The 57,671-nt window shown below is 53.6% G+C and carries 41 protein-coding genes and 17 pseudogenes; 29 read left to right on the top strand and 29 right to left on the bottom strand.

The genetic code is table 11. The features are described from left to right. Positions 1-112: 112 nt before the first annotated feature. From ACMZI0_RS08385 to ubiG, 12 genes and pseudogenes are all read right to left on the bottom strand, one after another. A complete protein-coding gene (locus ACMZI0_RS08385; protein ID WP_415672613.1) occupies positions 113-253 on the bottom strand; it encodes a hypothetical protein in 141 nt (46 codons plus the stop codon). Positions 254-317: 64 nt separating this feature from the next. Next, entirely contained in the window at positions 318-845 is a 528-nt protein-coding gene (locus ACMZI0_RS08390) for a TraB/GumN family protein (RefSeq protein ID WP_415672614.1), read from the bottom strand. A 116-nt stretch (positions 846-961) separates the two neighbouring features. Further along, a pseudogene (locus ACMZI0_RS08395) lies at positions 962-1,414 on the bottom strand (NfeD family protein). Continuing rightward, positions 1,404-2,329, bottom strand: a pseudogene (locus ACMZI0_RS08400) (SPFH domain-containing protein). Before ACMZI0_RS08400 ends, ACMZI0_RS08395 begins: the two co-directional pseudogenes overlap by 11 nt. Before the next feature lie 217 nt (positions 2,330-2,546). Beyond that, positions 2,547-3,887: a methyl-accepting chemotaxis protein gene (locus ACMZI0_RS08405; protein WP_415672615.1), complete on the bottom strand. Its 1,341-nt coding sequence runs from the start codon at positions 3,885-3,887 to the stop codon at positions 2,547-2,549. 85 nt (positions 3,888-3,972) lie between these two features. Further along, entirely contained in the window at positions 3,973-4,212 is a 240-nt protein-coding gene (locus ACMZI0_RS08410) for a hypothetical protein (protein ID WP_415672616.1), read from the bottom strand. A gap of 653 nt (positions 4,213-4,865) precedes the next feature. Continuing rightward, positions 4,866-5,102, bottom strand: a complete 237-nt coding sequence (locus ACMZI0_RS08415; RefSeq protein ID WP_415672617.1) for a tetratricopeptide repeat protein — start codon at positions 5,100-5,102, stop codon at positions 4,866-4,868. A 137-nt stretch (positions 5,103-5,239) separates the two neighbouring features. Further along, a complete protein-coding gene (locus ACMZI0_RS08420) occupies positions 5,240-5,407 on the bottom strand; it encodes a DUF2931 family protein (RefSeq protein ID WP_415672648.1) in 168 nt (55 codons plus the stop codon). Positions 5,408-5,730: 323 nt separating this feature from the next. After that, on the bottom strand, positions 5,731-5,991 hold the full coding sequence (gene yfaE / locus ACMZI0_RS08425) for a class I ribonucleotide reductase maintenance protein YfaE (RefSeq protein ID WP_415672618.1): 261 nt from the start codon (positions 5,989-5,991) through the stop codon (positions 5,731-5,733). A 4-nt stretch (positions 5,992-5,995) separates the two neighbouring features. Next, a complete protein-coding gene (gene nrdB, locus ACMZI0_RS08430; protein WP_415672619.1) occupies positions 5,996-7,126 on the bottom strand; it encodes a class Ia ribonucleoside-diphosphate reductase subunit beta in 1,131 nt (376 codons plus the stop codon). Positions 7,127-7,220: 94 nt separating this feature from the next. Next, the gene (nrdA, locus tag ACMZI0_RS08435) at positions 7,221-9,506 is read right to left on the bottom strand and encodes a class 1a ribonucleoside-diphosphate reductase subunit alpha (protein WP_415672620.1); all 2,286 of its coding nucleotides are present in this window, start codon (positions 9,504-9,506) and stop codon (positions 7,221-7,223) included. 416 nt (positions 9,507-9,922) lie between these two features. Beyond that, the gene (ubiG, locus tag ACMZI0_RS08440; RefSeq protein WP_415672621.1) at positions 9,923-10,648 is read right to left on the bottom strand and encodes a bifunctional 2-polyprenyl-6-hydroxyphenol methylase/3-demethylubiquinol 3-O-methyltransferase UbiG; all 726 of its coding nucleotides are present in this window, start codon (positions 10,646-10,648) and stop codon (positions 9,923-9,925) included. Between the two features lie 223 nt (positions 10,649-10,871). Between ubiG and gyrA the strand changes: the two genes are divergently transcribed. After that, a complete protein-coding gene (gyrA, locus tag ACMZI0_RS08445) occupies positions 10,872-13,514 on the top strand; it encodes a DNA topoisomerase (ATP-hydrolyzing) subunit A (RefSeq protein WP_415672622.1) in 2,643 nt (880 codons plus the stop codon). 120 nt (positions 13,515-13,634) lie between these two features. Further along, positions 13,635-16,510 (top strand): annotated as a pseudogene (rcsC, locus tag ACMZI0_RS08450) (two-component system sensor histidine kinase RcsC). Positions 16,511-16,568: 58 nt separating this feature from the next. Here the strand turns inward: rcsC and rcsB are convergent. The 3 genes from rcsB to rcsD are packed head-to-tail and all read right to left on the bottom strand — an operon-like array spanning position 16,569 to position 19,895. After that, complete coding sequence (gene rcsB, locus ACMZI0_RS08455) at positions 16,569-17,222, bottom strand: response regulator transcription factor RcsB (protein ID WP_415672623.1); 654 nt, start codon at positions 17,220-17,222, stop codon at positions 16,569-16,571. 8 nt (positions 17,223-17,230) lie between these two features. After that, positions 17,231-18,220 carry an Hpt domain-containing protein gene (locus tag ACMZI0_RS08460; RefSeq protein ID WP_415672624.1) on the bottom strand — a complete coding sequence of 330 codons (990 nt, stop codon included), beginning with the start codon at positions 18,218-18,220 and terminating at the stop codon, positions 17,231-17,233. Beyond that, the gene (gene rcsD, locus ACMZI0_RS08465; RefSeq protein ID WP_415672625.1) at positions 18,192-19,895 is read right to left on the bottom strand and encodes a phosphotransferase RcsD; all 1,704 of its coding nucleotides are present in this window, start codon (positions 19,893-19,895) and stop codon (positions 18,192-18,194) included. Before rcsD ends, ACMZI0_RS08460 begins: the two co-directional genes overlap by 29 nt. A 425-nt stretch (positions 19,896-20,320) precedes the next feature. Between rcsD and ACMZI0_RS08470 the strand changes: the two are divergent. From ACMZI0_RS08470 to ACMZI0_RS08515, 10 genes and pseudogenes are all read left to right on the top strand, one after another. Then, positions 20,321-20,577 (top strand): annotated as a pseudogene (locus ACMZI0_RS08470) (type II toxin-antitoxin system RelE/ParE family toxin). A gap of 18 nt (positions 20,578-20,595) precedes the next feature. Continuing rightward, positions 20,596-20,862, top strand: a complete 267-nt coding sequence (nadS, locus tag ACMZI0_RS08475; RefSeq protein WP_415672649.1) for a NadS family protein — start codon at positions 20,596-20,598, stop codon at positions 20,860-20,862. 398 nt (positions 20,863-21,260) lie between these two features. Continuing rightward, a complete protein-coding gene (gene menF, locus ACMZI0_RS08480) occupies positions 21,261-22,559 on the top strand; it encodes an isochorismate synthase MenF (RefSeq protein ID WP_415672626.1) in 1,299 nt (432 codons plus the stop codon). A gap of 124 nt (positions 22,560-22,683) precedes the next feature. Further along, positions 22,684-24,422, top strand: a pseudogene (gene menD / locus ACMZI0_RS08485) (2-succinyl-5-enolpyruvyl-6-hydroxy-3-cyclohexene-1-carboxylic-acid synthase). 14 nt (positions 24,423-24,436) lie between these two features. After that, positions 24,437-24,910: an alpha/beta fold hydrolase gene (locus tag ACMZI0_RS08490; protein ID WP_415672627.1), complete on the top strand. Its 474-nt coding sequence runs from the start codon at positions 24,437-24,439 to the stop codon at positions 24,908-24,910. Between the two features lie 23 nt (positions 24,911-24,933). Further along, positions 24,934-25,218 carry a hypothetical protein gene (locus tag ACMZI0_RS08495; protein WP_415672628.1) on the top strand — a complete coding sequence of 95 codons (285 nt, stop codon included), beginning with the start codon at positions 24,934-24,936 and terminating at the stop codon, positions 25,216-25,218. A 51-nt stretch (positions 25,219-25,269) separates the two neighbouring features. Continuing rightward, a pseudogene (gene menB, locus ACMZI0_RS08500) lies at positions 25,270-26,147 on the top strand (1,4-dihydroxy-2-naphthoyl-CoA synthase). 51 nt (positions 26,148-26,198) lie between these two features. Next, positions 26,199-26,420 (top strand): annotated as a pseudogene (locus tag ACMZI0_RS08505) (o-succinylbenzoate synthase); the annotation flags it as partial. A gap of 24 nt (positions 26,421-26,444) precedes the next feature. Next, positions 26,445-26,855 (top strand): annotated as a pseudogene (locus tag ACMZI0_RS08510) (AMP-binding enzyme); the annotation flags it as partial. Positions 26,856-26,986: 131 nt separating this feature from the next. After that, a complete protein-coding gene (locus ACMZI0_RS08515) occupies positions 26,987-27,529 on the top strand; it encodes a YfaZ family outer membrane protein (RefSeq protein ID WP_415672629.1) in 543 nt (180 codons plus the stop codon). 69 nt (positions 27,530-27,598) lie between these two features. Here ACMZI0_RS08515 and tyrP read toward each other — a convergent pair. Then, a pseudogene (tyrP, locus tag ACMZI0_RS08520) lies at positions 27,599-28,746 on the bottom strand (tyrosine transporter TyrP). A gap of 266 nt (positions 28,747-29,012) precedes the next feature. Here tyrP and ACMZI0_RS08525 point away from each other — a divergent pair. Further along, a pseudogene (locus tag ACMZI0_RS08525) lies at positions 29,013-30,207 on the top strand (nicotinamide mononucleotide deamidase-related protein YfaY). Between the two features lie 325 nt (positions 30,208-30,532). Here ACMZI0_RS08525 and ACMZI0_RS08530 read toward each other — a convergent pair. The 3 genes and pseudogenes from ACMZI0_RS08530 to tesA form a co-directional block, all read right to left on the bottom strand. After that, on the bottom strand, positions 30,533-31,417 hold the full coding sequence (locus ACMZI0_RS08530) for a co-chaperone YbbN (protein ID WP_415672630.1): 885 nt from the start codon (positions 31,415-31,417) through the stop codon (positions 30,533-30,535). A 132-nt stretch (positions 31,418-31,549) separates the two neighbouring features. Then, positions 31,550-32,324, bottom strand: a pseudogene (locus ACMZI0_RS08535) (SDR family oxidoreductase). Positions 32,325-32,395: 71 nt separating this feature from the next. Next, entirely contained in the window at positions 32,396-33,061 is a 666-nt protein-coding gene (gene tesA, locus ACMZI0_RS08540) for a multifunctional acyl-CoA thioesterase I/protease I/lysophospholipase L1 (protein WP_415672650.1), read from the bottom strand. On the opposite strand from tesA, the gene ybbA reads away from it, so the two are divergent. Both ybbA and ACMZI0_RS08550 read left to right on the top strand, forming a co-directional pair. Then, complete coding sequence (gene ybbA, locus ACMZI0_RS08545; protein ID WP_415672631.1) at positions 32,999-33,721, top strand: putative ABC transporter ATP-binding protein YbbA; 723 nt, start codon at positions 32,999-33,001, stop codon at positions 33,719-33,721. The two genes, tesA and ybbA, sit on opposite strands and share 63 nt — an antisense overlap. Then, positions 33,718-34,842 (top strand): annotated as a pseudogene (locus ACMZI0_RS08550) (ABC transporter permease); the annotation flags it as partial. The gene ybbA and the pseudogene ACMZI0_RS08550, both read left to right, overlap by 4 nt. Before the next feature lie 78 nt (positions 34,843-34,920). On the opposite strand, the gene speG reads toward ACMZI0_RS08550, so the two are convergent. The 3 genes from speG to purM form a co-directional block, all read right to left on the bottom strand. Then, the gene (gene speG, locus ACMZI0_RS08555) at positions 34,921-35,496 is read right to left on the bottom strand and encodes a spermidine N1-acetyltransferase (RefSeq protein ID WP_415672632.1); all 576 of its coding nucleotides are present in this window, start codon (positions 35,494-35,496) and stop codon (positions 34,921-34,923) included. Positions 35,497-35,635: 139 nt separating this feature from the next. After that, positions 35,636-36,274: a phosphoribosylglycinamide formyltransferase gene (gene purN / locus ACMZI0_RS08560; protein ID WP_415672633.1), complete on the bottom strand. Its 639-nt coding sequence runs from the start codon at positions 36,272-36,274 to the stop codon at positions 35,636-35,638. Continuing rightward, on the bottom strand, positions 36,274-37,311 hold the full coding sequence (gene purM / locus ACMZI0_RS08565) for a phosphoribosylformylglycinamidine cyclo-ligase (RefSeq protein WP_415672634.1): 1,038 nt from the start codon (positions 37,309-37,311) through the stop codon (positions 36,274-36,276). The genes purN and purM overlap by 1 nt, the downstream gene beginning before the upstream one ends. Positions 37,312-37,629: 318 nt before the next feature. On the opposite strand from purM, the gene upp reads away from it, so the two are divergent. The 5 genes and pseudogenes from upp (at position 37,630) to hda (ending at position 42,056) form a co-directional block, all read left to right on the top strand. After that, entirely contained in the window at positions 37,630-38,250 is a 621-nt protein-coding gene (gene upp / locus ACMZI0_RS08570) for a uracil phosphoribosyltransferase (protein WP_415672635.1), read from the top strand. A gap of 210 nt (positions 38,251-38,460) precedes the next feature. Continuing rightward, positions 38,461-39,674: pseudogene (uraA, locus tag ACMZI0_RS08575) on the top strand (uracil permease). A gap of 76 nt (positions 39,675-39,750) precedes the next feature. Beyond that, positions 39,751-40,629, top strand: coding sequence for a tetratricopeptide repeat protein (locus ACMZI0_RS08580; protein ID WP_415672636.1), 879 nt, complete (start codon positions 39,751-39,753; stop codon positions 40,627-40,629). A gap of 198 nt (positions 40,630-40,827) precedes the next feature. After that, positions 40,828-41,220: a hypothetical protein gene (locus ACMZI0_RS08585; RefSeq protein WP_415672637.1), complete on the top strand. Its 393-nt coding sequence runs from the start codon at positions 40,828-40,830 to the stop codon at positions 41,218-41,220. Between the two features lie 128 nt (positions 41,221-41,348). Then, on the top strand, positions 41,349-42,056 hold the full coding sequence (gene hda, locus ACMZI0_RS08590) for a DnaA inactivator Hda (RefSeq protein ID WP_415672638.1): 708 nt from the start codon (positions 41,349-41,351) through the stop codon (positions 42,054-42,056). Here the strand turns inward: hda and arsC are convergent. From arsC to ACMZI0_RS08610, 4 genes are all read right to left on the bottom strand, one after another. Beyond that, on the bottom strand, positions 42,051-42,407 hold the full coding sequence (gene arsC, locus ACMZI0_RS08595) for an arsenate reductase (glutaredoxin) (protein ID WP_415672639.1): 357 nt from the start codon (positions 42,405-42,407) through the stop codon (positions 42,051-42,053). The two genes, hda and arsC, sit on opposite strands and share 6 nt — an antisense overlap. Before the next feature lie 20 nt (positions 42,408-42,427). Then, positions 42,428-44,080, bottom strand: a complete 1,653-nt coding sequence (locus tag ACMZI0_RS08600) for a M48 family metalloprotease (RefSeq protein WP_415672651.1) — start codon at positions 44,078-44,080, stop codon at positions 42,428-42,430. A gap of 84 nt (positions 44,081-44,164) precedes the next feature. Then, on the bottom strand, positions 44,165-44,632 hold the full coding sequence (gene bcp / locus ACMZI0_RS08605; protein ID WP_415672640.1) for a thioredoxin-dependent thiol peroxidase: 468 nt from the start codon (positions 44,630-44,632) through the stop codon (positions 44,165-44,167). 2 nt (positions 44,633-44,634) lie between these two features. Continuing rightward, positions 44,635-45,207 (bottom strand): glycine cleavage system transcriptional repressor, encoded by a 573-nt coding sequence (locus tag ACMZI0_RS08610; RefSeq protein WP_415672652.1) that lies wholly within the window; start codon positions 45,205-45,207, stop codon positions 44,635-44,637. A gap of 220 nt (positions 45,208-45,427) precedes the next feature. On the opposite strand from ACMZI0_RS08610, the gene dapA reads away from it, so the two are divergent. The 9 genes and pseudogenes from dapA (at position 45,428) to ACMZI0_RS08655 (ending at position 54,868) form a co-directional block, all read left to right on the top strand. After that, the gene (dapA, locus tag ACMZI0_RS08615) at positions 45,428-46,306 is read left to right on the top strand and encodes a 4-hydroxy-tetrahydrodipicolinate synthase (RefSeq protein ID WP_415672641.1); all 879 of its coding nucleotides are present in this window, start codon (positions 45,428-45,430) and stop codon (positions 46,304-46,306) included. Between the two features lie 16 nt (positions 46,307-46,322). Then, positions 46,323-47,360, top strand: a complete 1,038-nt coding sequence (gene bamC / locus ACMZI0_RS08620; protein WP_415672642.1) for an outer membrane protein assembly factor BamC — start codon at positions 46,323-46,325, stop codon at positions 47,358-47,360. Between the two features lie 128 nt (positions 47,361-47,488). Next, a complete protein-coding gene (purC, locus tag ACMZI0_RS08625; protein ID WP_415672643.1) occupies positions 47,489-48,202 on the top strand; it encodes a phosphoribosylaminoimidazolesuccinocarboxamide synthase in 714 nt (237 codons plus the stop codon). 192 nt (positions 48,203-48,394) lie between these two features. Next, the gene (locus ACMZI0_RS08630) at positions 48,395-48,847 is read left to right on the top strand and encodes a DUF441 domain-containing protein (RefSeq protein ID WP_415672644.1); all 453 of its coding nucleotides are present in this window, start codon (positions 48,395-48,397) and stop codon (positions 48,845-48,847) included. 13 nt (positions 48,848-48,860) lie between these two features. Beyond that, a pseudogene (locus tag ACMZI0_RS08635) lies at positions 48,861-50,950 on the top strand (tRNA(Met) cytidine acetyltransferase TmcA). A gap of 65 nt (positions 50,951-51,015) precedes the next feature. Continuing rightward, positions 51,016-51,600, top strand: a complete 585-nt coding sequence (locus ACMZI0_RS08640; RefSeq protein ID WP_415672653.1) for a TIGR00730 family Rossman fold protein — start codon at positions 51,016-51,018, stop codon at positions 51,598-51,600. Between the two features lie 7 nt (positions 51,601-51,607). Beyond that, positions 51,608-52,009, top strand: a pseudogene (locus ACMZI0_RS08645) (NUDIX hydrolase). Positions 52,010-52,191: 182 nt separating this feature from the next. After that, the gene (gene ypfH / locus ACMZI0_RS08650) at positions 52,192-52,809 is read left to right on the top strand and encodes an esterase (protein ID WP_415672654.1); all 618 of its coding nucleotides are present in this window, start codon (positions 52,192-52,194) and stop codon (positions 52,807-52,809) included. Positions 52,810-53,200: 391 nt separating this feature from the next. Further along, a pseudogene (locus ACMZI0_RS08655) lies at positions 53,201-54,868 on the top strand (methyl-accepting chemotaxis protein). A gap of 41 nt (positions 54,869-54,909) precedes the next feature. Here the strand turns inward: ACMZI0_RS08655 and ACMZI0_RS08660 are convergent. From ACMZI0_RS08660 to atoD, 3 genes and pseudogenes are all read right to left on the bottom strand, one after another. After that, positions 54,910-56,092: pseudogene (locus tag ACMZI0_RS08660) on the bottom strand (acetyl-CoA C-acetyltransferase). 10 nt (positions 56,093-56,102) lie between these two features. Beyond that, on the bottom strand, positions 56,103-56,750 hold the full coding sequence (locus ACMZI0_RS08665) for a 3-oxoacid CoA-transferase subunit B (RefSeq protein ID WP_415672645.1): 648 nt from the start codon (positions 56,748-56,750) through the stop codon (positions 56,103-56,105). Then, the gene (gene atoD, locus ACMZI0_RS08670; protein WP_415672655.1) at positions 56,750-57,352 is read right to left on the bottom strand and encodes an acetate CoA-transferase subunit alpha; all 603 of its coding nucleotides are present in this window, start codon (positions 57,350-57,352) and stop codon (positions 56,750-56,752) included. The genes ACMZI0_RS08665 and atoD overlap by 1 nt, the downstream gene beginning before the upstream one ends. Positions 57,353-57,671 lie beyond the last annotated feature (319 nt).

The following is a 57,671-nucleotide window of genomic DNA, read 5'->3' on the forward strand; positions in this document are numbered from 1 at the left end:
CCTGAAATCCCATCAAAGCCGCGCCATTAAAGGCGTCGCGCTATCCCAAGCTCTCTCCCTTAACTATGTAAAAATGATCACTCCCCCACAGTCAACATCGTTTCCCTGACTGTTACCGAGAAAGGTTACTGCATCGATCGCGCCAGCGGACATTGCGCTGGTGCATCAATACCTCTGACAGGGCGTGGCTGAACGTAGCCGGAATAGCGGTAGTGGATTTTTCCGGCGGCCCCTCCAGCCACCAGCCAATCATTACCTGAAGCAGACGCGCAGACGCGCATTAACGTGCCAGTGATCCAGCGTATCTTCCAGCAATGCTACACCTCCGAGCGGTAATTGTCGCAGCAGGCGAGCTGTTCCTGCTGACCTTCAAGCTCAATAACCGGAATGTTTGCGGCTTTGGCCGCCTGAATCAATTGGTAATCAATGCCATATTGAGGGCGTAAGCCGAGAGATTGCGCCTGCATTGCCTGAAGCGTCAGCGCCGCGTGCCAGGCCGGGAGATGATCAAAGCGGTTCACGCTGAGCGCCAGTGCATCACAGTGTTGCTGGAATTGCTGATAGCGTTCTGGATCCAAGCGTTCTGCCAGCGGGCGTGGCTCATACTCTTCCTGCAACGGTGAACCCATATCGGAAATATCGGCTTCGACAACCAGCGCAGCAGACTGCTGCAATTGTTGCAACAATATTTCCGGTAACGGAGACATGGCTTCGCTGCCCATATGGATACTGCCTACCAAATGCAGACGTCCACCCTGTGTCAGGGAAACATCCATTGCGGGGTAGGCATAGGCAACCGGGGAAATGAATCCCAACCAGGCGGCCAGTTGGCGCAGTAACGTCATGATTTATCTCCATCAACTACAAACGTTCATGCTAACCGCTTATGCTACGCGAGGATACTTCCATAAGGATAAAAAATCCCCAACCGGTGATGGTCGGGGATAGTAGGGAAGAGACGTTAAACCCTGAGGGCGCGGACGTGTAGCGTGATGCCATCAACAGCAATCACTTCTACCGTCGTGCCGACAGACAGCGCTTCATCAGCCTTGATTCGCCAGGTGCTGTCGCCGATTCTGGCTCGGCCTACACCCTATTCAACCGCTTCGGTGACAGTAGCGCGAACCCCAATCAGTTGCCGACTGCGCTGGTTCAACAGCGTGGCATCCGTGACCCGGCACGAGCGACTACGTAGCCAGTACCACCACAGTAGCGCAGTGATGATGGTCAGCACGGCAAACAGCGCGCCCTGCCACGGCAGCGGTAATACCCAGGTTAACAAACCGATGATGACGGCAGACACGCCGCTCCACAGCAAGTAACCGCTGGCCCCCAGCATCTCGGCCGCCAGCAGCAAGCCGCCAAGCGAGAGCAACACCCAGTGGGCATTTTCAGCCAGCAGTTCAACGTCCATTCTGGCCCCGGGCGCTTCCGCTATCTTTAATCAACTCGGCGATACCACCGATAGCCCCCATCAGATTGCTGGCATCCAGAGGCATCATGACAACTTTGCTGTTGTCGGCAGAACCAATCTTTTTCAATGCGTCGGTATATTTCTGTGCCACGCAGTAGTTGATGGCCTGAATATTACCCGAGGCAATGGCATCAGAGACCATTTGGGTCGCGCGTGCTTCAGCTTCTGCGGCCCTTTCACGCGCCTCGGCTTCCAGAAACGCAGATTTCTTTCCCCTTCAGCCTTCAGAATTTGTGACTGTTTTTCCCCTTCGGCTTTCAGTATGGCTGCCTGACGGACCCCTTCGGCTTCGAGAATGTCGGCTCGTTTGGTTCGTTCGGCTTTCATCTGAGCGTTCATCGAGGCAATCAGCTCAGCAGGCGGGCGTACATCACGGATTTCAAGACGGGTAATCTTCACGCCCCATAGGCCGGTCGCTTCGTCGACAATATGCAGCAAGCGGGTGTTAATGCTGTCACGCTGCGACAGCATTTCATCCAGTTCCATGGAACCCAGCACGGTACGGATGTTGGTCATGGTGAGGTTTTTGATCGCCAACTCGAGTGAGCTGACTTCATAGGCGGCGCGTGCGGCTTCTACCACCTGAATAAAACAGATGGTATCAATCGTGACGTTGGCGTTGTCTTTGGAAATCACTTCCTGGGAAGGAATTTCAAGTGCCCGTTCCATCATATTGATTTTACGACCGATACGATCCATGAACGGCACCACCAGGTTCAACCCTGGCATCAGCGTCTTGGTGTAGCGGCCAAAGCGTTCAACGGTCCACTGATAGCCCTGCGGCACAATCTTGATCCCTGACCATACAATAATAACCAGTGTGACAAATATCAATACGGGAATGACGCTAAGCATGGTTTTCACCTCCAAAGGTTGTTTTTAAAAATAATTCACTGAAATAAAAGTGTATTTTTCTTCATCCTGATGAGGTCATTTTAGCGCCGTCGCCGCATAAAGCCTATCTTTTCACGGGGGTAAACGCGCGTTGTCATTGGCGCATTGTCTGAAAATAGCAAAAACGAGACGTGAGTCAAGGGAAGGGGCGTGAAAACGCCCCTGTGGCACGTTGGCTTTAAAATGTTGTCCAGTTGTCGTTTGCGTCAGCGGTTGTGGAAATGCGGCCTGTAACGGCAAGCAGCGGTGTTTGCGCGGGTGCTGCGGGTGTGGATGCTGCCGTTGACGTGGCTGGCGTAATGACAAAGACGGCGACCGCGTCCGCCAAGCGCTGTGCCTGATTTTGCAAAGACTGTGCGGCGGCAGAAACCTCTTCGACCAGTGACGCATTTTGTTGTGTTGGTGCATCAAGTTGCCCAACACCAATATTCACCTGATCGATACCTACACTTTGTTCCCGGCTGGAGTGTGCTATTTCCGACATAATGCTGCTCATATGCGAGGCGTTGGCGCTCAGGTTCTTCATTGATGACTCGGCACCTTCCACCAGTTCCATCCCTTCTTGTGTGGTGTGCGCGGCATCGTCGATCAGTACTTTGATCTCTTTTGCCGCTGCGGCGCTGCGTTGCGCCAGATTGCGCACTTCGCTGGCGACCACGGCAAAGCCGCGACCTTGTTCACCCGCACGGGCCGCTTCAACGGCAGCATTGAGTGCCAGTATATTGGTTTGGAAAGCAATGCCGTCAATCAGCGCGATGATTTCTACCATGTGATTGGCTGAATCGCGGATTTCGTGCATTTTGCTGGCAGCATCGGACATTTTGCTGCCGCTGTTTTTCATTTTCACGGCGGCATCGTTCACCAGCGTATTGGCCTGCTGGGTATTCTCGGCGGTGTTTTTGACAGTAGCAGCCAGTTGGTTCATTGAAGCTGCGGTCTGTTCCAGAGAACTGGCCTGTTCTTCCGTGCGCCCGGACAGATCGAGATTCCCGGCTGCAATCTGTGCCGTGGCTGAAGCAATGCTGTGTGCGCCATCACGCAGCTGTCCGACAAGATGTTGGAGATTGGCGGTCATTTTGTTGAGGGCGTTGAGTAAGATGCCGGTTTCGTCTTTACGCTGGACCGAGATGGATTTCGTCAGGTCACCTTTGGCGACGGACTCAGCCAGTGAAACGGCTTGCTGCAACGGTAGCACAACGCTGCGTGCCGTTACGAATGACAGCGTCAGGCTGATAACAATGCCAGCGAGAACGATACACAGCAGTACAATACGAATGCTGTTATAACTTTGGTTGACCGTTTGATCCGCTTGCCACATGCGGTATTCCGCTTTACTGATAAACTGCGCGATATCTTTTTTGAGCGCTGTGCCCAGCGGCCAGGTCACCTCAAGCTCCTGATGGCGTATATCCTGACGATTTTTCGCCAGATTTAGCAAGGTATCGCTGGCCTTGGCAAACGTATCATAATCCTGTTTGATGGTATTTAACGCGGCGGTGAGTTCGGCATCATCCTGCACGTAGTTGCTGAGCGTTGTAATATGTTTAACGATGACGCCGCGGTCTTTTTTGATTTGTTCAACCGTGTTGTTGATGTTATTTTCATCATTCGCTGCGGTCAGTGCAAAAAAAAGCCGATTGGTTAATAAAGACGTTATTTAAACTGCTCATGACATTGTTGGAGAGCATCACGGTAGGGTAATTTTTCTTCACTACGGAGTCGATGTGCTCATGGAAGCTTTCCAGTCCGCCGAAGGCCAATAGACCAAAAATAATCAGGATAAGCAGGCTGATGATAGAGCTGATCGCCAGGCGCGTGGCGATTTTCAGATCTGAAAATTTCATTATCTTCCCTATTATAAGAATTATAACAATGTGGTCCTTCTTTCCGCTGCTGGGTAACGCGGGCAGGAAATACTGCCGCAACAGGGTGATGGAGGCTCACCCAGTATATAAGTAAAATTCTGCGGGGATTTAGATCGTTTTTATCCTAAAAAAACGTTTAAATAATAAGAGTGAGATAAACCCTTTCTATTTATTATATTCATCCTGATAAATATAATTATGAAATAGTATACACCCTAAATAATTTGAGCCGCAGGCAGGCGGCAACGTAGCGAATCTCCAAGAGCCTACACAAGTCAGTGACTGGGGGGGGCGAAGGAAGTCAACTCACCCGCAGCGTGAAGTATGTTGGTAGACAAACTGAGCCACTCAATGGTGTTGTGCCCATGAACGCAGGAAAGCAGAACAGCCGTTTCAACGGTAGTTTTTAGTGGCTGTAACATTCAACTTTAGTGTGACGCTGAATTTTCAACACTTCCTAGTCCGCTTTTCCCAATGCTTCTAGTTTCTCAGCTTTTTGAGACCATTGAGCGGCAACGTGGCTGTTTTTTTCCACGCCAAGCCCTTCAGAGTACATCCACCATAAATTGATGTGAGAGTGATAATCACCTTTTGGGGATTCTTATGTATATATTTCAATGGCTTTTGTGTAATTAACCTCTATTTCCCTTACCTTTTTCGTGCATAAAGCCAAGAGCCCTCATGGCATCCAGATTTCCTTGCGCTGAAGATTTTTGATACCAGTATCTGGCTTTTTCATAATCAATGTTTCTTGTACCACCATCATCATAAGAGCTTCCCAGCTCATATTGCGAAACGGCATCAGATACATTGTCATCGCAAGCCGGCAGCAAAAAGCAGGCTATTACTAGCACAACAAACCTATTCATCCTTAACTCCATTTACTGGACTTTTATCACTTTCGGCAGTTGAAACCACGGGCACTCGTACCCGAATGAATATCATCTGCACACTCCATCTTAAGAATATTGTACACACAGTGATTCGTGATGAATATTGAGCTGCATTATCTTCCGCTCAACTCCCTCATTAATAGGACCGCATAATAACCTCTGGATGACAACCCAAAATAGAGCCAATTTCTCTGATCGCTTCGCCCGTTAATCTGATTACGCTGTTGTATCTGTTGCGCTAAGTCAGCAGGCGAACCTACCTTGATGCGATACCATTTCAGCGCGACGGTGAATTTGAACCGTTTTGGTTACTGCGTCACTCTTCGGTAACTGCTATGTCAATATTTATTTTGTTTTTTTAAAAGGAAATTTATTTAAGGCGGCTATATCCACGCCAACGCTGAGCAAGAAGTTGCGCAGAATGCGCATTTGTTCGGGGGAGCGGGTAACCGCATGGAGAGGGCTGTATATGCAGAGGTTACAGAAGGCCTGTTTATCACCGTAATGCGCTACGTTGCAGACTATTTACCCGCGCGATCGCCTTATTTTGTCATGAACATGACTGTATCCCGCATCTTGACATTGCACCGGGTATTTTGAACGCTCACAGCTCCAGTTCAATATCATTCACCGGCATGCAGCAGCACGGCAAAATTTCATCTTGCTGTACACAGGCAAGCGGCGTTTGGCGATAGGCGACACGGCCTTTCACCAAACGTAAACGGCAAGCACCGCAATAACCCGAGCGGCACTGATATTCAACCGGCACGCGGTGTTGCTCCAGCACATCCAGTAACGAAGTGGCGCTGTCGTTGTTGGCAAGCTGCGTGCCCGAGACGCGCAGTGTTATGGTCGACATGCTCATCGGCTTAGAGCTGGAAGTCACTCAGATCGTCGGCGTTGATTTCAGAATCAATTTGGCCGACCAGATAAGAGCTCACTTCCACTTCTTGCGGAGCAACCTGCACGTTGTCAGAGACCAGCCAGGCGTTAATCCACGGGATTGGGTTGGTGCGCGTTTGGAACGGCAGCGGCAGCCCTACCGCCTGCATGCGAATATTGGTGATATATTCAACATACTGGCACAGGATGTCTTTATTCAGGCCAATCATCGAGCCGTCGCGGAACAGGTACTCCGCCCACTCTTTTTCCTGCTGCGCCGCCAGTACAAACAGGTCATAACATTCTTGTTGGCACTCTTCGGCGATTTGCGCCATTTCCGGATCGTCCTGACCGGAACGCATCAGGTTCAGCATATGCTGTGTGCCGGTCAGGTGCAGGGCCTCATCGCGGGCGATCAACTTGATGATTTTGGCATTGCCTTCCATCAGTTCGCGTTCAGCAAAGGCGAAGGAGCAGGCGAAACTGACATAGAAGCGAATGGCTTCCAACGCGTTGACGCTCATCAGGCACAGATAGAGGTGTTTCTTTAACGCACGCAGGTTGACGGTGACCGTTTTGCCATTCACCTGATGAGTGCCTTCCCCCAGCAGATGGTAATAACTGGTCAGCTCTATCAGGTCATCATAGAAAGCGGAGATATCTTTCGCGCGTTTCAGAATCTCTTCATTGGTGACGATATCATCGAACACCAATGCCGGATCGTTGACGATATTGCGAATGATATGGGTATAGGAACGGGAATGAATGGTTTCTGAAAACGCCCAGGTTTCTATCCAAGTTTCCAACTCAGGAATGGAGATCAGGGGTAACAGCGCGACGTTCGGGCTGCGTCCCTGAATGGAATCCAGCAGCGTTTGGTATTTCAGATTGCTGATGAAGATGTGCTTTTCATGTTCTGGGAGTGCCTGGTAGTCGATGCGATCGCGTGAAACATCCACCTCTTCCGGGCGCCAGAAAAAGGAGAGTTGTTTTTCGATCAGTTTCTCGAATATTTCATATTTTTGCTGATCGTAACGCGCCACGTTAACGGACTGACCAAAGAACATCGGTTCCAGAAGCTGATCGTTTTTATTCTGTGAGAAGGTGGTATAAGCCATAGGGCTGTATCTCCAAAAAGGGACAGGAGGCGTGGATGACGGCCTCCTGAAAAGTAAAATACCCTACGTGGGAAGCGGTGCGCTTCCCTGCGGTTTAAATTTTGCAGGCGCCGCCTTCGCAGCCATCATCCTGCGCCTCGGCCAGGATATCTTCCTGGGCGTCTTCCGCGCCGTCTCGGGTATTTTGATAATACAGTGTTTTCAACCCGAACTTATAGGCGGTAAGCAAATCGGTCAGCAACTGTTTCATCGGCACTTTTCCTGACGGGAAACGCGCCGGGTCGTAGTTGGTGTTGGCAGAAATAGCCTGATCGACAAACTTCTGCATCAATCCTACCAGTTGTAGATAGCCGTCATTGTTCGGCATTTCCCACAGTAACTCGTAGGCGTCTTTCAGCGTTTCATAATCCGGCACCACCTGGCGCAGAATGCCGTCTTTTGACGCCTTGATACTGATGTGCCCGCGCGGGGGCTCAATACCGTTGGTGGCGTTGGAAATTTGTGATGAAGTTTCCGACGGCATCAACGCGGAGAGCGTGGAGTTACGCAGACCGTGAGTTTTGATACTGTCGCGCAGTGCTTCCCAATCGTAATGCAACGGTTCGTTGCAAATGCCGTCCAGATCGCGCTTGTAAGTGTCGACAGGCAGCACGCCACGTGCATAGGTGGTTTGGTCAAACCACGGGCAAGCACCCTGTTCGCGCGCCAGTTCGTTTGAGGCTTTCAGCAGGTAGTACTGAATGGCTTCAAAGGTACGGTGCGTCAGATTGTTGGCGCTGCCGTCGGAGTAGCGCACGCCGTTCTTCGCCAGATAGTAGGCGAAGTTGATGACGCCGATGCCGAGCGTGCGGCGGCCCATGGCACCGCGTTTGGCGGCCAGAATCGGGTAATCCTGATAGTCCAGCAGGGCGTCTAGCGCACGCACTGCCAGGCGCGCCAAATCTTCCAAATCGTCCAGACTGTTCAATGCGCCAAGGTTGAAGGCGGAGAGGGTGCAGAGCGCGATCTCGCCTTTTTCGTCGTTAACGTCTTCCAGCGGATGCGTCGGCAGCGCAATTTCCAGGCACAGGTTGGACTGACGCACCGGCGCGATGGTCGGCTCAAACGGGCTATGGGTGTTGCAGTGATCGACGTGCTGAATGTAAATACGGCCAGTCGAGGCACGCTCCTGCATCATCAGCGAGAACAGATCGACCGCTTTCAGGGATTTCTTGCGGATGCTGTCATCTTTTTCATACTGCTGATACAGGCGTTCGAACTCGTCCTGGTCGGCGAAGAAGGCGTCATACAAGCCCGGCACGTCAGACGGGCTGAACAGGGTAATTTTTTGCCCTTTGACCAGACGCTGGTACATCAACTTGTTCAACTGTACGCCGTAATCGAGATGGCGCACGCGGTTGCCTTCCACGCCACGGTTGTTCTTCAGCACCAGCAGGCTTTCCACTTCCAGATACCACAGCGGGTAGAACAGCGTAGCCGCACCACCGCGTACGCCGCCTTGCGAGCAGGATTTCACCGCGGTCTGGAAATGTTTGTAGAACGGAATACAGCCGGTATGGAACGCTTCACCACCGCGAATCGGGCTGCCCAGTGCACGGATACACCCGGCGTTAATGCCGATACCGGCACGCTGCGAGACGTATTTCACAATGGCGCTGGAAGTGGCGTTAATGGAATCCAGGCTGTCGCCACATTCGATCAACACGCAGGAGCTGAACTGACGCGTCGGGGTACGCACGCCAGACATAATCGGCGTTGGCAGCGAAATCTTGAAGGTAGAAATCGCGTCATAGAAGCGTTTAACGTAATCCAGACGCGTTTCGCGCGGATAGCCTGAGAACAGGCAGGCGGCCACCAGCACATACAGGAACTGGGCGCTTTCGTAGATGTCACCGGTAACGCGGTTTTGCACCAGATATTTCCCTTCCAACTGCTTGACCGCAGCATAAGAGAAAGTCATGTCGCGCCAGTGATCGATGAAAGCGTCCATCTGGGCGAACTCTTCCGGCGTATAGTCCTGCAACAAATGGGTGTCGTATTTGCCGAGCTCCACCATTTTGGTGACGTGATCGTACAACGCTGGCGGTTCAAACTGACCGAATGCTTTCTTGCGCAGATGGAAAATCGCCAGACGCGCGGCCAGGTATTGATAATCCGGGCTGTCACGGGAAATCAGGTCGGCAGCCGCTTTGATAATGGTTTCATGAATATCGGCGGTCTTGATGCCGTCATAAAACTGAATGTGGGAGCGCAGTTCTACTTGAGAAACTGACACATTATGCAGGCCTTCCGCTGCCCAGGTAATCACCCGGTGAATCTTGTCCAGATTGATGCGTTCTTTGCTGCCATCGCGTTTGGTTACTAGCGGGCTCTGGTTCATGTGGTGTGGTACCTATCCGTTTTTCCCACTGCAATAGCGTTTTCCCAATCGAAAACGCACACGACAGACTAGTGCTGCTGTGTGTGAAGTAAACACTATATATAGTGGTTTGGTTTAGAATGATAACAAGATAGTGAGAATTTTCGGCTATTGCAAGTGAACAAAACACACGGAAATTGTGGATAACATGGGGAGGAATTGTTACACAGTGGCTAAAGGCCTGTAGCGTTGCGGCCTTAAGTTTTGTCAATGGATGGGGATAAAAAAATAAAAAATTGATCGGTTGCCGCTTTTTTCCGCGTACAGAAAATTCTTAATTTGATCAGCGTATAAGGTCATGTCTGAATTGATAATTGCAGATTGGCGATCTCGTCGCCAATCTGCGTTGAAAAAGCACCGGCTAATCCTGCCAGTCATTACTTATCGGCGTCACGCTGCGTGTGCAGCATATAATTCACATCAACGTTAGGGCCGAGCGTAAAACGATCGCGCAGCGGGTTATAGTGCAGACCGGTAATGTGTTGTTCTGCCAGAGGGGTATTATCCACCCAGTCCAGCAGTTCCGCCGGACGAATAAATTTCTTCGCGTCATGCGTGCCTTTCGGCACCATTTTCAGCACATATTCTGCGCCGAAAATCATCAAAAACCAGGCTTTGGCATTGCGGTTGATGGTGGAGAAGAACACATGTCCGCCGGGTTTGACCAGTGCAGCACAGGCGCGCACCGCCGATTGCGGATCGGGCACATGCTCCAGCATCTCCATGCAGGTCACCACGTCATAGCGCCCGGCGTGGACGGCTGCATGAGATTCCACGGTTTCCTGTACATACTGCACGCTGGCGCCGCTCTCCAGTGCGTGTAGCCGGGCAACCTGTAACGGCTCGGCACCCATGTCCAGTCCCGTGACCAGTGCCCCTTCGCGCGCCATGCTTTCCGCCAGAATGCCGCCGCCACAGCCGACATCCAGCACCTGCTTGCCAAATAATCCATCGGCCCGACGAGCGATGTATCCAAGGCGCAGCGGGTTGATACGGTGCAACGGTTTAAACTCGCCTTCCAGATCCCACCAGCGCGAAGCGACGGCTTCAAACTTGGCGATTTCATCATGATCGACATTCTGCGTCTGTGTTTCTGCGTTCATGCGTTATACAACCTTTTGTTATTCTCATCTGTGGCGAGTATATCGGGTGTTGGCAGGATGTAGTAGCGATTCTCCTTTTCAGCATAGATTGGCGGAAAGGGGGCAAGTGAAAGAAAAGCGTCATTCATCGTGCGCGTATTTTCCCTGTGAGGTGGGTTTTGTGCTATCATTTTTCACCTTTTGAACTCGGGTTGATGCATTAAATAGGAGGGATAGCGGCTCCATGAGCGACCTTGCTAGAGAAATAACACCGGTCAATATCGAAGAAGAGTTGAAAAACTCGTATCTGGACTATGCCATGTCCGTTATTGTCGGGCGTGCCTTGCCTGATGTTCGTGACGGCTTGAAACCTGTACACCGGCGCGTGCTGTACGCGATGAGCGTGCTGGGGAATGACTGGAACAAACCCTATAAAAAATCGGCCCGTGTGGTCGGTGACGTTATCGGTAAATATCACCCGCACGGTGATTCAGCCGTGTATGAAACCATCGTGCGTATGGCGCAACCCTTCTCCTTGCGTTACATGTTGGTCGACGGTCAGGGCAACTTCGGGTCAATAGACGGTGACTCTGCGGCGGCCATGCGTTATACCGAAATTCGCATGTCGAAAATCGCCCATGAGCTGCTGTCGGATCTGGAAAAAGAGACGGTCGATTTTGTGCCCAACTACGATGGCACAGAACAGATCCCCGATGTGATGCCAACGCGTATCCCTAATTTGCTGGTGAACGGTTCTTCCGGTATTGCGGTAGGGATGGCGACCAACATTCCGCCCCATAACCTGACGGAAGTGATCGACGGCTGCCAGGCGTATATCGAAGATGAAAATATCAGCCTTGAAGGGTTGATGACGCACATTAAAGGGCCGGATTTCCCGACTGCGGCCATCATTAATGGCCGACGCGGCATTGAAGAAGCGTACCGCACCGGGCGCGGCAAGATTTACATTCGCGCGCGTGCCGAAGTGGAAGTAGACGACAAAAATGGTCGTGAAACCATTATCGTGCACGAAATTCCCTATCAGGTGAACAAAGCGCGTTTGATTGAAAAAATCGCCGAGCTGGTGAAAGAAAAGCGTGTTGAAGGCATTAGCGCATTGCGCGATGAGTCTGATAAAGACGGCATGCGCATTGTGATTGAAATCAAACGCGATGCCGTGGGGGAAGTGGTACTGAACAACCTCTACTCCCTGACCCAGCTTCAGGTCTCGTTCGGCATCAACATGGTGGCACTGCATCAGGGCCAGCCCAAGATCATGCCGCTCAAAGATATTCTGGTCGCCTTTGTGCGTCATCGTCGTGAAGTCGTGACGCGCAGAACCATCTTTGAATTGCGTAAAGCGCGTGAGCGTGCCCACATTTTGGAAGGGCTGGCGGTTGCGCTGGCAAACATCGATCCGATCATTGAAGCGATTCGTAATGCCCCGACGCCGGCGGAAGCCAAGGCGGCGCTGATTGCCCGTGCGTGGGATCTGGGCAACGTCGCGGCGATGTTGGAACGCGCCGGTAACGATGCTGCGCGTCCTGACTGGCTGGAGCCGGAGTTTGGCATTCGTGAAGGTAAATACTACCTGACCGAGCAGCAGGCTCAGGCGATTCTGGATCTGCGGTTGCAAAAGCTGACCGGTCTGGAACATGAAAAACTGCTGGATGAATACAAAGAGCTGTTGTTACAGATTGCCGAGCTGCTGCGTATTCTGACCAGCCCTGAGCGCTTGATGGAAGTCATCCGTGAAGAGCTGGAAGCCATCAAAGCGCAGTACAGCGATGAACGCCGCACCGAAATCACGGCCAACAGTGCTGACATCAATATTGAAGACCTGATCAATCAGGAAGATGTGGTGGTTACGCTCTCGCATCAGGGCTATGTCAAATACCAACCGCTGAGCGACTATGAAGCTCAGCGCCGTGGGGGCAAAGGCAAGTCGGCGGCACGTATTAAAGAAGAAGACTTTATTGATCGCCTGTTGGTGGCCAACACCCATGACACCATTCTTTGCTTCTCCAGCCGTGGTCGTCTCTACTGGCTGAAAGTGTACCAACTGCCGGAAGCGAGCTGTGGCGCGCGTGGTCGTCCTATCGTCAACCTGTTGCCGCTTGAGCCGGAAGAACGCATTACCGCTATTCTGCCAGTGCGTGAATACGAAGAAGGCAAGAATGTCTTTATGGCGACTGCCAGCGGTACGGTGAAGAAAACTGCTCTGACCGAGTTTAGCAATCCGCGTTCGAAAGGGATCATCGCCGTTAACCTCAATGAGGGCGATGAACTGATTGGTGTTGATTTGACCGACGGTGAGAACGAAGTGATGCTGTTCTCTGCTGAAGGCAAGGTGGTGCGCTTCTCCGAAGCGGCAGTGCGTGCCATGGGCCGTACCGCCACCGGTGTGCGCGGCATCAATCTTCAGGATGACGATCGTGTGGTTTCTCTGATCGTACCGCGCGGCGAGGGAGGAGATATCCTCACCGTTACGCAAAACGGTTTCGGTAAGCGTACTGCGGTGAGCGAATACCCGACCAAATCCCGTGCAACCAAAGGCGTTATCTCCATCAAGGTGAGCGAGCGTAACGGCAAGGTTGTCGGTGCGGTGCAGGTGGATGAGCTGGATCAGATCATGATGATCACGGACGCTGGCACGCTGGTGCGTACCCGTGTCTCAGAGGTCAGCATCGTCGGTCGAAACACCCAGGGCGTTACGCTTATCCGTACGGCGGAAGAAGAAAACGTGGTGGGGCTGCAACGTGTTGCCGAGCCGGTTGAAGATGAAGAACTCGACAGCGTGGCAACTGCGCCGGGTGAAGTCGCGGAAGAAGAAGACAGCATTGATGATGCTGAAACCGATGACGATGTGGCTGCTGACGACGAGTAATCGTTCTGCACGCTGATGAAACAAAAGCCAGCACGTCAGATGCTGGCTTTTTTATGCGCTCTCGTTACTGTATCGGCAAGCCATGCCCCCGCAACTGTTTATCAACTTGATGGATTAAATTTGAAATACCTCTCCTCATTCCACACGACGCTGAAGATTTCCCGCTACCTGTTCAGGGTGCTGGCGATGATGTTATGGATGCTGGGGGCGCTGATTTCCATCTTCTACTTCAGCAAGGTGCTCAACGAGAAAGAGGCTGAATTGCGTCTGGAATATAACCAGAGCTACGATCAGTCGCAGGAGTATATTCGTCGCACGACGGATATTGTGCGTGAATTACGCTATGTGGCCGTCAGCCATTTAAACATCCCCAGCACACGCCACGCCGCCTGCCGCCAATACGATGCGTACACCGCTGCTTTCGCTCTATCCGTTGACGTCAGGCGCGGACTGTCAGGCCATATACCAACCCAAAAAGGGCAGTTGGATGCCGTCAGCGCATTTTTTACCGATTGGCAGGATAATTTCTCCACCGTATACGATCTGAACCGGGTATTTTTTGTCGACGGTGCCTGGCAATGCATGATGGATTTCGGCATTCGCAATCAGGCGCTGGATCGCGATAACCTGTTGCAGAATCTGCAAGAGCGCTTTGCCGATAAAAAGCATGCGACGCAGGGAGAATGGCGAGATGAAACCGTGTATTGGATCGCTCCCGCCTCCGATCCCGACATCGGTTATCTCTATGCCATTACGCCGATTTATAAAGGGGATCATCTGGAAACCCTGATGGGTATTGAGCAAACAATCCGTCTGGATGATTTTGTTGCCGCAGGCAAATTTACTGTCGGTGCAAAATTGCTCGATCAATTTAATCAGCCGTTGCTGCAATTTACTGATAAAGAGCGCAACGGTTCGATGAGTTCCAGCTACCCGAACGATCGCACCTATTTTGGTTATGTGGACGGCTACGACGAAATTATCCTCAAGAAAGCGTTACCGCCGACTACCTTCAATATTGTCTATTTTATGCCGTTCAGCGTGCTGTTATCGCAGCTGAACTCGCTGATTATCAACATCGGGCTGTTAAACCTGCTCTCGGCGCTGGTGCTGTTTATTCTGGCCTGGACGTTCGAACGCAAGATGTTCTTGCCGGCACAAATCAATGCGTTCCAGTTGGAGGAGAACGAGCAGTTTAACCGTAAAATCGTGGCATCAGCCCCGGTGGGCATCTCTATTTTGCGCATCAGCGATGGTACCAATCTGCTCAGCAACGAGATGGCGCATAACTATATGAATTTGTTGACCTATGAAGATCGGCTCAAGATCACGCGCATTATCTGTGAACAGCAATCAAAATTTGTCGATGTGGTCACCAGCAGAAATCATCACCTGCAAATCAGCTTCGTCCATTCGCGCTACTGCAATGAAAATGTGGCGATTTGCGTGCTCTCCGATGTGAGTGCGCGCGTGAAGATGGAAGAGTCCCTGCAAGAGATGGCCAATGCCGCTGAACAGGCGAGCCAGTCGAAATCGATGTTTTTGGCCACGGTGAGTCATGAACTGCGTACCCGCTGTACGGGATTATCGGTAATCTGGATTTGCTCCAGACCAAGACTTTGTCGAAAGATGCCAACCGATTGGTGGCGCCGATGCAGAATTCATCGGCGCTGCTGCTCAAAATCATCAGCGATATTCTCGACTTCTCCAAGATAGAGTCGGAACAGCTTAAAATTGAACCGTCTATTTTTACGCCGCAGGAAGTAGTCAGCCACATTACCAGCAATTATCTGCCGCTGGTAGTGAGAAAAAACCTCACGCTCTACTGCTTTATCGATCCTTCGGTACCGGCCACGCTGTCTGGCGATCCGGTACGCTTGCAGCAGGTGCTCTCCAACCTGGTGAGCAATGCGATTAAATTTACTGATACCGGCTGCATTATCTTTCAGGTGTGCTGTAGCGAGGAGTACCTCGAATTTTGGGTACGTGATACCGGCGTGGGTATTCATCCCCGCGAGGCTATCAAGTTGTTCGATCCCTTTTTCCAGGCGGGTAGCGGCGTTCAGCGCCATTTCCAGGGAACCGGGCTGGGGCTGGCTATCTGTGAAAAGTTGGTGAACCTGATGGATGGCGATATGTCGCTGACGTCCGAGCCGGGATTGGGCAGCCAGTTTGGTATTCGTATCCCGCTCTATCAGGCGCATTACGAAGTGCCGACGGTCAGTGATGTACTCAGGCAGAAGACTTGCTGGCTTCGGGTTCGTAACGCCAGCCTTGAGCACAACGCACTGAATTTGTTGCGCCAATATGGCATCTCTGCGGCGTGTCATTCTGGGCAACCGATTCAGGAAGACGACATTATTATCAGCGATCACCCGCAGAACACGCCGTTGCTGTCACGCTGGAGTGTCCTGTTTAGCCGTACGCATATCGGCAGTGCGCAAGAGAGTGAGGAAGGGCAGTGGGTGATGAGCACTGCCGGGTTGCCGGATTTGCCCATGCTGCTGGAACGCTTGTGTCGCACTAAAGACAGTGAGGGAGAATCCTTGGCGATGCCAAGTACGCTTTCCCAAACGCAGTACAATCTGGTGGAAAATAGCGACATATTGATTCTGGTGGTAGACGATCATCCCATCAATCGCCGCTTACTGGCCGATCAACTGGGTTCGCTGGGCTATCAGGTTATTACCGCCAATGACGGCGTAGACGCGTTGAATGCGCTGACAAAGAAAACTGCTGATATTGTCCTGACCGATGTCAACATGCCAAATATGGATGGCTATACGCTGACGCGTACCTTGCGCGCGCAGTCCTGGGAAGCTCCCGTGATTGGCGTTACGGCCAACGCGTTAGCCGAAGAACGGCAGCGTTGTTTGGCAGCAGGGATGGATAATTGTCTGTCTAAACCGGTTACGCTGGATGTGTTACAACAGAGTTTGGCGCAGTACAGCCAGCAAGTGCGCGAACAGCGCGGAAAATCAACGGAAGATTGCTAGGTAGTGTCCGTCGCTCCTGAGCCAGCAGGAACGACGGGGTAATGCGTGAATGGGAGGCTTATGCACTCTCTCCCGGTTCGGCACCGTTGATGGAAGAGAGGTATTTCAACAGAGCAATATCGTTGTCCACGCCCAATTTGGTCATGGCCGATTTTTTCTGGCTGCTGATGGTCTTGATACTACGGTTAAGTTTTTTGGCAATTTCCGTCACCAGAAAACCTTCGGTAAACAGCCGCAGCACTTCACTCTCTTTCGGTGATAGGCGTTTATCGCCGTAACCGCTGGCGCTGATTTTTTCCAGCACCTTGGCAACGCTCTCTGGCGTAAATTTCTTGCCCTTTTGCGAGGCGGTCAGCGCTTTGGGCAAATCAGTCGGAGCCCCTTGCTTCAATACAATGCCTTCGATATCAAGATTTAACACCGCACTCAAAATGGCGGGGTTATTATTCATGGTCAGCACAATGATCGCCAGATGGGGAAAATGGCGTTTGATGTATTTGATCAGTGTGATGCCGTCACCGTATTTATCGCCTGGCATGGATAAATCGGTAATTAAAACGTTGGCATCCAGTTTAGGCAGATGATTGATAAGTGATGTCGAGTCTTCAAACTCGCCCACCACATTAACCCACTCAATTTGTTCAAGCGATTTTTTAATGCCAAAAAGGACAATCGGATGGTCGTCAGCGATAATTACGTTTAAATTACTCATCGTTTTATTTACTCGTCTTGTTGGCCATTAGGCTGCAATAATACACGGACAAGTTCGTTGATCTCATCAAGATCGTTTTTAATTTCTATACTCGCCTGTTCGGTAATATGCCGCTCAAGTTGTTCACACAATTGTTTGCCAGGATGCAAGTTTAGCATGGCAAACACACCCTTAAGTCGATGCGCCGTTTGTGCCAGCGTTGAAAAGTCGCCTGCTTCTGCATCAGTATACAGTTTGACAATGTCGTCGGGTACCGTTTCAACGAACAGCGAAAAATAGTCGCTGGCTTTTAACTGCTGGGCGTAGTCCTGAATATCCGCCGGAACAGTCTCGTGCGTCGCCGCTTCCAATTGTTGCTCAATCAAGGTTAACAATGCGTCTTGCAACAGCTGACTGATATTAAAATTTGTGCGTAAACGGCGTGGCGCCAGCATAGTCACCTGTGTGTCCTCTCCGTTGACCAGCAGCGTATTGTCCGCCATTTTCACTGTGTCATCGGTAATGCGCAGATCGAACTCTTGCGGCATCTGGCGCTCATCGGCGTTGACACACTCTGCCCCCCAACTGGAGAGCAGGTGATGCACGATGTGCTGCACTTCATTTGCGGTGATATCTAACAATATCGTCATGCCTTCCAACAGCTTTTCTTCTTCATCGCTGTCATTGGCGCCAGCGTGCAGCGTGAACGTCAACTGGTAGTGTGTGCCAAGCTCTTGCTTGCTGGAAATACTCAGATCCCCGCCAAGCTTGCGCGCCAGTTGATGGCACAGGAACAGCGCAAACCCCGAATTTTGCCGGGAACGATCCGCAGACGGCACCGTTAACCACGGATGACGCAGATTATCCAGCTCGGCTGCCGACATGCGGGTTCCGGTATCGCTTAGCCGAATATGGGGTGTGTCTGCCAGCTCTGCGTCTGCTTCCAGCGTCAGCGTAATCTTGCCGTAATCCGTATTGGTGATGGCGTAGTCAAGTAACAGCAGCACCTTTTGTAACATGGCGCTGTCGCCTATATAGAGGCGTTGCGGCTCCAGACGGTAGTGATGAAAAAAGTTGCAGCCCTTTCTGGGCAAGTCGCGGCAGGTTGGCAAGCAGCAACGCATCCATCATGGCAAGGGGGGAGAACGGCATCTTTTCCGGCTGCCATGCGTCACTGTCCAGCCGGTCATGCAATGCAATATTTTCCAGCAGCGCAAGGGTTTGCGCCGTTTCATCCGAGGCTTTGCGCAACAGACTCTGGCGCATATCGTCATCCGCTGCTTGTGCTAACGACAGCAAATGTTGCTGTAACGCCTGCATTGGAGCGTGCAGTTCCTGACGCAGATTGGTTAACAGCCGTTGGCGCGCCAGTACGTTTTTGTCATATTCCCGTTGCGCCAATTGCATTTTTTTATTAACCAGAATTTCTTTATCCTGCTCGCGAATCAGGAACAGGTTGTACTCCTGCATCTGCGGATGGCTGAACTGTAAAATCTCGTACATCTCATTGTTGATGGTTGCCTGAACCACACCCTGATGCTCACGCGCCATCGCTGCGATCTTTTCCAGACTGAGGTGAGGCAACAGATGCTCGGCAATGGCGTTTTGCACGACCACCCGATTGGCTGAAAAATCATAAACCAGAATGCCAATGGGAATGCGTTTAACGATCTCCTGATAGAGCGCCTGCTGTTTACGCAAACGCGGGGACGGATCGTCACGGGCATCGCGGTTAGGCTGACGCCACAGATAGAACCCGGTGAGGGTCAGCGCCAGCAATGCCAGATTCAGTAACAGCAACCAAATATTATTACGCGCCATATCGGCAGCAAATTGCCGGATAGGTAGCTGATAAACGATATTGACTGGCGCGTTAACCAGCGGTGCGGCAATCTCTAACAGTGAACCGTTTAACTGGACGTGGGTGGTCTCTTCGTTGTTGGTAAAGGTCTCACTGCTTGTTCCCACCGTGTCCGCGCGCAGAATAAAATTGTCACGCGACAGTGTATGCGGGATGAGATCGTTGATGGGCAAATCAAAGGCGATAATGGTCGCCAGGTGGCCTGGCTGGTTGAACGTAGTGCGCAGCGTAAAATAGTAGTCATTGTAGAAGCGCAGTTTACGGATAGGAGAGAAGCTCTCCCGCTCATCAAGCGCGTTTGACTGTTGCAGCATCTCGGTGCGTCGGGCTTCGGCAATAGCGGTGATGGTGATGTAGCTGCCGCGAAATTGTGCGGAAATGTCTTTCAATATCTGGGTGGAAATCATGCTCAGGCTGTTATCCACCCCATTGAGGTAATACATGGAGTAGATATCGCTCTCTGCGCCCCACAGGATATCGAGGTAGCGTGAAATCTTGCGCACGGCGCTCAGCGTTGATTTGTCGTGCTGACCAAAAATCAGCGCATCGGTTTTCTGGCCGTTTTTCTCCATATAGAACACATCCGGCAGCAGGCTGATGGCACTAACGTTATCATCCACGCCAGGTGCGGCATCGCTGTTCAGATTGCTATAGATTTGGTAAGTAAAAAAACGGTAGGTGTCGATGCGTTTTTGCATCCCGAGGGCGATGGTGTTGAGCGTAGACTTCTTTTCTGCCAGCCAACTGTTCACAATATTGTAGCTCAGTGTGCCGGTAGTCAGCAGCAGTAGAAGGGTGAACAGGCTAATATAGCGGAGCAGACTAGCAGGCATGGCAACAGTTCCTACTTGGCAGAGCGTAAAATAAGAGATTGAAGTGCATTAATATTAGCTACCAACAGAAAAAAACAGCCCGCCCGCAGCGCGGTTTCTTTGGTATCCGTGTTCTCGATTTGGCTTCGCGCTTCATGCATCACTGTGGCCATGTCCCACACACTGCCTCCTCTTTTGTCCGGCTCCCTTTTTATCATAACTTCCTCAGTGAATCGAAGCTTCCTTAACGCAATGGTGTAACTTCAGGTATTAATCGGAACAGTTAACCCTTTTTGCTGCGTTATTCGCCGGCGTATAGGCATGCTGGGTATGAAAACTCTGCTTCTTTTGTGTTGTTCATATCAGGTTATAGATCTCTCTGTGCATAATCTCCGCACACTTTTTGGTGTACACAGTACCTGTGATGGTGTGCTGGAAGCCTTTCCATGAGTCATGGGATAGCGTTTATCGAATCGCTAGAGAAAGGCGACCTGATACCGCAAACGGGCGGATTGCGAAAAAATCAGAATGGCTGTGGGTACTAAAGGGAAAAGTGGTGGTGCCAGAGTGATTGATTTTTTGGCAACGGTCGAGGTTATTAATCTTGTGCTGGCCTACCCCAAAAGCACGAAAGACAGTCTGACTGACGCGGAAAAAGCTGAGCTGAAAAAAATTAACGGCATTACTAAAAGATGAGGTGTGATATGCATTTTTCGACGAACTGAAAACGTCTCTGGAAGAGGCGGTAGATATCAAACAGAGTGTTAAGCCTCCCGCTCGTGTCACTCATTATGATATTGCAGATGTTCGGGCGATAAGAGAACAATTAAATATCTCTCAGCGCGAAATGGCCAAGGCACTGGGAACCATCATCGATACCATCAAAAGTTGGGAAGCCAAACGGCGCAATCCAACAGGACTTGCGGCAAAGGTGCTGGCGACCATTCAGGCTGACCCCGCTTTCTTTTACGCGCTGGCTGCGCATTAGACCGTTCCACTGTCTCTGTTCGTTAGCTTGCCTGGCGACCATTCCCGTTGTATGCCGCGGTAGCGCATGACTGTGCCGAAATGACACGAGGCCGAAAAAAAGCCGGTAAAAACCGGCAAAAGGATCGGAAATTGGGAAATAAATGATGATAGCCCCGCTATTTTACCGCGTTGAGCACGCCGATTTTGTCGATTGGTGCGATTAATTATTGTGCGATTATGCCGATGATGTGCGGTGCCAGTTTGTTGTTGTGCTTGTTTACAATGATTTGACAGCGGATAGCACCAAAGCCTGTCTTACATCATCTGGTTTTTGCCGTATAATCCCGTGCTTTAAGTTTGGACTTCGGGGTAATGGTGAAACAACTTTCTCACTTGTTGTGCCGTATGTAACAGGTATTGCGTGAACCACAGCCAGCAATGCCGGGAAGTCGACAGTTGGTCGTCTCTTCGGCATTGGATGTCGCGGCGGCAGAAGAGAGTGAGCCGTCATTGTTGTCCTGGTTGGCCACGCAGCCCGTTTATCCCCAGTTTTACTGGCAACATCGGCAGGAGCCAGAAGAAGCTGCCGTATGCGGCGTTGTGCGCGGTTTTCGCCATATTAATGATGCCGAACGTTTTTTTCAGCATTATCACAGTGCGCCAGATGTGCGTATCTGGGGGCTCAACGGATTTGAACAAACCTTGGAGGAAGGGGGGCACTCCGCTGGCTATCTCTTTTTACCCCGCGTTGAAGTCATGCGTCACAGCAATCAGCTCAGCCTCAAGGTGAATCTGTTCAGTGAAACTTCATTGCAGGCGGATGCGGATGAAGCCGCCGCGTTTATCAAATTCCTGCTGCCAGCCCATCCTATTCCTCCCTTGTCCAGTCGCATTGTCGCCGAGCATCACCAACCTTCGCGGAAAGGGTGGGTGGCAATGCTCGAACAGGCGCTAGCGAGTATCGCCGCTGGTGATATGGAAAAAGTGGTGTTAGCGCGCTGTACCACGCTGACGTTGTCGCAGCCATTGCGCGCTGCGAGCATGATGGCTGCCAGCCGTACGGCCAACCACCGCTGTTTTCACTTTATGCTGGCTCATAACCCCGAGCAGGCATTTATGGTATCGAGCCCTGAACGCCTTTATTTGCGTCAGGGAAAAACGCTTAATACGGAAGCTCTGGCTGGAACGGTCGCCAGTGATGACAATGACCGCACCGCGGAGACTCTGGCGCAGTGGTTGATGAACGACAATAAAAACCAGTGTGAAAACCAACTGGTGGTAGAAGATATCAGCCAGCGTCTCCAGCACGCCGCTTCCACGTTGGATGTTATGCCCCCGGAAGTGATAAGGTTGCGGAAAGTGCAACATTTGCGTAGGGCAATACGTGCCAAGCGGCATCAGGCTTCTGATGCCGCTTGCCTGAATGATTTGCAGCCGACAGCCGCAGTGGCGGGGCTGCCACGGCAGGCGGCGCGTGCGTTTATTCATGAGGTTGAGCCCTTCACGCGTGGTTGGTATGCCGGTTCTGCCGGTTATCTTTCACTGGCGCAGGCGGAATTTTGCGTTGCGTTGCGTTCGGCAGAGATTAACGGTGAAAAAATTAACCTTTATGCAGGTACGGGTATTTTGCCGGGATCTGATCCAGAGCAAGAATGGGTGGAGCTGGATAACAAAGCGGCCGGGTTAAAGACGCTGTTCGCCAGAGAAGTGTCATAGTTTTGTTTTATCTTTGTTGTGCAGAGTGCGGGTTTATATCAAAGTCAGCCTCATGAAAAAAATATAAATATAAATATAAATATAATAAGCGGCATATCCTGAAATCAGAGCAGTCGAGTCCACCATGTCAACAAGTGTATTTAATCGTCGCTGGGCCACTTTAGTACTTGAGGCGTTGACTCGTCATGGCGTTCGTCATATTTGCATCGCGCCGGGCTCGCGCTCCACACCGTTAACGCTGGCTGCGGCTGCGCATTCAGCGGTGATTTGTCACACCCATTTTGACGAACGTGGGTTGGGCCACCTTGCGCTTGGTTTGGCCAAAGCGTTGCGTGAGCCTGTGGCAATCATTCATTGTGACGTCTGGCACGGCAACCGCCAATCTTTATCCGGCAATCATTGAGGCTGGGTTAACCGGGGAGCGGCTAGTGGTACTGATGGCCGATCGTCCGCCGGAATTGATTGACTGTGGCGCTAATCAGGCGATTCGCCAACAGGGGATGTATGCTTCTCATCCAACCCAGGTGCTCAACCTGCCGCGCCCAACGCCCGATTTGCCCGCACGCTGGCTGGTATCGGCCATCGATGGCGCACTGGGAGAACTGACCCACGGTGCGTTGCACATTAACTGTCCTTTTGCAGAATCCCTGTATGGGCCAGATGACGACGATCTGTACCAGGATTGGCTGTCCACACTGGGAGGATGGTGGCAAATGCGCACGCCCTGGCTGCGGGTAGTACATCCGACGGCGGTCACGGTAGAACCCGATTGGCCGCTGTGGCGCAAAAAACGCGGTGTGGTGCTGGTGGGCCAAGTGACGGCGCAAGAAGGGGCACAGCTGACCGCCTGGGCCGAATGGCCGCTAATCGGCGATGCGTTATCGCAAACCGGACAACCGCTGCCTTATGCGGATTTGTGGCTGGCGCACCCGACAGCCGTGCAGCAATTGCAGACCGCCGACGTGGTGTTGTAGTTTGGTGGCAGTCTGACTGGAAAATGCGTGTTGCAATGGCAGGAGAACTGCCGCCCTCAGGAGTTCTGGTTGATCGACCCTATGCCGGGTCGGCTCGATCCTGCCCATCATCGCGGGCGTCGTCTGGTGGCTTCGGTTAGCGACTGGCTCAACGCTCATCCGGCGCAAGCGCAGGCACCGTGGGCGCGCGGTCTCTCTGCCTGTGTGGATGCGGTTCGTGGATGCGGTTCGTGATTATGTGGCGGCGCGTCTGGCAGGGCAGTTTGGTGAAGCACCGTTGGCACACCGTGTCGCGGCGTTGTTGCCGCCCAATGGACAGCTGTTTGCAGGCAATAGTCTGGTCATTCGCTTGATCGATGCGCTGGCACAGTTGCCGGGCGCGTATAACGTCTATGGCAATCGCGGCGCCAGCGGTATTGATGGCCTGATTGCGACCATGGCCGGGGTTCAACGGGCGAACGGGCTGCCGACGTTGGGGATCGTGGGCGATCTCTCTGCGCTGTATGACATGAACTCGCTGGCATTGTTACGTCAGGCACCGGCTCCGCTGGTGCTGATGGTGGTGAACAATAACGGCGGACAGATTTTCTCTTTGTTGCCAACGCCCGCACGAGCGTGTGAGGCTTTTTACTGTATGCCGCAAGACGTGGAGTTCAGCCACGTCGCCGCCATGTTTGGGCTGAACTACGTGCGTGCTGAAAGCTGGCAACAGGTCAGTGATGCCACATCCGCATGCTGGGCGCAGGGCGGTGTGACGCTGCTGGAAGAGGTAGTGGAAGCCAAGGCCGGTGCCGATACGCTCAATCAACTGGCGACCCAGGTTGCCAGCGGCGAGATTGAGACACAACTGGAAAACGACATTGCCCGCTTAGCGCCAATTTCACTGTGAGTGTTGCGTCACCCATGAGCTTACACTGCCAACGTATTGAACCCCCTCACTTTACGCCAGATATGCCCTGGCTGGTGTTGTTGCACGGGTTGTTTGGTAGCGGTGATGACTGGCAAGCGTTGTGCCCGCTGTTGTCTGAGTGGCCTATTCTGCGGGTAGATTTACCCGGCCATGGCGCATCGGCGTCAATGCGCGTGCGTGATTTTAGCGAGATGCGTCAGCAATTAGCGCTCACTCTGCGCGTTCAGGGGGTGAAGCGTTGCTGGCTGATAGGGTATTCGCTGGGCGGGCGTATCGCGATGGACTTCGCTGCTTCATGTGCGGGTGAAGAGGCCGCGGGGTTACTTGGCTTGCTGGTGGAAGGAGGCAACCCTGGGCTGATGGATGGCGCACAGCGTCAGATGCGCGTGGTGCGCAACGTTTTCGTCATGAGCCTTTATCCGCTGTGCTGTCGGACTGGTGCCGTCAGGGGGTCTTTGCCGATTTAACCGATGAGGCGCGTCAGAAATTGATGACCTTGCGCAGTAGCAACGATGCCGCTGCGGTGGCTGACATGCTGGAGGCGACTTCGTTGGGGCGTCAGCCTTGGTTATTGGATGCGGTGCGGCATACCGGTTTACCCTTTGGCTATTTGTGTGGCGCGCAGGATCAAAAATTTCAGGCTATCGCGCAAACATACCGGCTGCCGCTGTTGTCGGTCATGCATGCGGGCCACAATGCGCACCGCGCTAATCCTGTGGGCTATGCACAACAGATACGTACGTTTATAACTTCGCCCGACGCCGCACAGGCGTAGGGCTGACTCTCTCTGCCACGGTAGCGCCCTGGCACCCTATGAAGGAATACTATGCTTTATCCGAGTGAAGAACTGCTGTATGCCCCGGTGGAATGGCACGATTGCAGCGGTGATTTTGTCGATATCCTCTACCACAAATCGACGGACGGCATTGCCAAAATCACCATTAACCGCCCGCAGGTGCGCAACGCGTTCCGCCCGCTGACAGTCAAAGAGATGCTTCAGGCGCTGGAAAATGCTCGCTACGATGACGGTATTGGCGTGATTATTCTTACCGGCGCGGGTGATAAAGCGCCGGCGCGGGTGATAAAGCGTTCTGTTCCGGCGGCGATCAGAAAGTGCGCGGCGATTACGGCGGCTATCAGGATGACAGCGGCGTTCATCACCTCAACGTGCTGGATTTTCAGCGCCAGATCCGTACCTGTCCGAAACCGGTTGTGGCGATGGTAGCGGGTTACTCTATCGGTGGCGGTCATGTGCTGCACATGATGTGCGATCTGACCATTGCCGCAGAAAACGCCATTTTTGGGCAAACCGGTCCGCGCGTAGGCTCCTTTGACGGCGGTTGGGGCGCTTCTTACATGGCGCGTATCGTCGGTCAGAAAAAAGCGCGTGAAATCTGGTTCCTGTGTCGTCAGTACGATGCTGCGCAGGCGCTGGATATGGGGCTGGTGAACACCGTTGTGCCGTTGGCTTCACTGGAAAAAGAGACGGTACGCTGGTGCCGCAAAATGCTGCAAAACAGCCCGATGGCGCTGCGCTGCCTGAAAGCAGCACTGAATGCTGATTGCGACGGACAGGCAGGGCTTCAAGAGCTGGCCGGTAACGCGACCATGCTGTTCTACATGACAGAAGAAGGGCAGGAAGGCTGCAACGCCTTCAACGAAAAACGTCAGCCCGACTTCAGCAAGTTCAAGCGTAATCCATAATGCGCAGCGCGTCGGTTTATCGCTATAGCGTTCCGATGGACGCGGGGGGTGGTGTTGCACAATCAGCGCCTGAAGACCCGTGAGGGGCTGATCCTACACCTGCGTGATGGTGCGCAGGAGGGCTGGGGCGAAGTCGCCCCTTTGCCGGCGTTCAGTCAGGAAACGTTGGCGCAGGCGCAGGCTGCCCTGTGTGCGGCGCTGGCGCGTTGGCAAACGGGAGAAATGCTGGATGACGCGGCATTGCCGCCGTCGGTGGCTTTCGGGTTGAGCTGCGCGCTGGCAGAATGCGACGCACGTTTGCCGCTGACTGACAGCGACGGCTGGTTTCATACGCGCGACAGCGGTGTGTTTCAGCAGGGTGAGTGGCATGTGCTGGGGCGATTGGATAATCAGTTCTTCAGCGGCGGCGAAGGTACCCAGCCGGAAAATATTGAAGCGCTGTTGCTGACGCATCCCAGGGTAAGACAGGCTTGCGTGGTGCCCGTGCCGGATGCCGAATTTGGGCAGCGCCCGGTAGCCGTGTTAGACATATCTTCTGACGTTGCGCTTACCGCTATCCGTGACTGGCTTACGCCGCAGTTGGCAGGCTTTCAACGTCCGGTCGCCTACTATGCCATGCCCGCCGAATTACACGGCGGTGGCATCAAGATTGCGCGCATACAAGTGAAAGCCTGGGCGGAAAAAATCTATCGCAATGGCGTGAATTAAGCGGCGGTTTTACGCGTTCGTTGATGATATTAATGCAATTTGTTGCTGGTCACCGGGGCTGATTCAGGTAGAATCCCTCGGATACGATGTGTTGCTTATAGCGTTTAATGATCGATTTAAGGATAAACACAATGAAAAAGATTGCGATTGCCCTGGCAGGCAGCCTGCTGTTGGCAACAGCGACGGCTCAGGCCATCAGCTTCTCCGGGGAAGCGGGGGATGACTATGCGGGCGTAGGTGCTGGCTTTGGTCTGGGTGTTCCTGGCCTCGGCGCTAACGTCAGTTACGGCCATGGTAAAGATAACAACGATGTGTATGGTTTCGGCCTCGGCTATACGCTGCCGCTGGGCGCGCTGTCACTGACGGTTGGCGGCAAAGCGCTCTATTTGAATCAGCAACACGCTACTGATGGCTATGGTGTGGCGTTGGGTGGTGGATTGCAGTTCCCGATCAACCACTATTTCTCCCTGTATGGTGAAGGGTATTATGCGCCAGATGTGTTCTCTAGCCATATCGATCACTATGTGGAAGCGAAAGGTGGCGTGCGCTGGCAGGTATTCCGTCCGCTGAACCTGGATCTTGGCTATCGCTATATCAATATCGGCGGCGAAAGTGGTCGCTCTGATAACAAAGTGGCAGATACTTTCTATCTGGGTGCTGGCTTTAACTTCTAAGCCGTTAACGCTTATCGCCATAAAAAACGGGTGTTCGCAGTTGCGGCACCCGTTTTTGTTGGTCGTCGTTTAGCCCACCGTCGGCAGCCAACTGATCGCCATAGCGCATTGGATGGCAATAATGCCGCTGCCAGATAAAAACACCAGCAGCAGCGCCGGTGTGCCGCCCGGCGTTGATGCGCCAACCTGATGCTGTTGCCGTACACGCCAACTGAGCAGGGCCGGAATTAACAGTGCCAGCACGGCGAGTGCGATGGCGGCATAACCTAGCGCCATGACAAATCCTTGCGGATAGAACAGCGCAAAAATCAGCGGTGGCAGAAATGTCAGGGCACCGGTTTGCAATCGCCCACGGGCAGTGTTCTGGCGTTTGAACAAATCGGCGAGATAATCGAACAGGCCAAGCGCCACGCCAAGGAATGGGGTTGCCAGCGCCAGATCGGCGAAAAGGTGCACCGCAACTTCTACGTGGGGAGACGCAACCAGCGTTCGAATAGCTTGCATCAGCCCGTTTAAACCGGCTTGCTGCGCCAGAATCGCCGTGAAGGTGTTGCCGCTCAGTGCGCCAAGCGTTGCCAACTGCCAGAACAGATAAACAAATAGCGGGATTGCGCTGCCGATGATAAAGATGCGACGCAGTTTGCGGCTGTCCCCCCCATGTAATGCACAATGCTGGGAATGCTGCCGTGAAACCCAAACGACGTCAGCACGACAGGAAGGGCAGAGAGCGTCAGCCCTTGTTGCAGCGGGAGTGTCAGCAGGTTCTGCCTTTCGACGTGGGGAATCATCATCCCCAGCATGACCAGCAGCATCAGTAATTTTCCGCTGAACAGCAGACGGTTAAAGAAATCCACCGACGTGGTGCCGATACACACCACGCCTCCGGCCAACAGGGTGAACAGCAAAATACCTGCAGACGATGGGAAAGCGTAGCCGCTCCACTGATGCAAACTGCTTGCCAGCAGCTCGCCTGCGCCGCTGATATAGGAGGCGGTCAGGGCATACATCAAAAACAGCATGCTGAAACCAGTGAGCCATTGGCCCCACTGACCCAGATAAATTTTCGCCAGTGTGCCCAGCCCGGTATGGGAGGGCTGATATTGATAGACTTCTACCAGTAGTAACGCGCTGTAGCACATCAATAGCCACAGGCTCAACAAAATAGCAAAAGTGACGCTGAAACCCACGCCGGACGTCGCCAACGGCATGGCGAGCATGCCTGCGCCGATGGTGGTGCCCGCGACGATAAATATGCTGCCAAATGTACGATTTTTCACCCTTTCTCCTGAGTGTGATGGTATCTGTTTTTCTTATGGCTGCGCAGACTAGAGGATTCCGTAAAGTATGTCAAAACACCGTTACGATGGCTGTAAAGTTGGCGTTACGATTTAGGCGGTTTCACAAAAAATGGGCAGTGCAGAGCGTGGTCATTGTCTTTCTGCGGGGGAGTTTTTACAGTGAAAGAAAAACACAGGAGTAGCACATGCTGAGGGTGGAGATGTTGTGTACCGGAGACGAAGTACTCCACGGACAGATTCTGGATACCAATGCAGCCTGGCTGGCAGATTATCTGTTCGAGCAGGGTATTCCGATGACCAGCCGAATGACGGTGGGTGACAAGCTGGAAGAACTGGTGGCAGCGCTGACGTAACGCAGCCAGATTGCCGATGTGTTGATTGTCAACGGTGGGCTGGCCAACCAATGATGATCTGAGCGCGCTGGCGGCGGCAACGGCAGCAGGGGAAGGGCTAGTGGAGCATCCGGAGTGGATTGCACGCATGGAGGCTTTTTTCACTGAGCGCGGCCGTGTAATGGCCCCCAGCAACCGTAAACAGGCACAGATTCCGGCCAGTGCCGAGGTGGTGGATAACCCGATAGGGACGGCATGCGGCTTTATGCTAACGCTGAACCGCTGCCTGATGTTTTTTACGCCCGGCGTACCCTCGGAATTTAAACGGATGGTCGATGAGCAGATTGTGCCGCGCCTGCGTGAGCGTTTTTCTGTGGCATCTGCACCGTTGTGTCTGCGCTTGACCACTTTTGGTCGTTCTGAAAGCGATTTGGCAAACTAGCTCGACAGCCTGCTGCTGCCGGAAGGTGTGGTGCTGGGGTATCGTTCCTCGATGCCAATCGTTGAGCTGAAACTGACCGGCCCGGCATCGCAACGTGCGGCGATGGAGGCTGCGTGGGAAACGGTGCGATCGGTGGCGGGTGAAAACGCATTGTTTGAAGGGACGCAAGGTTTACCCGCCCAACTGGCGCAGCGCTTGACCGAAAAAGGCTTGACGTTGGCGGTCGGGGAGTCGTTTACCGCAGGCCTGCTCCATTGGCAACTGAATGCCGCACAAGTCCCTCTCAACGGCAGTGCGTTGTGGTCACAGACGCCGTTTGCCACGCTGACCGTGCTGGCAGAAGTGGCAAACCGCCTGGCTGACGAGCATCAATCTTCACTGGCGCTGGTGGTGAGCGATCGTCAGGACGATCGTTTATCACTTGCATTGCATACACCGCAAGGCACCTTTGCTCAGGCTATTTCGTTCAATGTGACGCGCTACAGTTTGCAGACGCATCAGGAAGTGGTCGCCACGCTGGCGATGAACATGCTGCGCCGCTGGCTGAATGGCTGGTCACCGTATGGCGGGCATGGCTGGATCACGGTGGTGGAGACACTGGGGTAAGCACCCCAGTGTGCAAAAGCGATTTATGTGAGCAACAGGCATGTTTTCGTGCGCGAATATCGCAGTGTTTCTCTGCTGCTTGCCTAGCACGCGCCCGACGAGGGGTGTGCAGTCGCCCACACCCCCCGACCCCGCGCTTCTTGCTCAATGATGCCGCTGCGCGGTACCTTCGCAAGCGGGGCCGCCGGACGGACCGCGCCTGACGTGTTCCCGGCACGGCAGGCGCTTTTGCCGCGTCCATGCGGCTCATCCTGGCGTCCCCTTATTGCTCAGCATCATTGGACGCGGGAGGTTAAGACCTTAAAACCTCATAGAACAAAGCGGATTAGTACAGTAACGCATAAAGTTGACGTCTGTAGCGCGAGGCGAGAGCATCGCCGGTGCCGAGTGCGATCACGATCAGAATATCCATCATGGTTTTACGGGCGTTGCCGTCGGCGGCGGCCAGATCTTTTTTCAGCATTACAATCAGGCTTTCCAGCGCTTCTTCGTTGCGCCCCACCTGATGCAACTGCAACGCCAGTTTCACTGCCAGTTCCGCATTGTTCGGATCGGCGGCGAGTTGCTGCTGTAACTGCTGAATTTCTGGTGTGTCAGCGGCTTGCTTGAGCAAATCGATCTGCGCCACCAGACTGTGATAACGCGTGTCCTGATCCTGTAGTGGGATGGTGTCCAGTACCGCTTGCGCATCGTCGCTGCGGTTTAACTGGATCTGCACTTCTGCCAGCATCAGACCGATATCACTACGCTGCTGGCTTAGCTGCCAGGCGTCTTTTAATAGCGTCAACGCAGTCGGGAGATCCCCCTCCTGAATACGCTGCTGGGCTTCTGCCACTTTGAGTTCTTCTTCACGTGGCAGAACCCGTTGCAGTAGATCGCGGATCGCTTCTTCAGGTTGTGGCCCTTGAAAACCGTCCAGCGGTTGGCCATCTTTGAACAGATAAACCGTTGGAATAGCGCGCAGACCAAACTGCGCCGCAACTCGCTGTTCGGCATCACAATCGACCTGTGCCAGAATAAACTGACCGGCATATTCCTGTGCCAGCTTGTGCAGCACCGGTGTGAGCTGCTGGCAGTGTTGACTGCGTTCTGACCAGAAATAAAACAGCACCAGCATCTGCATGGATTGTTCCAGCACCTGATGCAGGTTGGTCTCGTTAACATCCATCACGCTCGCGTAATGGGCGGTGTTGGCATTAGGGTCTAGCATGGCAGTCTCTCTCATCCGTTTAAGGGATAAATGGGGGCGAATAACGCCACTTCAAGCGGTTGCATCGTATATCGTTCCGCCGTGCGCAGCGCGGAATCGTGATGGCTATGGGTCAATAGTATATGTCGTTAATCAAGAACGGGTGCGCAATACCCCATCCAGCCAACGGGCGGGTAACAGGCGACGTAGCACGGTAAGGGCGTGCGCCACCAGCGTTACCGGATAGCGCAGTTTCGGTCGCGGGCTTTCCAGCGCATGGCGCAATTTGGGCAGTATTGTTTCGGGTGGCAGCGTAAAGCGTCGGGCGATACCCGGGTTGATCACCGGCGCTTCTGTTTGCATTTGTGCCACATTTTCCGTAAAGCGCGTGGCGATGGGGCCCGGTTCAATCAGGCTGACGTGCAGCCCGCTGCCGTGCGGTTCCATGCGCAGTGTCTGACCAGGCTTCCAGTGCGTATTTGCTGGCAGCATAGGCACCACGCCCCGGCGTAGCGACAAACCCCATCACGGAACTGGTTTGAATAATGCGCCCTTCGCCGTGCGGCAGCATAGCGGGCAGCAAACGTAGCGTCAGCTGGCGCGTGCCAAACAGGTTGCTGGCGAACTGTTGTTCGAGTTGCGGACGCGAGATGGTATTCAGTGGGCCATAAACGCCATAACCGGCGTTATTAAACAGCCCGTACAGCCGATTACCGGTCAGCGCGATAACCTGCTCTGCTGCTGCATCCACGCTGTCAGGATCGTCTAAATCCAACGCGATCCCTTCAAGCCCTAGCGTGTTCATCCGCTGCGCGTCTTCGGTGCGGCAGCAGGCGGCCAGTACGCGATAGCCGCGCTGATGTAAGTCCAATGCTGCGATCAAGCCAATACCGCTGGAGCAACCGGTAATCAAAACCGTTTTTTGCATAACTTTACCTAAGTAAAAAGCCCTATTTTTCAAGAGTCATGGTTAACTAGCAATAAGACGCAAATAAGCGGTCACAAGCTCACTAACGGTTTAAGCTGTTTTGCCATCCAGTCGGCAATGAACGGTTGTGCCTCGCGCGTGGGGTGGATGCAAGACGATGGCATCCACCCCGGCTTAAGATAAACCTGTTCCATAAAGAACGGCACTAGCGGAATTGAAAATTGCTGCTCCAGTCGCGGGTAAATGGCGCTGAACGTGTTGGTATAGCGCTGACCGTAATTGGCAGGCAGGCGGATTTGCATCAGCAAGGGCTGAGCGTTAGCTGTTTTCACCTGATTGATAATGGTGGTCAGGTCTTGTTCGATGGTCGGCGGCGGAAAGCCGCGCAGCCCATCATTGCCGCCCATTTCGATCAGCACCCAACGCGGCTGATGTTGTTGCAGCAGTGCCGGTAAACGCGCCAGCCCTTGTGAAGCGGTATCGCCGCTGATGCTGGCGTTGACGATTTTTATGCTGTCAGGGTTCGCTTTTTGCCATTGTTCATTGAGCAGGGCGGGCCAGGCGGAAGCGGCGGGCATGCGATAGCCCGCGCTCAGGCTGTCTCCCAATACCAGGAGCGTTTCCGCTGCAAACGCGCGGGCGCTGAGTAATCCCAGCAGCAAAAGGATGTAGATATGTCTTTGAATGGCGTCTTTTCGGCAGCCACCGCGTCGGCGGAAAATATTCTGGAAGTTCATCATTTAAGTAAGCACGTCGGTCAGGGTGAACATCGGCTTTCCATCCTCACCGGAGTTGAGCTGGTTGTCAAACCCGCGCAGTCTATTGCACTGATCGGGGAGTCCGGTTCGGGAAAATCGACGCTGCTGGGGATCCTTGCCGGTCTGGATGACGGCAGTGAAGGTGATGTCAAATTGCTTGGCGAATCGCTGGGCGCTCTGGATGATGAGGATGGCCGCGCTGCGTTGCGTGCCCGCGACGTCGGGTTTGTGTTTCAGGCATTTATGCTGGTGCCGACGTTGAATGCCCTGGAGAACGTGCAGTTGCCCGCACTGCTGCGCGGAGAAAGTGATGCTCACAGCCGTACGCAGGCGGAACAGTTACTGCGCCAACTGGGATTAGGCGAGCGGTTGCACCATCTGCCCGCACAGTTATCCGGCGGTGAACAACAGCGTGTCGCCATCGCCCGCGCCTTTAGCGGGCGGCCGAGGGTGCTGTTCGCTGATGAACCGACCGGCAATCTGGATCGCAAAACCGGTGAACGCATTGTGGATTTGCTGTTTTCCCTGAATCGCGATTATGCCACCACGCTCATTCTGGTTACCCACGATGAGCAACTGGCGGCGCGCTGTGAGCGGCGTTTGCGTTTGTTGGACGGCAAGTTGCAGGAGGTGGCATGATCTGGCGCTGGTTTTGGCGTGAGTGGCGATCCCCATCGCTGCTGATCGTGTGGCTGGCATTGACGCTGGCGGTAGCCTGTGTGCTGGCATTGGGCAATATCAGCGATCGCACGGAAAAGGGGCTAAGCCAGCAGAGCCGCGATTTTCTGGCCGGCGATCGCGTGCTGCGTGCTGCGCGTCCAGTGGATGAGGATTGGCTGCAAAAGGCACAGCAGCAAGGGCTGACGGTCAGTCGCCAGGTGTCGTTCATGACCATGACCTATGCGGGTGAACAGGAGCAGTTGGCGCGCGTCAAGGCCGCGGACGATCGCTATCCGCTCTATGGTCAGCTCCAGACGCGGCCGGAAGGCCCGCACCCGGTTCCTGGCAGCGTATTGGTTGCCCCTCGGCTGCTGGCGCTGTTGGGCTTGAATGTCGGGGATAATCTCGATGTGGGCGATACCACATTACGCATCGCGGGAGAATTGATTCAGGAGCCGGACGAAGGGTTTAATCCGTTTGATACCGCTCCGCGCGTATTGATTAACAGTGCCGATGTGGAAAAAACCGGGGCGATACAGCCGGGCGGCCGTATCACCTGGCGCTATATGTTTGCCGGTGATGCACAGCGTATTGCGCTGTTCAGCGATTTTATCAAACCGTTGCTAAAACCGGATCAGCGCTGGTATGGCATGTAGGACAGTGAAGGGGCGTTGAGTAAATCCTTGCAACGTTCGCAGCAGTTTTTACTGCTGTCAGCGCTGTTGACCTTGCTGTTGTCCGTCGCGGCGGTGGCCGTCGCCATGGGGCACTATTGTCGCAGTCGCTACGATTTGGTGGCCGTATTAAAAACGCTGGGTGCGGATAAGCGTGCTCTGCGGCGTTTGATTGTCGGACAATGGGTGTCGGTGCTGGCTTTGGCCGGTGCATGTGGCAGTCTGGTCGGGCTGGCGCTGCTCTCTGGAGGAGGCATGCTGTTGTGGGCGTTGCTCGGCGGCACGGCGGTGCTGGCGCTGTGGCTGCTGCAATGCAAAGTGTTCGATTTCCCCTGGGAGCCCAATGTGGTGATGTGGGGCGCACTGCCGCTGAGTGCAGCGTTGTTGTTATCATTGTGCGGTGGCTGGCTGGGATTGCGGTTGTTAAGTGGTAAGGCGTTGTTTCGGCAATTTGCCGGGTAACGGGGGAGGGGGGGACAGGCGGGGGGAAACCCCGCCTGCCGGTTAGCGTGTGATATCCGCTTCCGGTGACGGTTTTTCTGCCGTCGCATTCGATTTGTAGCGTTCCATATACTGGTGCTGGAAAATGCACATGCGAATGGTATTGCGGTATTCGCCGTTAATAAAAAACTCGTGGCGTAATTCGGCCTCGACTTCAAAGCCTAGCTTGGCATAAATGTGGATCGCTTTGGTGTTCTCTTTATCCACAATCAGGTACAGCTTGTACAGGTTCAGCACGGAAAACCCGTAATCCATCGCCAGTTTCGCTGCGGCGCTGGCGTAGCCACGTCCTTGATGGGTGGGGTCGATGATAATCTGGAATTCAGCGCGGCGGTGGATATGGTTTATTTCCACCAACTCGACCAGACCAACCCGATTTTTTTCGAATTCGATGATAAAGCGCCGCTCGCTTTGGTCGTGAATGTGCTTGTCGTAGAGATCGCACAGTTCCACAAACGCTTCATAGGGCTCTTCGAACCAATAACGCATCACGCTGGCATTGTTATCCAATTGATGGACAAAATTGAGGTCCTCTCGCTCCAGAGGCCGTAAACGCACGATATTGCTCGCGCCAGACATGTTTCCTCCCATTACATTCTTGCCACATGGCAACACGCCAAGTATAGCGTGCTTTAAGTAGAGGAACCATCACGAGGGAGTAGGAAAGCAGAACAAACAATCCCCGGTTATTCGCCGGGGATACACGAGGGAATTACCGCTATTTGGCAGCGTAACCGTGTTTGGGAATACGCACGCTGTCGAGCCAGGCTTCGCCCTCACGCATTTTAAGACGACCTTCGACGAACCAGTTAACAACCAGCGGATAGATGGTGTGTTCCTGGGTTTGTACGCGAGCTGTGAGCGCTTCTTCCGTATCATCACTAAACACCGGTACCTTGGCTTGCAGAATCAGTGGGCCGCCATCCAGTTCGTCAGTCACGAAGTGGACAGAAGTGCCATGTTCCTGATCGCCGTTTTCCAGCGCTTTGCGATGCGTGTACAGGCCCGGATATTTGGGCAGCAGCGACGGGTGGATATTCAGCATTTTGCCTGCAAACAGCGCAACAAACTCCGGGCTGAGAATACGCATATAGCCTGCCAGTACCACCAGGTCCGGCTGGTATTGCGCCATCTTTGCTGTCATTGCGGCGTCAAAGGAAGCCCGGTCTGCAAACCCTTGCGGATCGATAACATGAGCCGGTATCTCAGCCTCTTGCGCCAACACCAGACCATACGCCTCGGGGTTATTGCTGAACACGGCTGCGATCTTTCCTTTGACGCGCTTGCGCGCGCAAGCGTCAATCAACGCCTGCAAGTTGCTTCCCTGACCTGAGAGCAAGACAACGATGTTTTTCATTAATTGATGACCACTGCGTCTCCGGCGTTAGCGGGTTGAATAACGCCGATTTTCCATGCGGTTTCACCCTGGCTGTTGAGGAATGCCACGGCTTCCTCTGCCTGTTCAGCAGGCAGTGCGATAATCATACCCACACCGCAGTTAAAAGTACGGTACATCTCGTGACGGCTGACGTTGCCCGTCTGTTGCAGCCAGTTGAACACAGCGGGCCACTGCCAACTGGATTCATCAATGTTGGCCTGCATGCCTTCTGGCAACACGCGCGGGATATTTTCCCAGAAGCCGCCACCGGTCAGGTGAGCAATCGCGTGTACGTCCACTTTCTCAATCAGCGCCAGAATGGATTTGACGTAGATTTTGGTCGGTGCCAGCAGATGATCGGCTAATGATTTGCCTTCCAGTGCGGTTTGTTCTGGATCCGTCTTGCTTACCTCAAGAATCTTACGCACCAGTGAATAACCATTAGAGTGCGGACCGCTGGCTGCCAGTGCGATTAGGGTATCACCTGCCTGCACTTGACTTCCGTCGATGATCTCTGATTTTTCAACAACACCGACGCAAAAACCAGCGACGTCGTAATCTTCACCGTGGTACATGCCGGGCATTTCAGCGGTTTCGCCGCCGACCAGCGCACAGCCTGACTGTTTGCACCCTTCGGCGATACCGGTGATCACTCTGGTCGCCGTATCGACATCCAGTTTCCCCGTGGCATAGTAATCAAGGAAGAACAGCGGCTCGGCCCCTTGTACCACCAGGTCATTGACACACATAGCCACCAGATCGATACCGATGGTGTCGTGGCGTTTCAGATCCATGGCAAGACGCAGCTTGGTGCCGACCCCGTCAGTACCGGAAACCAGAACGGGCTCACGGTATTTTTGGGGCAAGGCGCACAGGGCACCGAAACCGCCCAGACCGCCCATCACTTCGGGACGACGGGTTTGTTTCACTACGCCTTTAATACGGTCTACCAATGCGTTACCAGCATCAATATCCACGCCTGCGTCTTTGTAGCTAGGAGAGGTTTTGTCGGTCACTGCGGAGTCCCCACGGAGAATACAATTGGTGGTGAGATAGTGAGCATATCCAGCCTGGTGGATCTACCCATATCGAAGCGCGCTAATTCTAACAGCGAGAGCAATCGTTTGCGAGTGGTGTGTTGCCTGCTTTGCATTTTTCCTGTTCAATGGGAATTTCCCTGCCCGGTTGATCTGGATCAGGCTATAACCTGTAGCGCTTAAGCAAAAAAGCGGTATAATCCCGCGATTTTTTTTATGATGGGCTGCCATGTCCGCCTTCGACGCACCCATTTTGCGTCGTGAGGATATCCGTCCACTTTCTATAGGGGGAATAGAATGAAGGTCGTCGAGGTTAAACACCCGCTCGTCAAACATAAACTTGGCCTGATGCGTGAAAACGATATAAGTACAAAACGCTTTCGTGAACTGGCGTCCGAAGTCGGCAGTTTATTGACCTATGAAGCCACTGCCGATCTGGTTACCGAGAAAGTGACCATCGAAGGCTGGTGCGGTCCGGTGGAAGTCGATCAGATCAAGGGCAAGAAAATTACTGTTGTGCCGATCCTGCGTGCGGGTCTGGGCATGATGGAAGGCGTGCTGGAAAACGTGCCGAGTGCGCGTATCAGCGTGGTGGGCATGTATCGCAATGAAGAGACGTTGGAACCGGTGCCTTATTTCCAGAAACTGGTCTCAAACATTGATGAACGTATGGCGCTGGTGGTGGATCCGATGCTGGCGACCGGTGGTTCGATGATTGCCACTATCGATCTGCTGAAAAAAGCGGGTTGCCAGAGCATCAAGGTGTTGGTGGCCGCACCGGAAGGGATTGCCGCGTTGGAAAAAGCGCACCCTGACGTTGAGCTGTATACCGCGTCCGTCGACAAAGGTCTTAACGAGCATGGCTATATCATGCTGGGTCTTGGCGACGCGGGCGACAAGCTATTTGGTACTAAATAAGCCGTATCAGCCGACTGAGTAAGTCGGCTTTTTTTTGCGCGAGTTTCGCTGCGCAAAGCGCATGGCCCTTTTCGCGCCATTTTCGAACGATTTTTATAATCAGCCTCGCTTCCCTACGCGGTGACGAGTGGGGGCGGTTGGGCTGTGATAATGATGCTGGACGAACCGGCTAACCACAACATCGAGTGACTTTTACAGAGGATATTAACGATGACTCGTCGCGCCATCGGGGTGAGTGAACGACCCCCCCTTGCTACAAACCATCCCGCTGAGCTTCCAGCACCTGTTTGCCATGTTTGGCGCAACGGTGCTGGTGCCGATTCTGTTTAAAATCAACCCAGCAACCGTACTGCTGTTTAACGGCATAGGTACACTGCTCTATCTGTTTATCTGTAAGGGCAAGATCCCGGCTTATCTGGGTTCCAGCTTTGCCTTCATTTCTCCCGTACTGTTGCTGCTGCCGCTGGGCTATTATGAAGTGGCGCTGGGCGGTTTCATCATGTGCGGCGCGTTGTTCTGCGTGGTGTCGCTGATTGTGCAGCGTGCTGGCACTGGTTGGCTGGATGTGATTTTCCCTCCGGCGGCGATGGGGGCGATTGTTGCGGTCATCGGTCTGGAACTGGCGGGCGTAGCGGCGGGCATGGCCGGTTTGCTGCCTGCGGATGGCGCATCTGTTGATAGCAAAACCGTGACCATTTCACTGGTGACATTAGGTGTTACCGTTCTGGGCTCTGTCTTGTTCCGCGGTTTTCTGGCCATTATCCCGATTCTGATTGGGGTGCTGGTAGGGTATGCCCTGTCGTTCGTGATGGGCGTCGTGGATTTCACCCCTGTCGCTCAGGCCCACTGGTTTGCACTGCCGACTTTCTATACACCGCGCTTCGAATGGTTTGCCATTCTGACTATCCTGCCTGCGGTGCTGGTAGTGATTGCGGAGCATGTAGGCCACCTGGTGGTCACTGCCAATATTGTGAAAAAAGATCTGATGCGCGATCCGGGCCTGCACCGCTCCATGTTCACCAACGGTCTTTCTACCATGATTTCCGGCTTCTTCGGTTCGACCCCGAACACCACTTACGGTGAAAACATTGGCGTGTTGGCCATCACCAAGGTTTACAGCACATGGGTTATCGGCGGGGCGGCGATACTTGCCATTCCGCTCTCCTGCGTAGGCAAACTGGCGGCAGCGATCCAGGCCGTGCCGGTGCCGGTAATGGGCGGCGTTTCTCTGCTGCTGTACGGTGTCATCGGGGGTGAGCGGTGCGAAAGTGCATTTGGGTGCTGCTGAATTGAAAGGTATGGCATTAGCCACCGTGGTGGGTAATGCTTTGAGCCTGCTGTTCGCACTGATCAACCGTTTCAGAAGTGAAGAAGTGGTGCTGGATGCCGAAGATGACGCCGAGGAGACTCCGCGCGCGTCATAAACTGAGTCTTGCTCAGGTTTCCGGGGATGGTATTATCCCCGGAAACAGAAAAAAACATGACAAGGGATTGTTAATCATGAAGAAAAAGGTGTTGGCGTTGTTACTGGGCCTATCGTGTTCGGCTTTTGCCCAAGACGCTGATGATGCCGATCGGCTCTACGATCGTCTCGAACAGCAAGATACCACGGCACTGACTGCCCTCACCGATTTGGCTAAACGTCAGGATCCTCATGCACTTTCTGTGCTGGGGTTTGTCTATGAGTTTGGCGTTTCCGTTCCTAAAAATACCCAACAGGCGATCGACTATTATCAGCAAGCCTGCGCGCTGGGTGGAGATTATGGCTGTTATAACGCCGGGTATTTTTATCAATACGGCATTAGTGTGCCGGAGGATAAAGCCCGTGCCAGCCAACTGTTGGAAAAGATTAACGCCTCGGATATTAATATCGAAACTACCAAGTCACTCGGGCACACAATCTATGAAGCCAAAGCAAAGACTGAAATCGATGCAGAAACGCGCGCGCCGATACTGAAGTATGTTTCCCGTTATTTAAACACGGCCGATGCCGAAACTCGCCGAATATTCAGTCGTCTCGGTTTGAGTAAAAACAAGACGTTACGTTTGGCAAAGCGTTGGGCACAACAGGGCGATCCCGAAGTAAACTTCTACGTCGGACATTTTTATAATTTCGGTTACTCCTCTATTAAAGATAAAGACGTTGAGGCGATGCGTTGGTTTCGCCGCGCGGCAGAGGGCGGAGAGCCGGAGTCGCAGAATATTCTTGGCCTGGCCTATCGCGAAGGGCGTTGGGGCGTGGATGCTGCTGCGCAAGACGCTGTCGTCTGGTTTGAGCGTGCCGCGCAGCAGGGTAACAAGGATGCCATTCTCAATCTGGCGGAAATGTATTACACCGGCGAAGAGATAAATGTTGATTATGGCAAGGCGCGAACGTAATTCACTGAAGCCTATGAAAAAGGCGCATCGCGGGCTGCAAAATATCTCGCCTGGATCTATTACAACGGTCAAGGTGTTACGACCAACTGCCTGAAAGCCTGGGAGTACCGCAGCCGGGGACGATCTGACGAAGCAAAAGCCAACTATACGGCGCACTGCGTTAGCGATAACCGTGCGCGTGAAGAAAATCGCCAGACCTTGCCCACATTGATATTGAAAAACGAATCGACCTTTCTCGGCGGCAACGGTGGCGCATTGAAATGTGAAAATCATTTTATTGTTGATACTAACAAAATCGGTGAAGTTGCCAATTTGCGCGTAGTTGTCACGCTAAAAAATAGCGAGGGTGTCAGTGGACAATACACGCTGGCGTTTGCCCCCTTTGGCATGAATACCATGAATGAAACCCTGCATGGCCAGGAATACAGCTCCTTTCGCTCAGCCACGTTGGTTCCGCAAAAGACCAAAGATTTTTGCCATACCGGCGATGTAACATTCCAGATCGATTCCGCAACGGCACGGATCAACGGGCAGGATAAAGAGTTGCTGACGACTGGCATAATCAAACCCTATGTGAAAAATGCAGGCTAATATTGTCTTGGGCCACTCCTCCTAAAATATGAAGCGGAATTGAGAAAAGCAGCCCTGTTGATGTGCTATCAACAGGGCTCGCATTCTGTGGTAAACTCGATCCGTTTTCCTGCCGAATTGAACATGAGGTGCTTCTGAACACGCCGGCGCAGCTTTCATTGCCACTCTCTCTGCCTGATGACGAAACCTTCGCCAGTTTCTATCCGGGAGAAAACGCGTCACTTCTGGCCGCCCTCCACAACGTGTTGCAGCAAGAGCACGGTAGCTATATCTACTTTTGGTCGCGAGAAGGGGGCGGGCGTAGCCATCTGCTGCACGCGGCCTGCGCGGCGTTATCGCGTCAGGGAGATGCAGCGGGCTATGTGCCGTTAGACAAACGCGCCTATTTTGTGCCTGAAGTGCTGGAAGGGATGGAGCAGCTTGCGCTGGTGTGCATCGACAATATCGAATCCATTGCGGGCGATGATGCCTGGGAAATGGCGATGTTCAATCTTTACAACCGCATTCAGGAAGGGGGGCGCACCCGGCTGTTGATCACGGGCGATCGCCCGCCGCGCCAGCTTAATTTGCATCTGCCTGATTTGGCATCACGTCTGGATTGGGGGCAGATTTATAAATTGCAGCCGCTCTCTGATGAAGAGAAAGGTGAGGCGTTACAGCTGCGCGCGCGCCTGCGCGGTTTTGAGTTGCCGGAAGATGTGAGCCGCTTTTTGTTAAAGCGACTCGATCGGGAGATGCGCACACTGTTTATGACGCTCGATCAGCTCGATCATGCGTCCATTACCGCCCAGCGCAAGCTGACCATTCCCTTCGTCAAAGAGATTCTGGGGTTATAACAGCTCCAGCACCTGCTCCGGTGGGCGACCGATGCGCGCACGTTCGCCGTTCACGACAATCGGGCGTTCGATCAGTTTGGGGTGTTCAACCAGTGCTGCGATCAGCTGCGCTTCGCTCAACGCTGGGTCCGACAGTTTCAATTCGCGGTACAGATCTTCTTTCTGGCGCATCAATTCGCGCGCGCTACTGAATCCCAGTTGGGATAGCAGTTGGCGAATCTGTGCGGCGTCTGGCGGCGTTTCCAGATAGAGCACCACGTGCGGTGTAACGCCTTGCTGTTGTAGCAGCGCCAGCGTTTCACGGCTCTTGGAGCAGCGCGGATTGTGATAAATCACGATATCGTTCGACATAGTCTGTTCCTTACTGTCTGTCAGGATTTTTCATACTGACGGAAACGTTGCTGTAGCTGACGCAACTGGTCGATGCGGGCATCATAGCGCGCCTGCTCCAGACTGCCGAGTTTACTCAGTGAACTGGCATTGCTGAACAGGCCGATCGCTTGATCCAGTTTCCCTGACAATGCCAACTCTTCACCGCGTGCGGCAAGTTCTTCTGCGCGCATACCCCGCGCGGCAGAGGCCTGTGCCAGCAGCGACAAACCGTTGGGATCGCCCGGGTTGGCATAGGTATAGCGGTAAAGCAGGCGGCTGGCCGCTGCCGCCTGGCCGCCCATGACATAAGCATTGGCCAGATTCAGTTGCAGCACCGGGTTGTTCTGAGCGCCGGGCGCTTTCTGCAATCGGGCGATCGCCTGCGCGGTTTTGTTCTGCGCCAGATCGATATCCGTCATCAAATCGAGGAACCAGGGGCTGTCCGGGGTTTTATCCAGCAGAGGCTGAAGCACGGCGCGCGCGTCGTCATACTTCTTCGCTTCATAAGCGCGCACGGCTTTACCGTACTGTGCGGCAAGCTGCTCGCGCACGTTGCCTTTTAGCCAGTTATCAATGGTTTCATCCGCAGTGGCTTTATAGGCGGTGCTGTACATCGCCAGCGCACGCATCTTGGCAAACAGGAAATCCTGTGAGGATTGGGTCGGCGCAGGACGCATCTGATTAGCACGGTTGCGGGCATCGGCCAGACGACTCTCCGGCAATGGGTGCGTCAGCAGCATTTCCGGCGGCTTGGTAGTGTAGCGTGATTGGTCAGCCAGTTTCTGCATGAAATTAGGCATCGCCTGTGGATCAAACCCGGCCCGCTGCAACACCTGCAAGCCGATACGATCGGCTTCCTGTTCGTTGGCTTGTGTGAAGCTGATAATCCCCTGCTGCGCGCCAGCCAGGGTGCCGCTCAGGGCTGCCATGCCCACTTGTGGGTTTGCCATGGCGAGCAGAATGGAACCCAGCACACCGACCCAGGTAAGCGGGGCGCTGCGCTGCTGAGATTCCATGGCGCGCGCCAGATGGCGTTGGGTAACGTGTGAGATTTCATGCGCTAGCACTGAGGCCAGCTCACTTTCGTTATCGGCATAGCGGAACAAGGCGGAGTGGATGACCACATTGCCGCTGAAGAAGGCAAAGGCGTTTAACTCATCGTTGCGAATGATGAAAAAGTGGAAGGGTGTGCGCACCGAGTTGGCGCTTTTTACTAACCGCTGGCCCAGTTGGTTGATGTATTGTATCAACAGCGGATCGTCAATCAGCGGTGCACCGCCCCGCATTTGCCGTAGGTAGAAATCACCCATTTCAATTTCTTGATTGATACTGAGCGTGCCACCCGCTGTCGTTCCCATATCGGGAAGCTGATCCTGCATATCCGCGACGGCGGGCGCAGTAACGCTACTCAGCACAGTACCTAACAGTAGCGCCGTCAGGGTTTTCTTTATGCGGAATCCAGAGGAAAATATTTTGCCTGCTTGCGCGGAAATGCCATGACGATCAGCACCTAACCAATTGAAGACCATGAGTGGAACCTTCTCGACTGCAAGGTGAAAGCGATTGATGCCTATCTTAACCAGCGTGAGGGTCGCATGCAAAGTGGAATGCGGTAAAAGTGCGGTAGAAAAGCGCGTCGTGCAAATAATCATCAAGCGCAACGCCGTATCGGGCTTATATCGGGTATAGCAAAGTACCGGCACCTCTGGCGGTGCCGGTGGCTATCTGATGCGCTATCAGGCGCTTTTCAGATAGTTCAGTACGATATCGTGGTGATCGCTGGTTTTGAAATCATCAAACACGTGCGCCACTTTACCGTCTTCATCGATTAAAAAGCTGATGCGGTGAATGCCGTCGTAGGTTTTCCCCATAAAGGTTTTTTCGCCCCATACGCCGAATGCTTCTGAGATCTGGTGATCTTCATCGGACAACAACGTAAAGTTCAGCAGCTCTTTTTCCGCAAAGCGAGACAGTTTTTCCGGTTTGTCGGTGCTGATACCCAGCACTTCCACGCCATGTTTCTTCAGATCGTCCATGTTGTCGCGCAAACCGCAGGCTTGCACGGTACATCCCGGCGTCATCGCTTTAGGGTAAAAATAGACCAACACTTTTTGTCCCTGGAAGTCGGTTAAATTTACTTGTTCGCCATCCTGGTCGGGCAAGCTAAATTTCGGTGCGGTATCACCGGCTTTCAGTGTGTTCATCACTACTCTCCATCTTTCTCTTCATGCTGTGGATAGTTCACGACGCTAATACTGCCTTGTGCGTGCAGTTCTGTACATAGCTGATGAAAGGCTGGCTCAATAATTGCGCCATTTAGCGTTTCAGGACTGTGTGCGGTGATTTGAATATATAACGTTGGTGGATGTCCGCCCATGGCAGGCTGCGTTTTTGAAACCAGCTCCGCAATGTTCATTTGATGGGCGTCAAACAGGGCGGTAAGGCGTTCAATGATATGCGGGGAGTCCGCCAGTTCAACTTTGACCCATACGGTTGAGGGCATGGGCGGTCGTGCTTGAGACTCTGTGCGCTTCATCACGATCAACAATTCCATTTCCGCCCCTTTGAGCGGCAGCGTGGATTCGATCAGCGTGATGGCATTCCAACTTCCCGATAGCAGCATGATAAAAGTGAACTCTTTGCCCAGCATCGCAAGACGGCTATCTTCAATGTTACAGCCACAGCTACTGACGTGGCGTGTGATGGCGTTCACAATCTCGGGGCGATCGACGCCGAGTGCGGTGATAACCAGATAGTGTTCTTGTTGGCTCGGCAAAATCTTGCTTCCTCTGCATCGGGTTGAGAGTAACATGGTAAACACAAAAAATTGTCTGGGGCAATTTTGAGTTTGTTCTGAGTGCGTTTTCCCGCACAGCCTGTCAGTCGGGGCATCCAGAAAGAAAAAACCGCATGTCAGACGCTGACAACGCGGTTGTGTGCTTGCTTTTGCAGTGAAGTCAAAAGTACCATGAAGAACTTGTTTTTGGAGGGTATGGCGAATGTTTACGGGAAGTATTGTTGCACTGGTTACGCCGATGGACGACAACGGAGCCGTCGATCGTGCAAGCTTGAAAAAACTTGTTGATTATCATGTCGCTAGCAGAACTGCAGCGATAGTGTCAGTCGGAACCACGGGGGAATCTGCCACCTTAAGCCATGATGAACACGGCGATGTGGTGATGATGACTCTGGAACTGGCAGACGGACGTATCCCGGTGATCGCCGGAACGGGTGCCAACGCGACGTCGGAAGCTATCTCTCTCACCAAACGTTTTCACGGCACGGGCGTGGTGGGCTGCCTGACGGTAACCCCTTACTACAACCGCCCGACGCAAGAAGGCTTGTTCCAGCATTTTAAAGCCATCGCTGAACACACCGATTTACCGCAAATTCTGTATAACGTACCCTCGCGTACCGGCTGCGACATGTTGCCGGAAACCATCGCTCGTCTCTCCGAAGTAAAAAATATTGTCGCGGTGAAAGAAGCCACCGGGAACTTAAGCCGTGTGAGCCAGATCCAAGAGTTGGTTGATGATAAATTCATTTTGCTGAGCGGTGATGACGCCAGCAGTCTGGATTTCATGCAACTCGGTGGTAAGGGCGTGATTTCCGTGACGGCAAACATTGCAGCGCGGGAAATGGCACAGCTGTGCGCACTGGCGGCGCAGGGCGATTTCGCTGCGGCGCGCCGTTTGAATCAGCGCCTGATGCCGCTGCATCAGAAATTATTTGTTGAACCTAATCCGATCCCGGTGAAATGGGCATGCAAGGCATTAGGATTGATGGCGACCGATACGCTTCGCTTGCCGATGGCGCCGCTGACTGACGCCGGTCGGACAGTGATGGAGCGTGCATTGAAGCAGGCTGGTTTGCAGTAACCCTTAGGGAGATTTGATGACTTCTTCAGTGCAAAAGTCCATGGTGGCAAAAGTGGTTGGTTTGTCGCTGGTCATGCTGTTAGCGGCGTGTTCCAGCGATCAGCGTCACAAACGTCAGGTCAGCGGCGATGAATCCTATCTGAAAGCGCCGCAACCGAGGGCGTTGGTGGCTCCGGCAGGGATGATCCTTCCGGTGCAGAATGGGGATTGTGAGATCCTACCCGTCGCGTCAACCGGTGAGCTGGGTAAAGCGTTAGATATTCGTCCTCCTCTCCAACCATTGGCTTTGTTAAGCAGATCGCGTACGCAAATTTCAGGTGATACAGCCACATTGCTGATCGAAAACGGCGCCCAGGCCAACCGCCTGTGGCCGCAAGTCGTGCAGATCGTTCAGGACAAAGGCTATGTGATTGCCAGCCGTCAGGATGCAACGCAAACGCTGACGACCGATTGGATCTTCTGGCCGCGTGACGATGAAACTGTGCCGTACCGCGCGCGTTATCAGATCTCCGTTCAACCTCAAGGGTATCAGGTAGCGGTTGTCGTGAAACTGCTTGGACTGGAAGTGCAAAATGCGCCGGTGGCAGAAGCGCTTCAGGTGCAACGTTATACCAGCCTGATGGCTAATACCCTGTCAGATGCGTTGGAAAAACAGGCTACTGCGCGTGAAAATGCGCAGGTCAATCGCGCAGTCGGTACCCTTGATGTGCTGAGCGGTGCGGATGACAGCGGTCTGCCGTTGCTGGTGGTGCGCGGTCCTTATTCGGTGGTGTGGGATCGTCTTCCCGCTGCGCTGGAAAAAGTGGGCATGAAGGTGAACGATCGCAGCCGTCCGCAAGGTTCAATCGCGGTGACCTACAAGGCACCGGGCAGCAGCGCGTGGGAACGTCTGGGGGCGAAAGACCCTGAATTGGCGAACGGCGATTACAAACTGCAGGTCGGCGATCTGGGCAACCGCAGTACGTTGCAGTTTATCGATTCGAAGGGGCATACGCTCAGCCAATCGAAAAACGACGCGCTGGTCGCCGTCTTCCAGGCGGCGCTCAGTCACTAACAGGTTAGGGCCGGTCCATCCGGCCCTTCTTTATTCGGCCCGGCGAATGCCGGTATTTTTATTGTTAATCAAGTATTAAATCATCGGGCCCGTTGTCGGTGGCCCACAACTGTGTGGAGTAATAGAAGATGCAAAAGCTAGCTGAGTTGTATCGCGGAAAAGCGAAAACGGTCTACACCACCGAAGGTCCCGATCTGTTGGTGCTGGAGTTTCGCAATGATACGTCAGCCAGTGATGGCGCGCGCATTGAACAGTTTGATCGCAAGGGTATGGTGAACAACAAGTTCAACCATTTCATCATGAGCAAACTGGAAGAAGCGGGCATCCCGACGCAAATGGTCAAGTTGCTGTCCGACAATGAAGTACTGGTGAAAAAGCTGGAAATGGTGCCGGTTGAGTGCGTGGTGCGTAACCGTGCAGCAGGTTCGCTGGTGAAACGTCTGGGCGTGGAAGAAGGCATTACGCTGACCCCGCCGCTGTTTGACCTGTTCCTGAAAAATGACGCCCTGCATGACCCGATGGTCAACGAATCTTACTGCAAAACCTTCGGTTGGGTGAACGAAACCCACCTGGCGCGTATGAAAGAATTGAGCTACAAAGCCAACAACGTGCTGAGCAAGCTGTTTGACGACGCGGGTCTGATCCTGGTGGATTTCAAACTGGAATTCGGATTGTTCAAAGGTGAAGTGGTGCTGGGTGATGAGTTCTCTCCAGATGGCAGCCGTCTGTGGGACAAACAAACCCTGAACAAGATGGACAAAGACCGTTTCCGTCAAAGTCTGGGTGGTTTGATTGAAGCCTATGAAGCAGTCGCACACCGTCTTGGCGTAAAATTGGACTAAACGCGCAATCGTTTTCGTGTTCGAGGCGATGTTTTCGCCGTTGCCTGTCATTCTCTGCCGTAAGCGGAGAATGACAGCTTACCTATGCCAACATGGGTATTGGGCTAAATAGCACGGCCAAAATAGTGCTATCATCGGTGCCTTGAATGAAACCGATATATTAACTATTGCATTGCAGGAACCCCCTTCCTCATGACTTTTTCCGATCCTACTCTTTTGATCCTGCTCGGTCTGGCAGGGCTTGGCATCATCAGCCACAACATGACGGTCACCTGGGCGATGTTAGCGTTGCTGGCGGTGCGTTTGACGCCGCTTAACGGCTATTTTCCCCTGGTCGAAAAGTATGGATTGAGCATCGGGATTTTGATTCTGACCATTGGCGTGATTGCCCCGATTGCCAGCGGGAAAATCAGTGCACATGACTTCTTTCAGGCGTTCCTCAACTGGAAATCGCTGGTGGCAATTGCGGTGGGCGTTGCTGTTTCATGGCTCGGTGGTCGCGGTGTCTCTCTGATGAGCAATCAACCCTCCGTAGTGTCAGGATTATTGATCGGTACTGTGGCCGGTGTTGCGTTGTTTCGCGGCGTGCCTGTAGGCCCACTGATTGCGGCAGGTCTGCTATCGTTATTGATCGGCAAATCCTGAGAACGGCATCTGCATGTCTGAGGCGAACACTCCAAACCTGTTTGGCGCTGGTGCGAGCGGCGATCCTGCTCTGCTGCGGCGTGTCGGGGCGCGCCGCCTGTTGGTTGTCAGTGGTGAGCCGCAATGGGTGCAAACGCAGGCGGAAGCGCTGTGCCAGCAGACTCAGGGCGATTGGCTTTGGTTGGGCGGCACGCGGCCTGACAGTATCCCGTTTAATAAAGCGCGAATGCTGCTGGGGCAGGAATATCAGCATGCTGTCTTTGATGCCCGTATCGGGTTGGATGTGGAAGCGTTGGCGATTGTTGCTGGCACCTTGCTCGCGGGCAGTTGGTTGCTATTACTGGTTCCGCCCTGGCAAACGTGGGCGCATCAGCCTGATGCCGATAGTCTGCGCTGGAGTGAACTTCCTCAGGCGATAGCGACGCCGCATTTTATTACGCACTTCCAACGTCATCTGCTGGCTGATAAGGATGTTACGCTATGGCGGCAGGGCGAAGCCGTGGCGATAAAACCGCTGGCCCCGCGTGCGCTGTGGCATCCTGCCACCGGCGGCCCAACGCCACAACAGCAGAAACTATTAACCCGGTTGCTCGATGCTGCACCGGGCGTCTATGTGATTACCGTACCGCGCGGGCGAGGAAAATCGACGCTGGCGGGTATGCTTGCAGCGCAGTGCAACGCCCCCTGTTGGGCGACATCTCCCTCCCGTGAAACGGCTGTACAATTGCTACAATGTGGTAAAGAGAAATTGGCCTTTTGGTCTCCGGATACCTTGCTGGCGCGCTGCCAATCGTCGTCTCCGCCGCCGCTTGACTGGCTGCTGATTGATGAGGCTGCGGCGATCCCCACGTCGGTCTTGCGGATGCTGGTGAGTTATTTCCCACGGGTGCTGATGATCACCACCGTGCAGGGTTATGAAGGGACGGGGCGTGGTTTTCTGCTGAAATTTTGTGCTTCGCTGCCGCAGCGCGACATCCTGACGTTAGACCAACCGCTACGCTGGGCCGTAGACGATCCGCTGGAGCGTTTTCTGGATGATGCCTTGCTTTTTCGTGACGTCTTTGACGGTGCCGATGCCATAGCGCAGGGCGTACCGGGGTTACCCGTTGTCATAACCAAAAACGCGGTGACGAAGTGGTTGAGCGAACCGGCAGGTTTGTACCAATACTATGCCTTATTGTGTAGCGCGCATTACCGCACATCGCCGCTTGATTTGCGGCGGTTGTTGGATGCGCCCGGCATGCATGTCTACGGTGCCCGACGGGGCGAGGCATTGTGCGGCGTGGCCTGGTGGGTGGATGAAGGTGAGCTGCCGCAAGCGTTAGCGCACGAGGTCTGGGCTGGCCGCCGTCGCCCTCGTGGCAATCTGGTGGCACAGTCGTTAGCGGCACATGGTGATGAGTGGCAAGCCCCCTGTTTACGCTCCCGACGTATCAGCCGTATCGCGGTCGCAGCAGAACAGCGGCGTAGCGGTATTGGTCACTCACTGATTGCCGCGCAGCAGGACACTGCGTGTGATGAAGGTATGAAGGTATTGATTTTCTGTCCGTCAGCTTCGGTTATCAGCCCGAGTTATGGGCATTCTGGCAGGCGTGCGGGTTTCGGCTGGTGCGTATTGGCAGCCACCGCGAGGCCAGCAGCGGCTGCTATAGCGCGATGGCGATTTTGCCTATCAGCGACGAGGGAAGGCAGTTGGCTGCGCGTGCCGAGCAGCGTTTAGCGCAAGAGTGGCCTGCCTTGCGCCGCATCATCCCTCTGGCGCTGCCGTTGGCGCAGACGATGCAGAATCCACATAAGCTCGAGGAAGCCGAGTGGCGCAGGCTGGCCGGGTTTGCTTTTGCGCATCGCGGCATGGAGCCGACCTTCGCAGCGTTGACACGTCTGCTGGCGCTCTCTGGTTTGCCGCTGCCCGCATTGCGTTTGCTCAATGCGCATCCGCAAGATCCTGAGCGGGGTGTGACGCAGTTTTCATTAAGCGGTAAAAAAATGTTGTTACAACGCTGGCGCGAGGAGACGGCGCAGGCGCTCGCTGACCTTGATGCAACAGCCTGTGCACGTTGGCAACGCTGGACGCAACCGGGCGGTTTCCGGGGGAATAAATAAACGCCTTGGCGGAATGGACATGTTTGCCGTCATAAGTAGGTAATCGACATGGGGAATAGAGACATATCATGGTGATGGGAATTTTTTGCGGTTCAAGTGCGGGAAGTGATACCGCCTATATTGATGCGGCGCGTATGACGGGGAAAACTCTGGCGCAGGCAGGTATCGCCATTGTTTACGGCGGCGGTCGTGTGGGGTTGATGGGGGCGGTCGCTGATGCCGCGTTGGCGCATGGCGGTGAGGTGATTGGTGTGATGCCGCGCCTGCTGGCCGATCAGGAACTTTCTCATCCAGGGCTGACCACGCTGCATGTAGTCGAAAATATGCATATGCGGAAAGCCAAAATGGCGCAGCTTGCCGATGGCTTTATCGCGATGCCGGGGGGGCCGGGAACGCTGGAAGAGATTTTCGAACAGTGGACCTGGGTGCAGTTGGGAATCTATGACAAACCCTGCGTGTTTCTCAATGTTAACGGTTATTTTGACCCGTTGAAGACCATGAACGAAACCATGGTCAGCCAGGGTTTTATGAAGCAACCCTATGCCGATATGCTCACGTTTTCTGACAGTATTCAGGATATTCTGCGCGTTTTCGCTGCCTATACGCCGCCGCCGCACAAATGGACACCCGCGTTCCGTAAGGTAGGGTGAGGTAGCGATGGAGACTTCCTGTGTGATTCTCATTGCCGCTGCCGTCATTGCGGATGCGGCGAGGCTTGTTTGCTGGTGCGTAAACAGGGCACAACAGCGTTTATGCAGCCGGGTGGGAAAATGGAACCCGGCGAAACGGCAGAGCAGGCGCTGGTGCGCGAACTGAAAGAAGAGTTGTCTATTCAGATCGCAACCTCGGATCTTACCTACCTTGGTCACTTTTCAGATCGGGCTGTCAATGAGCCTGGTTGTATAGTCGAGGCCGAGGTGTATCGTGTGCAGGTTGTGAGTGCCGTTACACCGGCGGCTGAAATTGCCGAGGTCGTCTGGGTTAACCCAGACGACCTCGGCGTTGCTCCTTGCCCCTTTGACTCAGGATCAATTATTGCCTCTCGCGGCCTCGTTTTGATGCCGCGATATCAGGCTGACCGTATCGTCAGCCTGATATCTTCCCCTGCCGTTGCTGCCCATTGTTAAAGATTGGGTTTTGGCTGGTCATTGGAAATAATGGAATGACTTGTTCAATAAATCCCGATAGCACGTAATAGCCACGGCGGTATCATGAACGCCTATCAGGACAAAACGGGACATATCATGAGCGATGCAATTACAGTACAACAACTGGATCGGGCAAAGCGTTTGGTCCTGCTGTTTCACGGTGTTGGCGACAGCGCCAACGGCATGGCTGCGCTGGGGCGTTATTTTGCCGATGCTTTAGCGGATGCCTGTGTGGTCAGCGTAAACGGTCCAGAGAGCACCGAATGGGGCGCTGGGCGTCAGTGGTTCTCCGTGCAGGGGGTTACCGAGGAGAATCGGCAGGCGCGCGTGGATGCGGCTATGTCAGGTTTCCTGTCAACGGTGCGTGATTGGCAGACAAAGAGTGGGGTGGATGCCGCACATACTGCGCTGGTTGGGTTTTCGCAGGGAACTATCATGTCTCTGGAAGCGTTAAGGGCTGACTCTGCCATTGCTGGCACGGTTATCGCTTTTAGCGGTCGTTTTGCCTCTTTGCCGGAATCTGCATTGACGCCAGCTGTGGTGCATTTTATCCACGGTGAGCAGGATAGCGTAATTTTACCCGCGCGCGCGCGCGCTGCGGCTGAGCGCTTGCAGGCGTTGGGCAGCGCGCATTCACTCGATATGATTGCGGGTGTAGGCCACTCGATTGACGGCCTTATGCTGCAACAGGCATTGCGTTATCTGGCATAATTGAGTTGTGCCACTGGCTGGGCGGTTCTACCCATGAATCGTCCTCGTTTTTCTTTGCCGTCCCTCGCTATTTCCACCTCGCGCTGAATGAGATATCGCGCTAAAATCACGTTGGGTAGGTTTTCTCTATCCATATCAAAAGTGATTTTTTCCATATTTAAATAACGTTGAAGGCCTGACGATGTTATTGCACGACTTATGTGTTGCATTGCATAGGGGTACACTACACACACCATACTGTCTGACGTTTTCCCGCTATACCCGAATGTATTCGCGTTGCTGGCATAGTAACGGCTTTTTATTCATGCCCGCCGCTCATCGCATCGGTAATTCGACGCGAAATAATTAGGGTATATACATGTCACGTCCTTTTAGGAAATAAGGGTGTTATATGTTCAAACGTATAAAAGTTGTGACCATCCTCATTATTGTTCTTTTAACTCTGGGTATTTCGCAATTTCTCACCGGCGCGCTTTCGATGCGTGCGCTGGTCAATGACCGAGAAGGGTTTCAGGCTTCACAGCGCGCCAATCAGAGCGTCGCGGCCTTTACCGATGCCTGGATTATGATGAACCAGACGCGTATTGTCGTTGGCACCATGATTCAAAATATGATGATGGGGAATGCTGATAAAGACGCAATGCAGTCGCTGCTGCAAATGGCGAAGGAGCGCATTGCCAGTTCGGAGAGCTGCTATAAGGCCTATCAGGCGATTCCGCCCTCGCCGGGGGTGGATCCGGCGCTAACGAAAAAGCTGGAGGATAGCTATATCGTTTATCAGAAACTGTTGAACGATATCGTCAATTCGCTTGCGGGTGGATTTGGCGGGAGCGGCGATGAAATTGCATGAAGGCGCGGCACCGCTAAATGTTGCAATGCAAGAAAATTATCTGGCGTGGCGAGAAGCGCAAACGCAGGTTGCGGATAATGGATTGCGCGATAACCACCGTGCCTTTCAGGAGATGCTGTGGTTACTGGGGATTATTTCACTGCTGGTGGTGCTGGTGATTGTGCTTAGCTGGGTCGGGTTGCAGCGTATCCCTGTTGCAACCGCTGCGTGCGCTGATGCGCCATATCAATGCGATTGCCAAAGGCGATCTGACGCAGGCGATTGATGTGGAAGGACGCAACGAAATGAGCCAACTTGCGACCGGGTTGCATCATATGCAGCGTTCGCTGATTGATACAGTAAGCACCGTGCGTGACAGCGCGCAGGCGATTTACACCGGTGCCAGCGAGATTTCGGCTGGTAGCAACGATCTCTCATCGCGCACCGAGCAGCAGGCCGCGTTGTTGGGCGAAACCGCTGCCAGCATGGAACAGTTGACCGCTACCGTGAAGCAGAATTCCCACAGCGCACGTCAGGCGGCACAGGTGGCGAAAGAGGCATCAGAAACGGCAGACAGAGGCGGCGTTAAGGTCAGTCACGTGGTGATCACCATGAACCAGATTTCTGACAGCTCGCAAAAAATCGCTGACATCACCAACGTTATTGATAGCATTGCCTTCCAGACCAATATTCTGGCGCTTAACGCGGCGGTCGAAGCCGCGCGCGCAGGCGATCAGGGACGAGGATTTGCCGTGGTGGCAGGGGAGGTACGCACTCTCGCGCAGCGCGCAGGCGGCGAAAGAGATCAAAACCCTGATTGACGATTCGGTCAATCGCGTCAGTACCGGGGCGCTTCAGGTGCGGGAAGCGGGAGACACCATGCAGGAAATTGTCACGGCGGTGAGTCGTGTGACGGATATTATGGGCGATATTGCCTCGGCGTCAGATGAGCAAAGTCGGGGAATCGATCAGGTGGGTCAGGCGGTGAGCGAAATGGATCGCGTGACGCAGCAAAATGCGGCGCTGGTAGAAGAATCGGCGTCAGCGGCGGCCTCTTTGGAGGAGCAGGCGGGCTTTTTACAAGGTGCTGTGTCGGCGTTCAACATTGGCAACAACCAGCGCGCGCTACCTGCTTCTACTCCACCACTTAACCGTGGTACGCAAGGATTATTGCCTGCGATGAAAAACGCCTCCGGACGTGCGTCAGAACACAACTGGGAGGCGTTTTAAACCTGTTTGTTCACTGGGCCGTGAAAGATTCAGCGGCCCGGTTACAGGCGCTCAACGATCAGTGCGATACCCTGACTGCCGCCGATGCACAGCGTTGCCAGTCCCAGCGTTTTGTCGTAACTGCGCAGCGCGTGGATCAGTGTGACCGGAATACGCGCGCCGCTGGCTCCGATCGGGTGGCCCAGTGCAATCACGCCGCCGTTGACGTTAACTTTTTCCGGGTCCAGTCCCAAATCGCGCTGTACTGCCAGGAATTGAGCAGCAAAGGCTTCATTGGCTTCGATCAGATCGATATCTTCAATGGTCAGCCCTGCCTTGAGCAGCGTTTTTTGCGTCGCAGGAATGGAGCCTAATCCCATCACATCACTGGGCGCACCGGCGGATGCCCAACTGCGAATGCGAGCCAGCGGTGTAATACCTTGCTGGCGAGCCACGGATTCTCGCATCAGCACCAGCGTTGCTGCCGCATCGTTGATCCCAGACGCGTTGCCAGCGGTTACGGTGCCGTCCGGCAGGAAGGCCGGGCGCAATTTACCCAGAGAATCCAGTGTGGTATCGGCACGCACGCTCATCCTGATTGAACATGCGCGTCTCTTTTTTCACGCGCAGCGCTATGGGGGTGATCTCCGCGTCAAAGCGACCGTTTGCCTGTGCAGCTGCCGCTTTTTGCTGCGAAGCGAATGCCACGGCATCCTGATCTTCCCGTGTAAAGCCATACTGTTTAGCGATGTTCTCGGCGGTGATCCCCATGTGGTAGTCATTGAAGGCGCACCACAGGCCATCTTTGATCATGGAATCAATTAATTTGCCATCGCCCATTCGGTAGCCCTGACGCGCTTTCTCCAGCAGGTAAGGGGAGGCGCTCATGTTTTCCATGCCGCCAGCGATACACACCTGGTTGTCCCCAGCAACGATGGACTGTGCACCAAGCGCCACCGCTTTCAGGCCGGAGCCGCACACTTTGCTTACGGTAAAGGAGGGCGTTTCAACGCCGAGCCCGGCTGCCTGACCCGCCTGGTGCGCCAGGTTTTGGCCCAACCCTGCGCTCAGCACATTGCCCAACATGACTTCATCAATCTTCAAGCCTTGCGGCAGGGAAGAGAGGCTATCTTTGATGGTGGCGCTCGCCAGTTTAACGGCGGAGGTATTGGCCAGACTGCCGGCGAATTTACCGATCGCGGTACGTTTGGCGCTCACAATCACAACGGAATCTTGTGTGTTCATCGGGGTCTCCTTAGTGGACTTTTAACGGTTGCAGGTCGTCGGAGACAATGAAGTTGGCTTCTGTCTTCTGGCGCAGTTCGTCGAGGGTGATATCCGGGCTGATTTCGCGCAGCACCATCTGTTGGTCGATAAATTCGAATACCGCCAGTTCGGTGACCACCATGCTGACTTTGTTGGCGGCGGTAAGCGGGTAGGTGCATTCATGCAGCAATTTGGGCGCGCCGTTTTTGGCGCAGTGTTCCAGTGCGATGATCACTTTCTTGGCGCCGACCACCAGATCCATGGCACCGCCCATGCCGGGCACCATTTTTCCGGAAACTACCCAGTTGGTGAGGTTGGTGTGTTCGTCTACCTGCAAACCGCCGAGTACACAGACGTCTACGTGGCCGCCACGGATCAGCGCGAACGAGAATGCGCTGTCAAACATCGCGGCACCGAGAACCATGCCGCACGGCTGCCCACCGGCGTTAACCAGATTGGTATCGATTTCAGTAATGGCACCTAAACCGAGAAAACCGTTTTCTGACTGAAAGGTTACTTCAATGGTTTCGGGTACGTAGTTCGCAACCTGGGTTGGCAGACCAATGCCCAAATTCACCACGTCGTCGTCGTTTAACTCCAGCGCGACGCGGCGAGCAATAATTGATTTAGCGTCCATTATTTTTCTCCAACATAAAGGTGATCAACCAGTGCGGCAGGCGTCACAATGCACTCCGGCGCTAATTGGCCGACAGGAATAACCTGTTCGCATTGCGCAACAACGTTGTCTGAGGCAAGTGCTATCAGAGGATTAAAATTACGGGCGGTAAGGTGATAAATAAGGTTTCCACGGGTGTCGGCAATGCTTGCCTGAATAATGGCAAGATCGGCTTTTAAAGGTAGTTCTAATAAATAGGTATGATTATCGAGGGTGATTTTTTGTTTATTTTCTTCCACCACGGTGCTAACGCCAGTTGGGGTGAGAAAACCGCCCAGTCCGGCACCGCCGCTGCGAATACGTTCTGCCAGTGTACCTTGTGGTACCAGCTCTACATCCAGCGTTTCGGCAATCATGCGTTTGCCGGTTTCCGGGTTGGTTCCGATATGTGAAACGATGACTTTTTTAACCTGACCGTTGTCAATTAACGGGCCAACGCCGGTTTCAGGAAATGCCGTGTCATTACCAATCAGGGTTAAATCAGTGACGCCGGATGCCATGATTTCTTTTACTAATAAATCCTGGGTTCCGACACCCATAAAACCACCGCACATAATTGTCATTCCGTCTTTCAATAAAGATCGGAAATAACTGGCATCAATTTTTGTTTTTCATTATTCAGCTACTCCATCAATCAAAGGGTGTTATTATCGTTTTTTAGGCAACAGTTACCCCGTCGAAAATTGCCGCCAATTTTCGAAAATCGTTATGTAGATAATCCGGTGATGTATCAGGGCAATATTAATTGCCCTGTCGATCTTTTATTGCTGTGCCACGGGTGGGCCCGTGGCAATTGCTTAGATATCCATGTCCAGAATGGCTGCACTCAGCCCTTTGCCGTGCATATCCAGCGCCAGAGAGCGGGTAACACCGCCACCCAGT

The organism is Symbiopectobacterium sp., from assembly GCF_047692315.1.
GTDB lineage: Bacteria > Pseudomonadota > Gammaproteobacteria > Enterobacterales > Enterobacteriaceae > Symbiopectobacterium.

Excerpts from the sequence above, each read along its gene's own strand:
- ACMZI0_RS08385 (WP_415672613.1), bottom strand. The coding sequence starts at position 253 with ATGATTGGCTGGTGGCTGGAGGGGCCGCCGGAAAAATCCACTACCGCT.
- ACMZI0_RS08390 (WP_415672614.1), bottom strand. The coding sequence starts at position 845 with ATGACGTTACTGCGCCAACTGGCCGCCTGGTTGGGATTCATTTCCCCG.
- ACMZI0_RS08410 (WP_415672616.1), bottom strand. The coding sequence starts at position 4,212 with ATGAAATTTTCAGATCTGAAAATCGCCACGCGCCTGGCGATCAGCTCT.
- ACMZI0_RS08415 (WP_415672617.1), bottom strand. The coding sequence starts at position 5,102 with ATGAATAGGTTTGTTGTGCTAGTAATAGCCTGCTTTTTGCTGCCGGCT.
- yfaE (WP_415672618.1), bottom strand. The coding sequence starts at position 5,991 with ATGAGCATGTCGACCATAACACTGCGCGTCTCGGGCACGCAGCTTGCC.
- nrdB (WP_415672619.1), bottom strand. The coding sequence starts at position 7,126 with ATGGCTTATACCACCTTCTCACAGAATAAAAACGATCAGCTTCTGGAA.
- nrdA (WP_415672620.1), bottom strand. The coding sequence starts at position 9,506 with ATGAACCAGAGCCCGCTAGTAACCAAACGCGATGGCAGCAAAGAACGC.
- ubiG (WP_415672621.1), bottom strand. The coding sequence starts at position 10,648 with ATGAACGCAGAAACACAGACGCAGAATGTCGATCATGATGAAATCGCC.
- gyrA (WP_415672622.1), top strand. The coding sequence starts at position 10,872 with ATGAGCGACCTTGCTAGAGAAATAACACCGGTCAATATCGAAGAAGAG.
- rcsB (WP_415672623.1), bottom strand. The coding sequence starts at position 17,222 with ATGAGTAATTTAAACGTAATTATCGCTGACGACCATCCGATTGTCCTT.
- ACMZI0_RS08460 (WP_415672624.1), bottom strand. The coding sequence starts at position 18,220 with ATGTTACAAAAGGTGCTGCTGTTACTTGACTACGCCATCACCAATACG.
- rcsD (WP_415672625.1), bottom strand. The coding sequence starts at position 19,895 with ATGCCTGCTAGTCTGCTCCGCTATATTAGCCTGTTCACCCTTCTACTG.
- ACMZI0_RS08490 (WP_415672627.1), top strand. The coding sequence starts at position 24,437 with ATGAGCTTACACTGCCAACGTATTGAACCCCCTCACTTTACGCCAGAT.
- ACMZI0_RS08495 (WP_415672628.1), top strand. The coding sequence starts at position 24,934 with ATGACCTTGCGCAGTAGCAACGATGCCGCTGCGGTGGCTGACATGCTG.
- ACMZI0_RS08515 (WP_415672629.1), top strand. The coding sequence starts at position 26,987 with ATGAAAAAGATTGCGATTGCCCTGGCAGGCAGCCTGCTGTTGGCAACA.
- ACMZI0_RS08530 (WP_415672630.1), bottom strand. The coding sequence starts at position 31,417 with ATGCTAGACCCTAATGCCAACACCGCCCATTACGCGAGCGTGATGGAT.
- ybbA (WP_415672631.1), top strand. The coding sequence starts at position 32,999 with ATGTCTTTGAATGGCGTCTTTTCGGCAGCCACCGCGTCGGCGGAAAAT.
- tesA (WP_415672650.1), bottom strand. The coding sequence starts at position 33,061 with ATGAACTTCCAGAATATTTTCCGCCGACGCGGTGGCTGCCGAAAAGAC.
- speG (WP_415672632.1), bottom strand. The coding sequence starts at position 35,496 with ATGTCTGGCGCGAGCAATATCGTGCGTTTACGGCCTCTGGAGCGAGAG.
- purN (WP_415672633.1), bottom strand. The coding sequence starts at position 36,274 with ATGAAAAACATCGTTGTCTTGCTCTCAGGTCAGGGAAGCAACTTGCAG.
- upp (WP_415672635.1), top strand. The coding sequence starts at position 37,630 with ATGAAGGTCGTCGAGGTTAAACACCCGCTCGTCAAACATAAACTTGGC.
- ACMZI0_RS08580 (WP_415672636.1), top strand. The coding sequence starts at position 39,751 with ATGAAGAAAAAGGTGTTGGCGTTGTTACTGGGCCTATCGTGTTCGGCT.
- arsC (WP_415672639.1), bottom strand. The coding sequence starts at position 42,407 with ATGTCGAACGATATCGTGATTTATCACAATCCGCGCTGCTCCAAGAGC.
- ACMZI0_RS08600 (WP_415672651.1), bottom strand. The coding sequence starts at position 44,080 with ATGATTATTTGCACGACGCGCTTTTCTACCGCACTTTTACCGCATTCC.
- bcp (WP_415672640.1), bottom strand. The coding sequence starts at position 44,632 with ATGAACACACTGAAAGCCGGTGATACCGCACCGAAATTTAGCTTGCCC.
- dapA (WP_415672641.1), top strand. The coding sequence starts at position 45,428 with ATGTTTACGGGAAGTATTGTTGCACTGGTTACGCCGATGGACGACAAC.
- bamC (WP_415672642.1), top strand. The coding sequence starts at position 46,323 with ATGACTTCTTCAGTGCAAAAGTCCATGGTGGCAAAAGTGGTTGGTTTG.
- purC (WP_415672643.1), top strand. The coding sequence starts at position 47,489 with ATGCAAAAGCTAGCTGAGTTGTATCGCGGAAAAGCGAAAACGGTCTAC.
- ACMZI0_RS08630 (WP_415672644.1), top strand. The coding sequence starts at position 48,395 with ATGACTTTTTCCGATCCTACTCTTTTGATCCTGCTCGGTCTGGCAGGG.
- ACMZI0_RS08665 (WP_415672645.1), bottom strand. The coding sequence starts at position 56,750 with ATGGACGCTAAATCAATTATTGCTCGCCGCGTCGCGCTGGAGTTAAAC.
- atoD (WP_415672655.1), bottom strand. The coding sequence starts at position 57,352 with ATGACAATTATGTGCGGTGGTTTTATGGGTGTCGGAACCCAGGATTTA.